The organism is Paenibacillus cucumis (ex Kampfer et al. 2016), assembly GCF_019748695.1.
GTDB classification, from domain to species: domain Bacteria; phylum Bacillota; class Bacilli; order Paenibacillales; family Paenibacillaceae; genus Paenibacillus; species Paenibacillus polysaccharolyticus.
Genome location: NZ_JACLIC010000042.1, coordinates 1 through 57671 on the forward strand (window position 1 = coordinate 1; position 57671 = coordinate 57671).

Sequence of the window (57671 nt, forward strand, 5' to 3'; positions counted from 1 at the left end):
ACCGTCGCTCGCATATGGACCCCCGCGCTTAGGACTTCGACGAAATTGCAGTATTTTTGTGCTGGGCTTGACTAAAACGTTCATAGCAACGATCAGGAGAAACCTTATTTTGTGAATTCTCGGTCTGTTATATGGTTTCTAACCGTTTTTTGAGAAAATAGCATCTCTGGTGATCGTTAGAATTCCAAAAGGCTGTTTATCGGGCATATAAGGTCTGTAGTGATCGTTAGAATTCTGGCAGACGCATGGAAGTCTCACTTTGTTGAGAGGAAATTGTAGTAGGTCGGACAGATTCAACGGATCAGGCGACGGAGGTTAGCTTAGTTGTAGGCATGCTTCGCATGAAGAGGGGCACCGCGTGAGCCGGAGCTACAAGCGGTGCGGGAAACTTCGTTCGTTTGATTAGACAGACTTCTATTACTTGGTGTAGCTCGGCTTCCGAGCGAGAGTATTTTGTTTCGTTCGGTTACTTACGAGTGTCTCGGCGGTTTTCTCTTGCTCGGGTATTTAGGAAACTTAGCTTTGCTCTCGTTTATACGTCTTCGGACAGGTGGCGCAGCCCGTGGAGAAAAGCGGATACGGTCAGACGCAGGCTATCGTCCGGACTGAAATCCATGCCGAAGCCGCCTTGTGCCTCAATAGAGGCAAAACCATGGCAGAGGCTGCGCAACCCCCGAACAGCATGCAATGCTTGCGCTTCGGTAAGGGGGTAAGGCTGCAGGGTATGCAGCAGCATGTCCAGCAGAGCTGTTTTGCATGCCGCGAGCTGCGGTTCATTCAGGTCAGGCGCATGGTATGAGGCTTCGTAGAGCCCGGGATGCTGGCGAACGAAGCCTATATAAGCAGCGGCGATGGCTTGAATGGCCTCGTCGCCGGTGCGATCCGCCGTAGCCTCGTTTACGGCAAGGCCAAGCTGTTGCACTGACATCAGCGCCAGTTCCTGGCGAAGCCCGGGGAGCCCGCTGATGTGGTTATAGAGCGACGGCGAGCGCACATCCAGCCGCTTCGCAAGAGCGGCCAGGGTCAGCGCCTCAAAGCCGTCGCTGTCCACGATCTGAATCGCAGCGTCAAGCAACGCGCCGCGATCCAGACCTTGCCGGGGGCTCATCGCTGCCCCCCGGCTGGTTGCAGTCGCTGCTGAGCATCAGCGGCTGCCGCGCGCATGGCCGCCGCGGGCTGGCGGAGCATTCGTCCGTGGCCAACGGCCAGCACGGACGGCTCCAGCTCCGCCAGGCGCTTCCCGCTGGCTAGTGCCGCTTCGCGATTCCACGTGGCCAGCGCAGGGAACGGGAAGAGCGGGCGCACGCGGCCGGACACGGCGAGGCCCCCGCGCACTTGATACGCATCGCCGGCGATCAACACTCGGCTGCGTGTATCCATGAAGGCCATATGCCCGGGCGTATGGCCTGGAGAAGCAATAGCGACCAGCGATCCAATCTGGTCGCCATCTTCGAGCAGGCGATCCGGCTGCGTACGGATGCCTTTGGGCACACTGCCGCGTACCGGGGTCTGCGGCTCGTGCGGCAACAGCGATGTATCCCCGGTTAATAGCTTGGCATCTCGGCTGGAGATGCATACCTCAGCATCGGGGAGCGCATCCTTGAGACCATCAAGCGCCCCAACGTGATCCGCATGGGCATGGGTCAGGATGATGGTGGTGATGGGTTTCCCCAAGGAAGCGGCTGTCTCCAGAATACCTTTGAGACTGAATGGCATGCCTGTATCAATCAGGGTCAGGCCTTGTTCCTCTTCAACAAGATAGACATTTACAGGGAAGAGGCGGGGAAGAAAGGTGACTTGGTAAACATCGAATTCACGGGTGATCCGCATCGGAAATCCTCCTAAAACTAATGATGTTAGCAATATAACTAATGACATTAGTTTATGCAATATAAATTTTCATCATATCCGGATAAATCCTGAATCAGCTTAAAATCAAACTTTACAAAAAAAGCGTTTTCAAAATGAAGATTAGCGATTATAATAATCACGTAAGCCCTTTCATATGTCTATCTTATTGGAGCCCTTCGCGAAGCGAAAGGCTCACTTTTTTATGCATAGAACGTTTTCAACAACCGTTTTGAATCAGCGTTCGGCAGATTACCAAGAGAGTGTAAGTATTGATATAACAGGGAAATCTAAGATCAAATGACGTTCAGGAGCAAGTGTTGACAAACATAACTGTTATTCATATAATGACAGTTATACTTACCTTGGAATGAAGTTCATCGGTGTTGTATGCCGGGAAGGGAGTAAGTTATGAACAGCGAATTTACCATTGCGGTGCATTGTCTTGTTTTTCTATCGATGAGAAGCGAGTGTATGGCCAACAGTGAAGACCTGTCTCAAAGTGTGGGCACACATCCGGCCAGAGTCCGCAAGGTACTGAGTGTTCTGCGCAAACATGGTTACTTGACGACCAAAGAAGGTGCTCATGGGGGATACTTGCTTAGTCGACCAAGTGAAGAGATCAAGCTTGGAGAAGTGTACAGACTAGTTGCTGGAGGTTCGCTCGGGCCAAGCTGGTGTTCAGGTGAATCGGGTTCACCGTGTAAAGTTTCCTCTAATATGCAGGGTGTGATGGGGGCTATATACGATGGAGGGGAAGAAGCGCTGAGCGCTTATTTCGACCGCATATCCATCCTTGATGTGATGCAAAGCATTGAGCGTGGAGAAGGTCCTTTTCCGATGGAAGGGGTATCTACCAAAGAGAAGATCTGAATGCGTGCTGTCAGAGTCATGGCTCATGGGAGAGAAGTGTAAGAGATACGTATGCTCCGGTGTAAAAGAGGTTGAAAGTTGAGGTAATTCCGGGCATAACGTGAACACAGATGGGGAGCGTTCGTCTGCGCTGATGTTATTTTCGGAAGGCCTGTGCTTGGGGCGGAATGGCTTTCAAGGCGTGCTTTGCGAACGTAAAAATATAATATTCCAAACAGAACTAAGGAGTGGAACACATGTCCGTTACTGAAAAAAATGAAACACTTAGCGTTATTAGCGAACGCCACGCAGTTAAAAAGTATGAAAAAGGTTTTGTATTGCCGGAGGCTGACCTGAACGCAATCTTGACTGCAGCTTCTGAAGCCCCGTCTTCCTGGAACCTGCAACACTGGAGATTCCTCGTGATTGAATCCGAAGCAGACAAAGCAAAATTGCTCCCGATCGCTTACGGACAAACTCAAGTAATGGACAGTTCTGTTACGATTGCCGTTCTCGGTGATCTGGAAGCGAACCGCAATACATTCATCTACGATCAAGCTGTTGAAGCTGGCGCATTGCCTGCTGAAGTTCGTGACGCGTTGGTGGGTCAAATTAACGGTGCTTACCAAAGCCCGCAAATCGCTCGTGATGAAGCAATCCGCAACGCTTCTTTTGCTTCCCAAAACATTATGCTGGCAGCACGTTCCCTGGGTTATGACACTTGCCCAATGGGCGGATACAACCCACAACAATTGATCGAAGCATTCAACATCCCTGCACGCTTTGTACCAACTTTGCTGATTACTGTAGGTAAAGCTGCTGAGCCAGCTCGTCCATCAGGTCGCTTCCCATTGTCGGAAGTGGTTGTAAAAGGTTCTTTCTAAGTCTATCTAAACGTGAATTATAGGCAGTAATATTCTAAGCGAGTACATCCTCTTATTGGAGGAAAGTACTCGCTTTTTTGCTATTTTACAGACCGTCGGTACGCAATTTCTAGTAGAACACCAGTTGATTGTTGTAGATCCGTTTCAGGAGGATGGCTCGCTGAAGGAAGATTTGATCCTACGAAGCTCGGATTTAGCCGACCTGGGAAACCAGTTTTTCTTAGAGGTTTTCCCCAAGTGTCTTAGAATCGCACTGAGGCTGTACACAAAACCCCGCACTTTCTAAAGAAGAAAGATGCGGGGTTTGCCATTCTATTCTTTTATCCTGAGATACCATTTACTTCTCCGGTGTTTCCGGGATTTGCGGTGTGAAGAAGGATTTCATGTGCTCCATGGCATTGTACATCATCACGGCAGCCTCAGCACGAGTAATGGTTTGTTTCGGATGGAACTGTCCTTCCGCATCCAGCGCGCTAATCTTCAGCACCAGAGAACGTTGTACGGCACCTTGGTACTCTGGTGTAAGCTCATTCTCGTCCGCAATGTCTACCGGCTGGATTTTGATCATAGGCAGACCACCTTTGGCCTCAATCGCTTGCATGAGGAACAGAGTGTACTGCTCACGAGTGAGCGGTTTGGAAGGATCAATATTTTGCGGAAGCTTGATACTGTTGTACTGTGCGCGGATGAAAGCATCGCTGTACCAGACACCGTCTTTTACAGCAGAGAAATAATCACTAGGCACAGGCATTTTAATAAAACGAATAGCATTCAGGTTTAAGTCCAGTCCGTCTACGATCAATTGAACGCCTTGCGCGGTACTCAGCTGTTCTTCTGGTTTGAACAAGTTATCGCTAACCCCTTTAATTAATCCATTCTGATGGAGAGATTCGATTTTGTCTGCACCCGGAATACCTTGAATATCCGTAAATTTGGACGGCGCAGCATGGAGAGGGCCTGCACTTAAGGAGAGTGTAAGCAGGGCTCCTACTGTAAGAGTTGCTATAATATTTTTCTTCATTTCGGTGTCGCCTCGCTTTTCCAGGAAGTTCATATCCCTTTGTTTTAAAGTGATTTGCCCCTATAGACGACCCTTTTGTTCAAAAGGTTGCTGTAATTCCCACAAATTCATCCTTTGGATTGGTTCCGGTAATCCGTGGGGGATTGTCCCATCATTTTGCTGAAAAGTCGTGAAAAATAGTACGGGTCACTGAACCCCAGCTCGGAGCTGATCTGTTTGATCGTCCAATCGGTAAAATCAAGATAACGGCAGGAATGCTGGATTTTGAGCCGTAAGAAATAATCGATGGGTGAATGACCCGTCACCTGTTTGAACACTTGGGAATAATGCGGCACGGACAAGCGGGCATGCGCTGCCAGTTCCTTGAGTGTAACCCCGCTCTCCAGGTGCTCCAGCATATATTGTACAGAATACTCGGCTGCTTGTTTGCTGGTCATCACTCCGTTATCTGTCGCAGAGGCATAGGAACCGTAAGCAAGCAAGCCCAGCATGTAACCAATAATCTGTGAGGCAAAGGTCATCGTTTGCAGCGAATATCCGGTTTCGAGTGCGCCGTAACACTCATGAAAAAGCTCCAGCCATCGTTGTGCCTTCGCAGGTGGCATTGTTGTAATTTGCTGCGAGATCAAAGATTCGATATATGCATGGGCGTGTTCACCGCGCAAGTGAAACCAGTATATACTCCACGGTTCTTCCGTGTTGGCACCATAGATATGAGGAACGTGGGCGGGCAAAATAATCAGGTTCCCCGGTTGCACCTTGCAGGTTTTACCCTGCTCCAGTTCATACCAGCCTGAGCCTTCCGTGCAGTACATCAGAATGTGGGAGTCACATCCTTCCGGGCGATCCCGATAATGATGCTCTGCTTCATGGAAATATCCAATATCCGTAACATACAATCCCGATGTCACCGGGGAAGCAGCCGCTTCCATCAGTAATGATTCGGGTAGCACCATTAGTTTTTGCCGGCGGAATCCGTCTGATTTACGTAACAGGGGTGGTCGGTGTGTTGGTCTCATATTTTATATTATGGTGAGGGAGGGAAGTGGAGTCAATGTTGCGGTATTTCGGTAAAAAACGGAAAAAAACGTTTGACAGTCATATAGACTGCCTTTATTATACGTATATAACTTACTAAACAGGTAGGAATAATAAAAATGACTGCAAACACTTGAACAGCATAACGTTCTCACCGTATAGACGGAGGAACACCGCAGTGCATTTTACCGATGAAGCATACACGACTTTAGGGGTCGGTATGACTTGATGAGGGAAGAGTGCACAGGGGGTTCCTCCGTCTTTTTGTTCTTTTCTGGTGCGTATCGCTGTTCTGCCGACCTGTAATTGATCATGCAAGTTTATATCGGGGGGAGTGTAAGATGATGAAAAAGAGAGTTCACAAAGGAATTCTGATGGGGCTGGCATTGGTGTTAACGGGGGTGCTGGCAGCTTGCGGATCAAATAACGACGGGTCAAGTGCAGCGGGCGCAGCAACAGTAACGGGGACAGATGGGAATAAAGAAGGCAGCAAAGCAGTTGAACTGCTCAATGTCTCCTATGACCCGACAAGGGAACTTTATGAGGAATATAACAAAGCATTTGCCGCCCATTGGCTGAAAGAGAAAGGCCAGGAAGTGACCATCAAACAATCTCACGGAGGTTCGGGTAAACAGAGCCGTTCCGTCATTGACGGATTGGATGCAGATGTGGTGACACTGGCACTAGGCTATGATATCGATGCGATTGAAGATAAAGGTCTGATTAATGCAGGCTGGCAGGACAAATACGAGCACAACAGCTCTCCGTACACGTCCACAATTGTATTTCTGGTGCGTAAAGGCAATCCAAAAGGCATCAAGGACTGGGATGATCTGATCAAGGGAGATACGCAGGTCATTACTCCGAATCCGAAGACATCAGGCGGAGCACGGTGGAACTATTTAGCGGCCTGGGGTTACGCGCTGAAGCATAACAACAACGACGAAGAGAAGGCTAAGCAGTTCGTGGCAGAGCTGTTCAAACATGCCCCTGTACTTGACTCGGGTGCTCGTGGAGCGACAACGACATTTGTGGAACGCGGCATTGGCGATGTGTTGCTGGCTTGGGAGAACGAGGCATTCCTTTCGGTAAAAGAATTAGGGCCGGACAAATTCGACATTGTCGTGCCTTCCATCAGCATTTTGGCTGAACCTCCTGTAGCGATCGTGGATAAAAATGCGGATAAAAAAGGCACTCGCGACGTGGCAGATGCGTATCTCAAATACCTATATAGCGAAGAAGGCCAGACGATTGCTGCCGAAAATTACTACCGTCCTACGCTGGATAGCGTAAAGGAAAAATTCAAAGATCAGTTTCCGAAGCTGGAGCTGTTTACGTTAAAAGATGTCTTTGGGACTTGGCGGGATACCCAGGCCAAACACTTTAATGACGGAGGTATCTTCGACCAGATCTACGTGCCGGGTAGCTAAGAATAACAGGGCAACAGCATCCGAAGCGAGTATAAGAAATCAATCAAAGCAAACCAGTCAAAGTAAATCAAACAAAGCATAAATTGCGCTGTACGCGGCCAACCAGCCTGACCGGCTGACGGCAGAGAGGATGAATAGGCATGAGCAAGGTTATCGCGGCCCGGGGAAGGCGGACATTGCCGGGATTCGGATTAACGATGGGGTACAGCGTGCTTTACCTGAGTCTGGTCGTGCTGATTCCGCTGACGGCACTGTTATTCAACTCCACGGGATTGACCTGGGCAACGATGGTGGAGGTGGCTACCAATCCAAGGGTGCTGACTTCGTTCCGGGTCAGTTTCCTGACAGCTGGTGCGGCGGCACTAATTGATCTGTTCCTGGGCCTTCTTCTGGCCTGGGTGCTGGTTCGGTATGAATTCCCTGGTAAGAGATTGTTCGATGCGGTTATTGATCTTCCGTTTGCGCTACCCACAGCCGTAGCCGGGGTGGCTCTGACAGCGATCTATGCCGGGAATGGATGGATCGGACAATTTGTAGAACCTTTGGGCATCAAGCTGGCATACTCTCAAGTGGGAATTACACTCGCACTTATGTTTATAGGCATCCCTTTTGTCGTGCGTACGGTACAGCCAGTGCTGGAAGAGCTTGAAGCTGAGGTCGAAGAAGCAGCAGCGACGCTGGGTGCGGGGCGATGGCGGATATTCCGTGCCGTTTTGCTGCCGGATCTCGTCCCACCGCTGCTGACGGGGTTTGCGCTGGCTTTTGCACGGGGCATTGGTGAGTATGGTTCGGTCGTATTTATTTCAGGCAATATGCCGATGAAAACGGAAATCGCGCCGCTGCTCATCATGTCCAAGCTGGAGCAGTTTGATTACGCAGGGGCTACAGCTGTGGCCTTGCTACTCTTGTTGATCTCATTTATCCTGTTGCTCATCATCAACTCTCTCCAGCGCTGGAGTCGGAAGGCAGGGAGAGTGTGATCGCAGCAATAGTAGAGCCGGAAGGGTGCCTAATCACTTCACATTCTGTCCGTGCGGCTTGCCCATTCGTGGCGGCCCGGATGGATTAACATTGCCACAATGTGGCGCACTCACCAAACCGAAGGAGGTGTACATATGGCGGGTTCTGTTCCCCTTAGTCCTGTTCCACCTGTAAAAACCGGTCGCAGTACAAATCGCGCCACAACAGAAGCACCTTGGGTAAAATGGCTACTGATCGGACTTGCGGGTCTCGTCCTGATCTGGTTGCTGATCCTGCCACTGGTCATCGTACTTATGGAAGCGTTGAAGCAAGGCTGGGGGGTCTACATCGCTGCGCTGACGGAACCGGATGCCTTGTCTGCACTGAAGCTGACACTGCTGGTTGCCGCAATAACTGTTCCACTCAACACGATCTTTGGCGTGGCAGCGGCTTGGGTCATCACCAAGTTCCAATTCAAAGGTAAAGGACTGCTCATCACACTGATTGATCTTCCCTTTTCCATCTCGCCTGTCGTTGGCGGTTTGATCTTTGTCCTGGTGTTTGGCTCGAACGGATGGTTTGGCCCGTGGCTGGCAGAGCATGATATCAAAATCATTTTTGCACTGCCGGGAATTGTAGTTGCGACGTTATTTATTACCTTTCCTTTTGTGGCGAGAGAGCTGATTCCACTGATGGAGGATCAGGGCACCCGGGAAGAAGAAGCGGCTGTAACACTTGGAGCCTCCGGGTGGCGCATCTTCTGGAGTGTGACATTACCCAACATTAAATGGGGGCTTCTCTACGGAATTATCCTGTGTAATGCACGTGCTATGGGTGAGTTTGGAGCAGTGTCGGTTGTATCCGGACATATTCGTGGAGAAACGAATACCTTGCCACTGCACGTCGAGATTTTGTATAACGAATATCAGTTTTCAGCCTCATTTGCCGTCGCTTCCCTACTGTTAATCTTGGCTTTAGCTACGTTGCTACTCAAGAGCTGGCTTGGTCATAAAGCCGTTGCAGAAAAGGCATAGTGTGGATCAAAATATCAATTGACAGCTGCTGGAAGCCCTGATATTGTATAAACCAAGTATATGGGTTGGATAAGAATGAATTATAATTTAACGCTTGAAATACAGGTGTGTACAGGATGAATAACGGGTGTTAGCCCGAGAAGAGGAGGTGGCTCAAGTGGCTAAGCCGTTAAAAGTGGATGAGGTATGGTTAAACCGAATTGCCGGGCAGCTGGATGACATGGAATTTGGTTCATTGCACATCGTGGTACATGAGGGACAGATTGTGCAGATGGAGCGAACCGAGCGCAAGCGTTTTGAAAATACGTCCTCAGGCAACGCCTCCAAATCCGGCAATACGGCTAGAAGCAGCTCCGCCCGTTCCGTTCGTGGATCGAACGCGAGTGCGAAAGGATAATCCCTTTTCATCTTATCCTAAGAGCATTTCATATGAAAATCCTGTGTGTTACATGGTTGATTTTAAAAAATAAACAGGCTATCCCTGTCGTCGTGATGACTTAGGGATAGCCATTTTTGTGTAACTAGTCGGACGCCGATACAGATCTGCGAGGTGTCACAGGGGGAGGGGAATCCTCTACAACAGCTCCATGTACTGGCGTAGTCATACGGCTATTGCTACTGTTTTCATCCGTTTCTGCATGTCCGGCATATGGGCGCTCGCTGCGGGAGCGTGATCCAGTTAATCCGAATCCGCAGACAAACAGAATGAGTTGCAGAGCAAGGGCATAAGGGGCCGCCGCAAGTCCGATCAGATGAAGCAAAGAGCAGAGTGCGATCAAGAGGGATAGCCATTTGACCAGCGCTCCTGAAGTGCCACGCTTGGGGCTGGACCAAAGCAGGTAAGCGTATAGTATCGTAAGCATGAGGGAAATGGCCTGAAACCATGGTAACAGGTTATTCCAGGAATCTACGGGGGTACTAGTGATACGCTCTGTGTAGAACAGGTATCCGATTAAAAGTGCTGTGGCCGTGAGTGCGGCAGGTTCAGCTGCAGGCCTGAAAATGTTCCAGATGGCACGGCCCCAGTGCACCGAATATGTATTTCGGCTGAATTCATCCGATAGTGCAGTGCACTCCCGTTCAAGTGCTTTATGCATCAGAGCAAGCCTGGCGGGATCTTCATTTTTGACGCAGTCACGAATCTGATCCTGAAGCTGCGGGGAGAGGAATGAGGCCGCTTTGCAGGCGTGCATTGCTTTTAACAACTCATGCTGTTCCTCTGAAGGAGCTTCATATTTTCGTTGTTCCCAAATGGTAAGTAGTCCCAAAAGACCTGTGCTTATGTATAATGTATCTCGTACCCTCTGCATATGCCTCTCATGGCTGCGCCGAATTTCTGTGGCTGACCATAGATAAGCTGCCAGAAGCAATGCAACAACACCAAGCAGTATAAGCGTAGCATCGGGAAGTGATGACAGGTTATCCAACCAACGTTGCAACACAACATTTCCTCCTTTACAACCAACTTGGCGTATCTAAACACGCTTTTACGCAAGCCTTCTCTCACTATTACACAGGAAGTAGATGAATTCAAGCAGTTGAATCATTAGATCAAGAAGAAATAAGGAGGGGATTTTTTGAAGGTATACGCACTAAGACATAAAGATAGTTGTATGGAAATAAAAACTATGGATTGGGAACATGAGCTTGCTTCTGATTTTAATGGAGAGGTTAAGGCTACAAAATGGACTCCAACTACAGTAAAAACATTGTACAAAAAAAGACATAGTGATTTTCCTAGCTTAATCATAGGGAAACCGATTGTCAGAGGAAACGTTAGAATGGTTCTTGAACCACTTATGTCCCGTCAGGTAGAATTTCTCCCTTTAATGCATGAAGAACTAAAGCTATACGTAGTAAATGTTATTAATGTACTGGATTGTGTAGATTGGAATCGCTCAGATATCAGGACATATAGTGATGGTTCTTGGGCTGACTTTAACAAACTGGTGTTTGATTTTTCTAAAATTCCGGTGGATACATATATGTTTAAAATAAAAGAGACCGCCACCGTAGAAGTGTTCGTTACCGATCTATTCAAACAAGTGGTGGAAGAACATAAATTCAAAGGTTTGAATTTCAACGTAGTATATGACTCCGAATTTACCCAAGAGAAGGAAGCGGAGCGGCAGCGATTGTATGAGCAAACACTTGAATCGATCGAACAAAACAAAGGAAAAGAGTATACCTATGAAGATGCCCGTGAACTTGTGGATCAGGGAAAAACGATGATCAGCGGGCGATGGAAAATGAAGCTGGATGATCAAAGGCAATTATGGCTGGGTGAGTTGCTGAAAGATTTGTCTTATCAGTGGATAATGCCAATGTATATTCCACCAGTCTTGTTATTGGAATCCTGGCATGAGGCCGATCTTCTGGAACAATAAGCACGTGAAATTAACCTATTACTATGCCCCTACCCTATAGAAATGTTAGAAAGAAGATGAGGATACTGAAAGTCTACAAACTGAGTGGCCATCAGAATAGTATGGATATAAATTTAGAAAATTCAGAGCACCTGCTTAATTCTGATTTTAATGGTAGCCCGTTAAAAGAGCTTTGGGAGCCAGTTAAGGTAGTCACGTTAAAAAAAAGAGTTTATCATGACTTCCCGGATTTTACGCTAGGAAAACTCATTGTGACAGGTGAAGTAAGAGATGCATTGGTTTCTTTGTTACAGTCACATGTAGAGTTTCTTGAATTGCTACATGACAGCTTGGATCTATACGCTGTTAATGTGGTCACTATCCTTGATTGTGTGGATTGGAAACGTTCAGATGTGATGTATAGTTTTAAGGGGCGTTTCTCCAGATTCAATACAATATTCTTCGACGTATCTAAAATACCACCTGGGACGGTGATTTTTAAGGTGAAGGAGACAGCATCTCACCAAATCTATGTAACAGAAGAATTTAAAGAGGTAGTGGAACAGCACAAGTTTAAAGGGCTTGATTTTACGCTGGTGTTTGACTCCGAATTTACTCAAGAGAAGGAAGCGGAGCAACAACGATTGTATAAGCAAACACTTGAATCGATCGAACAAAACAAAGGAAAAGAGTATACCTATGAAGATGCCCGTGAACTTGTGGATCAGGGGAAAACGATGATCAGCGGGCGATGGAAAATGAAGCTGGATGATCAAAGACAATTATGGCTGGGTGAGTTGCTGAAAGATTTGTCTTATCAGTGGATAATGCCAATGTATATTCCACCAGTCTTGTTATTGGAATCCTGGCATGAGGCCAAGTCATCAGAAAAAATGTCATAGGTTATGGAGGAATTAAAAGCTAAGATGTAGAGTTTATTCTGGTTATAGAGTTTCTAACAGGAGAGGGGAGGAACAGATGAACGAGGTGAACATTGAACATGCACCGCCGGCTGCGGTTGAATATCTGGCACTGCGGCAGATTGCGGGGCTGAGTCCGATGAGCCGGGAGGGGGCTGAGATAGGGCTGCCTCGCAGTTTATTTGTGGTGTGTTTGCGAGAAGCCGATGTTCTCATCGGGATGGGACGTGTCATTGGGGATGGTGGTTGTTTTTTTCAAGTGGTCGATATTGCAGTGCATCCTGATCTTCAGGGGAAGGGTTATGGGAAACTGATCATGAGCGAAATTATGAACTATTTGCGTGAAGCCGTGCCTGCGCGGGGGTTGGTCAGTCTACTGGCTGATGTTCCTGCGGATCGCCTGTATGCTCAATTTGGCTTTGAATATACAAGCCCGAAATCGGAAGGCATGTGGTGGAGGCAGGGGGAATAAAGTTTGAACCGGAACCCACGAACACGGCAAATGTAAAAAAAATAACAATCATAAACCTTTGGGAAACCAAAGGTTTTTTGCTTTACAGCCATATTTTTACATGATATTGTAAAATAAATACAAATTACGATTTACGAATTACATTTTAAAATTTGTATCCTGAATCTCAAAATTCCTATCTCGAATTCAATGTCAACTACGTACTACAAAGCTACCGTATAGTCGTTCATGACTTATGCCGGCAATTCACAACGAGAATGGAGGAAATATGTTGAACAAAAATCAAAAAATACAGTTCAATCAGATGGTCGAGCGATCGATGGAACAGGCTACTAAAAATCTTTCAGGTACCAAGGGGGTAGTTTCCGTTCGATTAAGTCAGGATGAGATTGATGTGATCGACCAAATGGTATTTCTGGAACTCGCCAAAAACCGCTCAGATGCGACTGCAATGCTGATTCGGGAAGGAATTCGCACGCACCAGACACTGTTTCACGAGTTGCAGGAGTACACCGCAGAACTGGAACAAGTCAAAGCCAAAATGCAACGCAGAATACGGGAGTCGGGTCTGGTTGCTCAATTAAAACAAGCGGATGAGCGCGGGGAGATTCCGATTGGAGGCGACGGAAATGAACCAGAAAACAACAAATAAGACTGGCGAAGAAGGCTATCTTGCCGTGTTACGAATACCTTCCTTTACAGTGCTGCTGGTAGGCAGGCTTGTCTCAGGTGCAGGTCAGATTTTATTTTCCATGGCTACGATGTGGTACATCTTGCAGTTAACTGAATCCGCACTTGCGGCGGCATTAATTCCGATGCTTCCCTATTTGATCTATGCTTTCCTGGGTATTCCACTTGCAACGATCAGTGACCGTCTGCCAAAGAAACCATTGCTGATCTGGACCGACATATGGAGAGCCGTTATTGCTTGTATCTTAGCGATTCTATTTCTGACGGGTAGCATGCTTCCGTGGCATATCTATGTAGCCAATCTGCTCATTGCGATTCTCGGTTTCATGTTCAACCCTGCCACTCAGACGGTCATTCCGGCGATTCTGCCCAAACCAACAGAGCAACTTGCTCCAGCCAATGCCCTATTGAACTCCTCCTCCAAAACGATAGAACTGCTCGGTTATGCTTTAGGGGGGATTTTAATTGCCTTTATCTCCGTACAATCGATCCTGTTCATCTATGCGATCACTTTTCTGTTATCCGCACTCGCTATTGCCTTCATTCGTATCCCTGTGACCAAAGTGGTCAAACAAAAAGGATTTTCAGGTTTTGTCAAAGACAGCATGCAAGGGATTACCTTTTTATTTTCAAACAAAGTTTTGGCCTGCTGTATTATCTTTGGTGCCATTATCAATTTTGCAGGGGCCCCGCTACATATCTTCACGCCGATTTTTGCCAATATGGTGCTTGAAGCCGGGCCACAAGGGTATGGGTTGCTTCAATCTGCTTTTGCCGCTGGCAGTATCGTTGGTTCTTTGCTTAGTGGAAAATATGCCAAACGTCTGTCACTCGCCCATTGGTTCCTAATCAGTTATCTGATCTCGGGCGCAAGCTTGCTGTTCATGCCGATGTATCCTAACTTGTACTTTGCCATTGCCTGCTCTTTCCTGTTGATGTTGGGGCTTGCTCTTGTAAATGTACCGTTAGTCACTTCCATTCTGTTATCTACACCGGAAGAAAAAAGAGGACGTGTCATGAATAGTATGGGAGTACTTATGAGTGGTGTTAGTAACCCGCTCGGTTTGTTACTCGGAGGATGGTTAATTGAAGCCTATAGTCCATCCTGGGTGTACATGGGAATCGGCATGTTTGTTATTTTTATGGGTACGGCAAGCCTGTTTGTCAGACCTTTTCGGGAAGATCGAGCAGGACATACCTCACACAGGAAATCGTCCGTTTCGTCTGGAATTTGATGTTAGATTACTCCTTTTTTTAAGGAAAAACCAAAGGTTATGACATGTATTACAACTATATATGGGTTTTTTAAATGGTTTTTGTAAAAAAATTCAATTAAAAAGAAGGAATTTAAAATTTTATGTAGAATTTGGTTTATAAGAGGGGGAGACAAATGGGAGGTAATTTATCATGGAAAACAAGGAAATTTTATCTGTACAGGATTTGATGGCTCTGGAGGTTGAAGAGGATAACAACATGTTCGAGGAAACTAGCTTGTGTACAGTGTGCAGCTGGACAAGCTCACAAACGATCGTTGTAGAGGCTTAGAACTCTTCATCGTCTCGAACCACTGAATGATTCGTAAGATAAGTCTTTGATTTCGTATTACTAAACTAAAATAATTGTACCTCCCCCTCTTACTCTACTTCAAAAAAGGAGTGATTCTCATTGAAATCAGCAAGCCTGACTGAAAAGAAGGACGCCTATGAGAACGCTTTGCATTATATAATCCGGGATCTACCCGAATCCATCCAATGGTCGAATGACGGCCATTGGATTTGTTTTAAACCGGACCGATTAACACTTCCCCCGCAGGGATGGAAGATTCATTTATCGGTTGTGCCTGTAGAGGGAGCGGAACTGCTACGAAGGATTACACCCATTCTGACAACGTATGGTGTGATGTGGAAAGTCGTAAATAGTGGGCTAAAGTTAATTGAAACATCCAATGGTTCTACACCGCTACCTCAGACCGGGAAGTGTGTGACGATCTATGCACGCAGTGATGAACAATTTATACAATTGCTTGAGGAGATGTATGTTTGTACGGGTGATCTGAAGGGCCCAGCAATCCCTACAGATCGGGCTTACCGGGGAAGTTCATGTGTATTTTATCGCTATGGAGCCTTTGTAGACCGGTTCTATTATGATCGTTACTCTGGGGCAAAAGTATATGCAATCCAGAACCCGGAAGGTAGACTGGAGGAAGACCGAAGAATACCAGGCAGATACAAGCCCGAGTGGGTAGATGAGCCGGAAGAGCTGGTGAGCATACAGGCAGGGTGGAAGAATGAAAATTTAGCAATGAGTAATGCATCTGATTCCAGTAACAATGAGTTTGGAACACGGAAAATCCGTGTGAAGCGGGTGCTCAAAAAATCGGGCAAAGGAGGCGTATTTCTTGTCTCCACGTCCAGGCATGAGCAAGCTGTCATGAAAGAAGCAGTTCATCTCATGCGTGTGGATGGTGCCGGACGATCTGCCCATGATTATCTGGATAACGAGTATCATGTGCTTGATCTGATGAAGGATACGGGGTATACTCCGCGGCCAATCGATCTGTTCAGTGCTGAACGGAATCGATATCTGATTCTGGAATACTTCGAGAGCATCAGCTTGCGCGAGTACATCCACCGCAGACATGTAGCTACCGATGACAATCAGGCAGAGCTTTACCGAATCGGCTCGGATATTCTGGATATTGTAGAACATTTTCACGATAGAGGCATTGTCATCAATGATCTCACGCCCAACAATATTGTGGTGTTGCTTGACGGAAGTATACGATTAATCGATCTGGAGTTAGCCTATGTGAAACATAGCAATAATCAGGTAAAACCGTTAACAGGGCACACGCCCGGTTATGTGCTTCGAGGAAGAGAGCATAGCCAGCGATCGGAATACTCCGATGATCTCTATGCGCTGGGAGCTGTTTACTTTTACATGGCAACCTCCATGGACCCTTATCTGAAATACAGACAGTCTCATCTGTCTGCTGGACAAGTCTATTTGGACAATCTCAATGATAAACAGCTTCTTGAGCTGGGAAGTCTGGGGATCGAGATCATGTCTGGACGATATAATGATTTATCTGAAATACGTGAACAGCTAATACGTATGTGTGAACAAGCTAAGGGCGATTTAACAGGGAGCGAGCAATCTTCGTCCACGAATGAAGCAGGCATGACTGCAGAAGAAGTACTTCATCAAGCCGAGCTTATGGCTACCAAGTTGGTTCAATCTATTGATTTTAATCATCCTCATCAGTTATATCCCGAAAATAGGATGAGCAAGATGTTTCACCCGGCTAATTTCAACTTTGGATGGACGGGCATGGCCTACGGTTTTCATCAGCTTGGGCAGATTACGCAGAACAGACATTATCATCAGTATGCACGTGAAGTATTGGAGTGGATATTGAATCATACGCCTTATGTTCCCGGAGAAACGCCAGAAAGCCTGTATTTCGGTTATGGGGCTGTTCCTTGGGCACTGGCACAGACAGCGGATGCGCTGGATGATAAACCGTTACTTCGCATTGCTGAAAATCTGGCCTTGGAGATGACGAGGCATGACCCGGTTCAAACCAATATCAGTCATGGAGCGGCAGGTTTAGGATTAATGCTGATGGAGGTACATCATCTTGGAGGTTGTTCCGAACTTTTGACAAGGGCTGATGAACTCGGTGAAATGATTTTACGGCAGGAAAAGCGAACAGAAGACGGGCTGAGCATGTGGGAAGTGAAGGACAAGTCGGATAAAAAAAGTCACCACTCGTATGGGTTTTCGCATGGCATGGCAGGCATCGGTTATTTCTTGCTTGCTTTAGCGAAGCAGACGGGGAAGGGCGAGTATTATTCGGCGGTGAAGCGCATTGTGGACACGCTGGAACATTCGAGTTACGAAGGCAAGAATGGGGTGAGGTTATGGCCTGCTTCCCCCGAAAAGCCGGATGCTCTCTGGGTTCATTGGTGTAATGGTTCGGCGGGTATAGGACGGTTTTTACTGACTGCAGCCGAGTTTCTGCACGATCCGGTATGTTACAGACTTGGTCAGCAGGCCGCAGATGCGGTAGCCCAGTCGACCATTTTTGCTTCTTTCGGCCAGTGTCATGGGATCGCGGGTAACGGGGATTTTTTAATCATGGCCAATCGGAGTTTCCCTGGCAGATACGAAGCCAAATTGAAAGAGTATACACAGAGTCTATACATGCTTCGCAGTGATGTGCAGGAAGACTTTTGGATGTGGCCACTGGAGGATATGGAGTCATTTTCTCCAGATTATATGACAGGATACATGGGAATTTACTCTTTTCTGCTTCGTCGATTTTATCCTGCGGTTTCTTATGAACCCATGGTATATTCAGGCTTCGACCAGACCAGGGAGGTACAGGTATATGATGCAAACATCCATAGCTGATATCCTGCCACAATGTCAGCATGAACCCGGCAAGGTCGGGGGTCGATACTATGCCAGTGAGCCTGGGAAAAGAGAAACGATCTCTTCCATGCTATTGATAGATCATGGGGAAGGTCAATATATGATGGATTTATGGAGTGAAGCTTCATCTCATGCATATTGGGAAGGACAGATCACATCCTTATTGGATACGTTGTCCTACTCCTCTATATATGTAACTGCACCCGCCTCGTTTCCATGGGAAAGGCTCGGGTATAAGGCAGATGTGCTTGCCCATCGATATCGCTTTTACGGTGATCTGAAGCACATTTCTGTTCCGGTTATGCCGGACCTGAACGGGAAGTGGTTGCCTGCAGAAGGGCAAGAGGAAGTTATGGCTCATTTGCTTCAAAGCAGTGATCCAACCTGCCCCGGAATCCAAGCTGCTCGCAAGGCAGTGGATGATATCTATGAAGGGCTGTATGGACGTTTACTGGAAGGGTCGGGACTTGTGGAACTGGAAGGAACGAAGATCGGAGGCTGTCTGTTAAGTGATGAGTTTGATAGCATCCTTCTGTCACATATATTCACCATGCCTGCGGCAAAACGCAAGGGCTGGGCACGGTGGCTTGTTGCTCATGCTCTACATCAGTGCAGTTCCGACCCGGAAAAGCAGATTAAGGCTTCTCTTGATGCAAACAATCAAGGGAGCTATCGCTTGATGAGTGCATTGCCTTTACAGCAGGTGCCTGAACTTATACATGTATGCCGGATCAGGAAAGAGAGGGAGTCCTCATGAAACCTGTTTTGCTGGAAAGTACGGACTATCATGATCTGAGAAGTACATGGTTTCGTGCGAGCCACGAACCAGGTTTATTTGTGGTTGAAGGACGTTCGGATATTGTGCAGCAAGAGCTACGCAAGTTAAGTATGCATTGGCAGGATCAGGCGATTCGCCTTGTGCTTGATGATACGTATCACACGTTACCATTCATTTATCAGTTGAACCCGGTTCACCCGATTGATGATCTGGTGGCATGCAAAAATGCATTGCTCCGATTCCATCGAGCCGGCTGGGCACCGGGGCCACGGAAATGGATCTTGGTTGAGGTGGTCTCCGGTCTGCATCCTGCAGATTTGGGAGCCATACATCATCTGCTCTATCGTCAAAAACTAAAGGACGTAAGCGTATTGTTATTTTTTCATCAATATCCCGTGAGCGTTAACCTTCCTCAACATGTATCGAGGCTGGCTATTTCTCTCGTGAGAGATACACCGGAACATACCCGGCGTTTGTTAAATGAACAGCTGCGAATGGCTGGTAGACACGATGAGGCGGAAGAAGAGAACAGCCAGGGGAAAGCGCAGACGACAGAGGCTATACTCCACAATAAAAGCGAAGGCAAATTACAACGTAAAGTTCAGCGTAAAGCATTGGCCCTCTATAACAGGCTGGCCTGGGTTTTGTTGTGCAAGTCAGATAATCGCCTGCGGTACAGGGCTTGTTTTCGCTTTTTTAGTCAAAACGCCATATTCCAACAATTATCAGCTTCGCAGCAGGCCATTCTATGGTTTGAACTGGGTCAGTTATTAACCAAAAATGGGGATGATTATGACGCGGCGAGAGCATGTTATGCTCACGCTCGGGCCGTTCTGGAGCATGAGGAACTGAACGAAGTTTATCGTATTGGAAAAGAGGCGGCGCTAGATAACGGTGAAGCATTAATTGAGATGCAGGAAGGCCACATCTCACGTGCAATCGAACTGGAGAAGCGAGCCGGGATGCGTATTCGTGAGCTTCCTCCAGGGCCGGATCGGCATGTTTTTCAGATTCAAACCGCTCTAAATATTGCAGGGTTGCAGATCCGGGCAGGGCTTCTCATGGATGCAGAAACGACACTAATAGCTGCCGAAAAACTCTGCACAGATGTGTACTCGGTTTGGCTGGGGCATATACTTCAGTTAAAAATGTCGGTATATCAACAACTCGGCGAGCAGGAGTTAGAATACAAAATGTTGATTCAAGTGTTACGGATGAAGACGGGTTCAATTCCTTCCAAATTGTTGCAACGTTCAATCGAAATGGCTGGCGTGCTCATCCAGCAAGGGGAAGAGGAACGTGCTGCGGAGGTGTATCGTCTTCTGATCGCGGGATTGCCAGCAACCAATCTGAAGCAAATCCGTTTGATCCGGCAAGCGTTAAGTAGTTTGGGAACAGAGAGTCCCGCAGCAACGGCCACACAGCATCAGCTTACGCTCAAGCTGGAACTACAGCTTGATACCTGGGAGCAATTCAAGTATTGGCATGAGGGGAGGGAATCCGGTTGGGCAATCCATTCCTGAACCGAATGAGTGTGAACCGGGATCGGACAAGCATGGTCTTGTGTTATGACGACCAGACATGTGAATGGTGTGAGCTTGACGATGCTGGCGATGTTCAAGGTGTGCTTTGTCTTTCCGATCATTGGACAGAACGGGGCCAGACTGTACAGCATGTTCAATTCATCGCAACAGACCAAGTGGTGGCAATCACCCTGGAGAAGACGGAGAGATGGATTTATGTCTTCCAAAAAGAGCGGGAGCACATAAGCATGATTCAAACGCTCTCTCTAAAATTACCGTTTCCGGTGATGCAGATTGCCCGGCAAGATGCACAACTCCTGCTACTTTTTGCCGTTAGGCATCGTTCAGGAACGGTGCAGATCGGACTGTACGATCCCGTAAAGGAAAAAGCCAAGTGGGTTACTCCAGAACTGGATAACCCGCAATTTGTGTTTTGGGCAAAACCTGAGCGAGAGATTGGTGTTAATGTAGGTGGGGTTGGCAGAGTATACTTTTACGGGAAAGATACCGAATCATCTCGGGAAATTCCTTATCAGGAATATGCTTATCCGGTGATGGACAAGCAGGGTGATCGGATTGCTGTCTGCATTCCGGCGGGAGATGGTTTTTATCCTGGATGGATGAGAGCTCAGGAGTATGTTGTTCAAGGTAGTCTGGAGCACAGTGAGCCGTTCTCTGAGTTGATTCGTATCCAGCTGGATGTGGATCGACAGCACATCTTATGCGAGGGAATAAGGCGTGGTAAGTGGCAATACGTTCAGTACACGCTGGATGGAAAAAAGACATTTGAGCTGTGTGATTATCCCGGAACGTTAACGCAAGCGGTTCACAGCAGAGACAAGCAGAGTCTCATTGGTAAATTCGAGTCCATTACGACTGCCCCGGTGCCCGCCAGATATAAAATATCTGAATCGTTTGGTGACATTACGCCAATTTCGGTCAGGCATGGGGATGCACTTGTGAGTAATCTTGTACAGCAACCCGAGACCAGGTACAAACACCTGCGTTACGGGAAAGAGTTCATTCCTTATATGGATATCCATCCGGGAGGTGAAGAACAGGCAGTCATCTATCTGCACGGTGGGCCTCATAATTGCCTTTTGGACAGTTACAGTCCGGTTATTGCACGTTTATGTGAGGCTGGAGTGAGGGTGATTGGGCTAAATTATCCAGGCAGTTCAGGATTCGGTTCTGATTACAAGCAACGTATTCAGAATGATTGGGGCGGTGTGGATGCGGATGTTATTCGGATTATTCGAGAGCAGGTCTTGGGTTCCTATTCGGCAGTTTCACTGTACGGCGTCAGTTATGGGGCTTATTTAGCGCTGTTAGCAGCAGGTAGAACCCCGGAACTGTGGAGCGCCGTCGTGGCTTGCGCACCGTTTACGGACTTAAGTAGCTTGTATGCTGGTGGTGGGGCGAAGCTAAGATCATTTTTGCAGATGGAAATTGGAGCATTGTTACAGAATGAATCTGTGCTGAGGGATAGAAGTCCTTTAACCTATGCGTCTGGATTGTGTGAAGTAGATCTACAGCTTGTGCACGGCCGGAATGATCAGCTCTGCCCAGTGGAACAGACGGAGCGTTTATATCAGGAGATATTGAAATGGAAGGAGCCTGTAGAGGCGGCTAATAGGCAACTTGAGATGCACATCATTGATGATCTGCAGCATGAGGTGTATGCAGAGCGAATCTGGGCGGCGAAGGCAGTTCATTTTCTAACCCGAAATAGGGTAACTCAGCCAGGGTAAACAACGAAGACGAGCAATGTAGATAAGTTCTTTAAGCATACGTGACCAGGAGAGATAAACAAGATGAATTGTTGAAGCCGCCCGTGCGGCTTTTTTTGGCGTACGTGGATCTAATTAGACGAGAGAAGAATGGGTTGAAACCTGGGAGAACATTTATAAAGAAATCTACAATATGCGAATGAAATAGAAACGCTCAGCTGAGGTGTTGGTACTGCGGATGAAGATTCGAGTTTACAAGTAGGTTTATCCGGTTTAAGATGGCGTGAGCCGTTTAAGGTATATAACAACAGGATTAAGTATTAAAATAACGGTACAGCTTATTTAGATGACATCGATAGAAAAGAGGGATTCAGATATGAAAGTAACTATTTTTGGAGCGACCGGAGCGATTGGTAAGACGATTTTGTGGGAATTAATGGATCGTGGGCATGAAGTGACCGCGGTGGTGCGTGATCCGTCCAAGGTGGAGATGGTGCATGAGCGCTTGCGTGTAGAGCAGGGGGATGTGCTTAACCCGGATCAGGTTGCTGATTTTGCAGCGGGACAAGAAGCGGTAGTAAGTGCTTACGGGCCGAAGTTTGGCGAGGAAGAAGAATTGCTTGAAGTAACACGTTCACTGATTGAGGGTGTACGCCGTGCCAATGCCGGGCGTCTGGTTGTTGTAGGCGGAGCAGGTAGTCTGATGACAGATTCAGGTGAAATGCTGATGAATACCCCGGGTTTTCCAGAGGAAATCAAACCTCTTGCACAGGCTCATGCGGATGCTTATGGACTTCTGGAAGAATCCAACATTCACTGGACGTATATGAGTCCGGCAGCAACGATCACGACAGGGCGGAGAACAGGTCAATTCCGGATTGGCATGACTCGTGTCATTACAGATGATCTGGGCGAAAGCAGCATTTCTGTAGGTGATTTTGCCGCAGCGTTGGTGGATGAACTAGATGATCCACAATTTGTTCAAGCGCGATTTACGGTGGGGTACTAACTGAGGATAGATAAGCAAATGGGATAATTATAGATGTGACAGATAAGCCCTTGGCGCAAACCACGAGTGAGTGGAGAACCAATGAGACATGAATGGGTTGAAAACTAATAAGGCACGAATGGTCGGAAAACGAGTAACACACGATAGATAGGTAAACTAATGGCAATGGAAAACTTATGAGAATGGAATACCTATGAGTGTGATGCTCTAAGCAGTGTTATTCATAACGCGACCGGGGAGGGATGAGTGTTGTTTATCGTAACCGCCGATCAGATGCGGGCTGTGGACGAGTATACGATTCAGCAGCTTGGTATTCCTGCGGCCAGTCTGATGGAGAATGCAGGCAGAGCTATCGCCGAGGAAGTTATCAAGCTGTGCCGGGAAGGGCAAGAGGATGGCAGGCGGGATGATCGTGGCTGGGGTGAAGGCGATCATGCTGAAAGTGATGAAGCACGGCACAGAAACATCGGTGAGGGCGGGGGTGGCTGGCCTGATCGCGGCCAGCGGAAAGAGGCGGCGTGGCGGGCGCATACCGGGCCCGGCGACCGCGTAGGTTACGGGGGCGACATCATCGCCGATCCGGCGCTGGTGATGGCGCATCCCGGTGATCAGCATTGGTACATGCTGATCGGCAAGGGCAATAATGGCGGCGACGGGTTGGTTGCGGCGCGCCATTTGGTTGAGGCGGGGCTGGGCGTGACGTTAGTCTACGCCGATGCCCCGGAGGCACTGCGAGGCGCAGCCGCAGTGCAACGGGATGCCGCCGCGAAGCTCGGCATCCCTGCCGTTGTCCACGGGCGCGAAGCCGTGGACTTTAGCCAGTGCACAGGCATCGTCGATGCGCTACTGGGCACCGGCTCGCGTGGTGCGCCGCGCGGAGCATACGCGGCGCTGATTCGCGCGGCGAACGACAGCGGTAAGCCGGTCGTGTCCGCGGATGTGCCAAGCGGGCTGGACGCCGACACCGGTGAGGTGTACGAGCCGTGCATTGAAGCCCGGTTAACTGTATGCCTTGCGCTGCTTAAGCGTGGGCTGGTACAGTACCCGGGCGCTTCTGCCGCGGGGCGCATCGTTGTGCGCGCCATCGGCATTCCCGCGCGCCTTGCGCCAGAGCATGGCCCCTCGGTGCGTCTGCTGACGGACGAGGTGCTGCGGGGTACGCTGCGCGTGGACACAGGCCGTCGCCGGGCACCGGACGGCCACAAGGGCACCTACGGCCATGTATTGCTGGCCGCAGGAAGCATGCCGATGAGCGGCGCTGGCCTGCTCTCGGCCAAAGCCGCGCTGCGCGCAGGTTGCGGGCTCGCCACATGGGCGCTACCCGCGGCACTGTTGCCGCATGTCATCGGCACCGTGCCCGAGCTTATGCTCGCCGCTGCAGCCGATGGCGCCAGCGGCGAATGGAACGCAGCTTCCGCCGCAGCGGTGCTGCGCCTTGCGGAGAGCCGCGACGTGCTTGCGACCGGCCCGGGCCTTGGTCGCTTCGAAGGCGACACCGACTGGCTGCGCCGTCTGTGGCAACAGACGGATCGTCCGCTCGTCATCGACGCGGACGCCCTCAACATGCTGGCAGATGCAGGCCCAGATGGGCCACGCACCTGGGGCCAGCGCAGTGCGGCGACCATACTGACGCCGCACCCTGGCGAGATGGGCCGACTGCTGCGCATGTCGACCCCTGAAGTGCAGCGTGACCGAATTGGACACGCTGCACGGTACGCCCGCGAGCAGGGCGTGACCCTTGTGCTCAAAGGAGCACGAACGGTCATCGCAACGCCTTCCGGCGAGGCGTACATCAACACCACCGGCCACGCCGGCATGGCAACAGGCGGTGCCGGAGACGTGTTGACCGGCATCATCGCCGGTCTGCTTGCTCAAGGGCTAGGCGCGGAACAAGCCGCCGCGTTCGGTGTATACCTGCACGGACAGGCTGCCGAACGGGCGGCGCTGCTACGCAGCGATTCATCTTCTCTGCTAGCAGGAGATATTATTGATGCACTGTAGAGGTGTGTTCAATTCAGCGTGCAGGATCACACGGAAGCGATAATGTTTAAATACCTATCACATGAAAGTATAAACATATGAAAAAGGAGCCTGCGATCATCTCGAGGGGCTCCTTTTTCATATGAAGTGAATTTATAAATGATAGACAATCCATATATCGTTGTTTATTGGAAGCATCGAGCCACCAATCCGAAAACCTTGCTACAGTATTAACCCAACTCATCTACCCAACCATCGTACATTCCGTCAGCTCAACTCATCAACCTAACCATTGCACATTCCGTAGCTAGACTCATGAACTTAACTTTCGCATATACCATCAGCTCAAATCACCAACATGACCTACTGCCTACTCAAGTGTTGACGGAACAACGTTTCTTAGTGCCGATCTGCATTCTTTTTCAGGGTGAACATTTCTAACGATCATGAGAAACCTTATTGGGCAAGTATTCACCCGTTTTATTTTCTAACGATCTCAGGGAACCTTATTTCAATCATTTATTATAAAAAGGAGACATTTCCCTCCATTTTGGCCCAAATAAGCTCTCTGGGGATCGTTAGAATTTCAAACGACTCAGAATCATGCAAATAAGCTCATCTGAGATCGTTAGGATAAAATTTAATTTTCACTCACCTTTCGCTCACATAATCCTCATACTCCGCGCGCATATATACTGCAGCTTCATTGATTACTTTACTACAGGTACATACATCTCATGGACTCCTCTTACAGACGAAAACGCTGGAGTTCCTGATGCATTTCAGCACTGATATCACGAAGTGACTTGACCTTGATACTGGCTTCGGAGAAAGAACGTTGTTGTTCTGCGGTGGAAGCAGTGATCTCTTCACTGCTGGCTGCAGATTGCTCGGTGATGGCACTGATGTTTTCAATCGCCTGTTGCACCTGTGAACTAAGTTTGCTGGATTGCGACATGTCCTCTGCAAGCTGCTGAATGCCTTCGCTGATGCGCTCCGCACTCTCGCGAATCGCCGAGAAGGATTGTTGCGTCTGACCCGTGGCGTGCTCCTGTTCCCCAAAGAGTTGCATGCTTTGCACCACGGAACTTTTTACTTTTTCCATCGAGGCTGTAATCTCGTTAACGGCGGCATAGATATGTTTGACCGATTGAGCAGACTGCTCGGCCAGCTTGTTCACTTCTCCAGCCACAACAGCGAATCCGCGTCCGGCTTCCCCGGCACGTGCAGCTTCAATGGAAGCGTTAAGGGAGAGCATGGTGGTCTGCTTGGCAATCTCGGATACATATCCCGTCATCGTTGTAATGCGAGCCGCGCTTTCTTCCAGCTCCAGCACGGTTTGTTCCACTTCGGACATGGCATGGCGATTTACTTCGGCGAGTCGCAACTGTTCTTCAATCGCCCTGTTTCCCTCTTCCACTGTGGTTAGCACATCGCGTCCATCCTTGGCAGATTGGGCAGTGGCCTCCAGATTATGGTTAAAGGTAGACTGCATCTTGTCTACGACTATAACCGTTTCGCTGAGATCTTCCGCAATTTTTTGACTGCCAACGGACAGCTCTTCTGTGGTACGTGACACCTGCTGTACGATGGCTTGTACCGTATCATTACCGCGATCAATATCCTGAGCCATCTGATCGACTCGCTGCCCCGCCGTGTCAATGGATTGGATGATCCCGCGAATATTATTCGTCATTTGCCCAAAAGAACGGCTCAGATCATCCAGTTCATCTTTCCCCCGAGGTTCCGGCAGCGTTTGGGACAGGTCACCACTGGCAATATGCCCGGCAGCATCCTTGATCAGACGAATACGCTTGGCTATCTGACGTGATGTGTACATATTAAAGAGCATGACGGCGATGAACAAGAGCACAGCCCCGCCAAGAGCAATCTGCCATGTCTGCTGGATGTCACTCTCCAGATCGAGCGTATATTGAGTGTAGCGTCCCCGCGTTATCTCATTCAGTGAGTAGATGTCATTCTGTATGCCTCGAACCCTTGCACTGTAACGTTTTGCTTCCGCACTATCCATGCTGCTCATCGCTTGGGTTGCACCCTGATCCAGTGCTTGCAGCTTCGTTCGAACCGTTTGGATGAGCTGTAGCTCCTGATCCGTTTCCAGCAATCCACCTTTGAGTTCCTTAATCATGGCTTGGCCTTCTTTTAAAAGAAGCAGAACAGCTTCCTGATTGCCGGCAGTCATCGAGAAGGAATAGACATCCAGTGCCTGCTGGGTCTGAATCTGGTTGGAGTTCAGCTCGCTTACCTTGAGCATCGCAGGTACCAGATTTTGATTTTTTGCATTCATGCTAAGCAGTTCCATAATAATATAAGCGACCAGCGCAAGGCATAGAAGCAGTGAGATCAGAGCATTGACAATAAGTTTTCCCTGTAGTTTCATATGCGAGCCTCCTCGAATCTTGGGTTATGGATTCACTGTGATTTTGGTTTGACCCGAAGAAATTTTGGCTTTCAGATCATCGAAAGTCCGCTGTTGTTCATCACTCAGCGTGATGTTATGCAGTGCAGTTAAGCCTACAGCATTCTCGGCGAGTCCTTCTACGATCTCCTTTTTCGGGAAGGTATGTTTGTTCTCGATAAAAGACTTCACGGCGTTGTAAATGGAGACATCTACATTTTTCAGCATAGATGTAAGAATTGCTTTTTCCGCCAAAAAGAATTGATCCGTATCAACACCAATGGCGTATTTGCCGAGGGATTGAATCTCATTCAGTGCGCCGACACCGGTAAGACCAGCGGCTACATAAATCACGTCAGCACCTTTCTCCTGAATCATTTGCTCCGCAAGCTGCTTACCCAGATCGGCATTTCCAAAATCACCGGCATACACAATATCTACAACGGCTTCCGGATTAACAGCCAGCACACCCTGTTTGAAACCTTGTTCAAAATTTTTGAGTACGGGAATTTCCATTCCGCCCAAGAAACCGACATGTTTCTCCTTGGAAGCCATGCCTGCAATTACACCTGCCAGATAGCTGCCTTCCTCTGCACGAAATGAAATGGAAGCGATGTTAGGCAGCTCAGACGTACTATCGATCAGAAGGAATTGCTGGTCAGGATATTTGGCAGCGACCTTTTCCATATCTGCTTTTACGGTATCGCTGAGTCCAATAATAAGATCAAATTTGTCTTTGGAAAATTCCTCAAACGAAGCTTCTGCAGTTAACTCCTTGCTTGGTTCACGATAGTCAAAAACAATGCTTTTCTCGTCTCTCGCCTTGACCAGTCCGTTAAAAGCCGCATCATTAAAAGATCGGTCTCCCAGACCGACCTCTGTAAGTACAATTCCCACTCTGGTCTTTACGTCAGTGGTTGCTGTTTTAGAGCCGGTTGAACAAGCAGCTAACATGATCAGTGTCAGGGCCAGAAGCATGGTGAGCCCTAAACGGATGAACATCGTTGTTTTCATGTGAAATGCCCTCATTTCTGTAAGTTTCTTATGTAATAATTCTGGAAATATACTGGAAGATGGATGAACCCCAATCATCTATGCAACGAGTTTTTCCCTTTATCTATATCGGTGAAAAAATCCGTTTTTTTACGATCTCTAATGAAAATTTACAGAAATATAAATCTATTTCATGAATTATACATAGTTTTTACAATTATGTTGTTTAATCATTCTTATAAGAACTTATGAGTTGGCATCGTGATGCCGTAAAAAAACAAAAAAAGCAAAGTAGAGCGAGAATCCTACTCTACTCTGCTCTGCTTTGCTTTACATTGCCTTGCTCAACCTTTACATTCATCACGTTATGGATTTCCTACCACGCCGCAATCGAGCCGTCCGTCCGACTTTCCGTTCCGCCGCATAACACACCTGTGTCCGGGTTGCGCCATATGATCTGCCCCCGTCCGAATTGGGACGAATCCAGCTCGGTTTGGATATTATGTCCTCTGCGAGCCAGCGCTTGGGCAATATGAGGAGGGAAGCCTTGCTCGACCAGTATCGTTTTGTCTTTAATCCACTGCCAGCGAGGTGAATCGAGAGCGGCTTGCGGATTCAGATGATGATCAATCGTATTCATAATGACCTGCACGTGACCCTGAGGTTGCATAAAACCGCCCATGACCCCGAAAGGTCCGACGGCTTCACTGCCTTGGGTGAGGAATCCGGGGATAATCGTATGATACGTGCGTTTACCCGGCTCCAGTGCATTCGCATGTTGCGGGTCCAGCGAGAAGTTATGTCCGCGGTTCTGGAGTGCAATGCCTGTACCTGGCACAACCAGCCCTGAACCAAAGCCCATATAGTTACTCTGGATAAAAGAAACCATGTTGCCTTCGCCGTCTGCCGCAGCCAGATAAACGGTTCCGCTTCCGCGTGGATCGCCTGCCTCGGGCGCACGTGCGGTATCCCCAATCAGCTTGCGCCGTTCTGCGGCGTAGGCTTCGGACAGCATATCTTCCACGGATACGCCCATTTTTCGTTCTTCCGTAATGTATTTTTCTCCATCGGCAAAAGCCAGCTTCATCGCTTCCAGCTGTCGGTGATAACTGAGGACGGATTCCTTCTCGGTGAAGTCGAATCCCTTCAGTAGATTGAGTGCGGATAGGGCAATGAGTCCTTGCCCGTTCGGCGGAATCTCCCATACATCATAACCCCGGTAGGAAACGGAGATCGGATCAACCCATTCCGGCTGAAAAGTCTTCAGGTCATCTCGTGTCAGGTAACCGCCGTGTTCTGCCATAAAAGCATGAATGCGTTCCGCCAGTTCTCCTTCGTAAAAGTCTCGCGCTTCGCTCTCGCCAATCCGGCGCAACGTGGCCGCATGGCCCGGCGAGCGCCATAGTTCCCCCGCCGCGGGTGCACGCCCGCCAGGGGCAAACGTCTCAAACCATGCACGCCCTGCTTCCGCATCGCCCTGGCGTGCGTAGACCTCGGCTGCCCGTGCCCAGTGGCGGGCCAGCCCCGGCGCAAGCGGATAACCTTCCTCCGCATAGCGGATGGCCGGTTCCAGCACTTGCGCCAGCGTGAGCCGTCCAAACCGACGGCTCAGCTCCGCCCAACCCGCCGGTGCGCCAGGCACCGTCACCGGCACAACCCCCAGCTTCGGCATCTCCGTATAGCCTGCCGCTTGTAGCACCTCAATCGAAATGCTCTGAGGCGCAGGTCCACTGGCATTCAGGCCATGCAGCTTGCCCTCCGTCCAGACGAGGGCAAAGGCATCGCCACCAATGCCATTGGAGGTCGGCTCCAGCACGGTGAGTGCTGCCGCTGTGGCGATAGCGGCATCAATCGCATTGCCGCCTTGTTTCAACACATCCAGACCAGCCTGCGCAGCAAGTGGCTGCGACGTAGCAACCATGCCTTGCTTGGCGTATACCGGCACACGGTACGAGGAATAAGGTTGATAGAGGGGATCAAAGTTCATTCGTCAATCAGCTCCTTGTCACGAGATGTCAGATTCCGTTGTTTAACCGGAGTGTAGCTTCTAACCCTTTTCGCAACCGACAAGCCAATCTCCTGCCAAAACATCCAAATCCAACCTGACATCAAGGGGCAAGAACATAGAATATAAGCAAAGCCGTTTGAATGTACACATACTCATGCCAGTAGCCCTTAAGTTGTCACCATATCGCCGCCATTGACATGGATACATTCGCCCGTGACATAGGAGGAATCGCGTGAGGCCAAATAGACATAGGCTGCAGCTAGCTCGTAAGGTTGACCTGCTCGGCCCATGGGTGTATCGGTGCCGAACACCTGCACATCTTCAGCCGAGAAGCTGGCAGGAATAAGCGGAGTCCAAATGGGTCCCGGAGCCACGGCGTTTACACGGATGCCTTTGTCAGCGAGCGATTGGGAGAGAACACGAGTGAGGGAGACGACAGCGCCTTTGGTCGATGAATAATCAATGAGCCTCACATCACCTTTGTAAGCTGTAATGGAGGCGGTGTTGATGATGGACGCCCCTTGGCACAGATGGGGAAGGGCAGACTGGATCAGGAAGAAATACGAGAACACATTTGTTTGAAACGTATGATAGAGCTGCTCCTCGGTGATGTCGACAATGCTTTGCTGTACATACTGCACGGCGTGGTTGTTGACCAGTATATCGATTTTTCCGAACGTTTCCATTGTCTTGCGAATGACGGCTTCGCAGTTTGGTTTTAGTCGCAGATCCGTCTCGATGAGCAGACAGCGCTGACCCAGCTCCACGATTCGGTCACGTGTCCATTCCGCGTCCGTTCGTTCATATAAATAAGCGATCACAACATCTGCACCTTCTTTGGCAAAAGCAATCGCCGCCGCCCGACCGATACCACTATCGCCGCCTGTGATAATCGCAACTTTGCCTTGCAGTTTGCAACTGCCAATATAAGCAGGGTCTTCACTGATCGGTTCGGGCACCATCAGCGATTCCAGACCGGGCTGCTGATCCTGATGCTGGGGCGGAAAAGCTAACTTCTGTGGTTTGCATACCGTCTTCTCACCGTAAAATGGATAGACAGGGTTCATGGTTTGCATATCCTCCTCGAACGTTCCTTGATAAGCCTACCCTATGCATTCATCCCGAAAAAGATGCAGTTTGGCCGTGCTATAAGCTTGTGTTCTACCGAAAATATATACCATAATAAGGGAGTAACCCTTTTAAATTTGATGGAGGTGTCAGGAGCCCTATGAACATTCAGGGAATTAATCATTTGTGCTTTTCCGTATCGAATCTGGAGCGATCCATTACGTTCTTTGAGCAGGCTCTCGGTGCCCGAATTCAGGTGAAAGGACGCAAACTGGCCTACTTCGAACTGGCGGGCCTTTGGATTGCTTTGAATCAGGAGGATGTGCTTCGGAATTATACGGAACGAACCTATACCCATATTGCGTTTACAGTAAAAAGGGAAAAGTTTGACGCTTCGGTGGAGCAGTTAAGAGCCGCAGGTGCGGACATTATTTCCGGAAGAGCGAGAGATGAACGGGATGGGAGATCGGTTTATTTTACAGACCCGGACGGGCATCTATTTGAACTACATACAGGCAGCTTGAAGAAGCGGTTGGACTATTATCGTGAGGCTAAACCGCATATGACCTTTTATTCGGAATAACTTAACTACACATCAAGGCTTTGGAGAGGCGGTTGTCTATAAGATGACCGTCTGTTTGTGTTGCACAAAAGAGTAGGATCGATGTGGCTGGAGTAAAACTTTTGAATTTCTATTTTTAAATCTAAAGAATTCTTTAAAATTCTATACAACTATGCCGAAAAAACCGATAATTTAACTTAGTAAAGGATTAAATTGTAGGAGGGATTGACCCGCAAAGATTAGCCCCATATATAGGTTATCAAAGATATATATTGAAAACGCTCTTAGCCATACCTGCTGTTGATTCAAGGAATGAACAGAGAATATCCATTTAAAGGAGTAATGACATGAACAAAAAGCTAAAGAGTTATATGATAAGAGCCCTGTGTGCACTGCTTATCATAAGTTCATTCCCCATTGGTGTGAACACTTCGTATGCTGCGGGGCCTATTAGTGCCACAGAATTGGGCTCGCATGACTTTTCACCACCAGCAGGTGTGTATTATCCGTTTGCTTCAGACCCACTGCTGTATATAGGTGGAAGTAGCTCAAGTGGTGTTGGGTTGTTGCATGCTTTTGCTCAATATAATATACCGGCCAGTGGGTTCCCTTCTAGTGGCAACAAGGCAGTTTTATCCTTGACAGTGAGTGGTTTGACAAATACAAATGATGCGACGTATCCTCCGATTTTACAAGTGTGGCAATATGTAGGTTCTACACCATTTAATCCTTATGGCAATGATTGGCCTTCGAGCATGTCTTCATTATCCAGTAATCCGAATTATGTATTATTGGATACTATAAATTCAAGTAGTATACAAGTAGGGGCTACATTGCAGTTTGACGTAGATGCTGCTGTGAAAGCAAAAGCAGGAAGTAATGTCCAATTTTTGCTTACAGGTCCAGCCAGCTCAAGCATGCCTTCTACTGATAATCGAATAGAGGTAACAGTAGCTCCTCAATTAGTTGAAATCGCCGGTGCTGCTCCAGCTAGCGCGAGCACATCAACGGTATCTGCTTCTCCAACAACTGTAACAGCGAACGGAACAGCCAGCTCTACAATCAACGTAACCGTCAAAGATGCGAGTAACAATCTACTTAGCGGAAAGACCGTTACATTAACAAAAGGCTCAAGTAACTCCGTGATCTCACCTTCTTCACAAGTCACTAATGCAAGCGGTGTAGCTACGTTTACCGTAACCAATACCAAAGCAGAGCAATCAACCTATACCGCATCGGTAGCGGCAGATGCCGTAACGATCACGCAAACAGCCAGTGTAACGTTCCAGCCAGGGCCAGTCAGTGCAGGGCAATCAACGGTCACAGCTTCCCCAACTACACTTACAGCGAATAATACGAGTAGCTCCACCATTACCGTAACACTTAAAGATATCAATAGTAATCCTATCCCTGCTCAAGATGTCACATTATCGCAGGGCGGTGGTAGTTCTACAATCTCGCCAACGCTATCGACTACGAATGCCAGTGGTGTGGCTACCTTTACCGTGAGAAATACGAAGGCAGAAGCCGTAACCTATACAGCATCTGCGAATGGTGTATCGCTTACGAACACACCAACGGTAACGTTCCAGGCAGGAGGCCTAAATGCAAGTACTTCAACGATTACCGCATCCAAAGCGAATGTGATCGCGAATAATACGGACAATGCAACCATTACGGTGACTTTAAGAGATATCAATAATAATCCAGTCGGTAGTCAAGCCGTTACCTTAATGCAAGGAAGCGGCAGCTCGTCCATTACAGCGACTCAAGGAACGACCAACGCGAGCGGAGTTGCAACATTTACAGTAAAAAGCACCAAAGCAGAAACGGTAACATATAGTGCGTCAGCAGGCGACACAACAGTTGCAACCACAGCTAGCGTTACGTTCCAACCAGGAGCTGTTACCGCTTCGCAATCGACTTTGAGCGTATCCAAAAACAGCGTGTTTGCAGATGGAAGCGATAGCAGTACGGTGACCGTCACACTCAACGACGCCAATGGCAATGCAGTGAGTGGTAAAAGTGTAACGTTATCGCAGGGAAGTGGTAGCTCTACCATTAATCCATCGACAGCGGTAACGACCAATGCCAGCGGTCAGGCCATATTCACCGTAACGAACGTGAAGGCAGAAACGGTAACCTATACTGCAACCGATGCAACGGATAGCCTCACCGTCACTCAAACGGGAGCCGTTACGTTTGTACCCGGTGCAGTGGACGCAGCAGCCTCCACCGTTGCTGCTTCTAAAGCGAATGTGATTGCGAACAATGTCGACAGTGCGACCATCACCGTCACGCTCAGAGACGCAGGTAACAATGCGATCAGTAATAGATCGGTAACACTGAGTCAAGGAAGCGGAAGTTCTACCATTACAACAACGCCGGGAACAACCGATGCGAACGGTGTCGCGACCTTTACCGTGAAGAGTACCAAGGCAGAAGGTATCACGTATACCGCTACAGCAGGCGGTGTGACAGTTACGGCTACAACAGGCGTGACCTTCCAGCCGGGCTCGGTTAGTGCTTCTGTATCCAAAGTCGAAGCATCTAAAGCAAATGTATCGGCAGATAACGTAGATACCAGCATTATTATGGTGACGTTGACCGATAGCAATGGTAATCCGATCGGTGGCAAGAGCATTACACTTGCACAAGGAAGTGGAAGCTCGACCATCTCTCCATCGACCGCAGTCATGACGAATGCGAGTGGTCAGGTTGCATTTACCGTTACAAGTACAAAAGCCGAGACGGTGACCTATACAGCAACGGATGCAACAGATTCGATTACGATTACGCAGACCGCAAGTGTCACTTTTGATCCAGGCGCGGTAGATGCCAATCTATCCACGATCAGCACATCCAAAGCGAATGTAGCTGCCGATAATACAGATACCGCAACGATTACCGTTCATTTAAAAGATATTAGCGGTAATGCCATTAGCGGCAAAAATGTGACGCTGTCTCAAGGCAGTGGCAGCTCGACGATTACAGCAACGCAAGGAACAACGGATGTGAGTGGCGTGGCTACTTTTACTGTGAAGAGCACGAAGGCAGAAGCGGTCACGTATACCGCTGTGTCGAGCAGTGTGACGCTTGCAGCTACAACGGGTGTAACCTTCCAGCCAGGTGCAGTTAGTGCATCTGCCTCCAAAGTCGTTGTTTCCAAAGCAAATGTATCGGCAGATGGAACGGATAGCAGTACAGTAACCGTGACATTGAACGATATTAACAGCAATCCGATTAGCGGTAAAAATGTAACGCTATCGCAAGGAAGCGGAAGCTCGGCGATCACACCGTCGACCGCTGTCGTAACGAATGCGGGCGGACAGGCCGTATTCACAGTAACGAACAATAAAGCAGAGACGGTAACGTATACCGCTACCAATACTACAGATAGTATGACCATCACACAGACGGGAGCAATTACCTTTGATCCGGGTGCTGTCAATTCGGCTCTGTCTACAGTAACCGTTTCGAAAACGACCGTTGCTGCCGACAATACGGATAGTGCCACCGTAACCGTGACGATCCGAGATAGTCAAGGCAATCCCATCAGTAATAAAAATGTCACGTTATCACAAGGAAGCGGCAGTTCTACGATCACGCCACAGGCTGGTGTGATGACAGATGGGAACGGTGTCGCGACATTTACCCTGACAAGCACGAAGGCGGAAAGTGTAACCTATACCGCTATTGCTGACAGTGTGACGCTGAGCCTGCATCCCGTACCTGTTACATTCACACCGGGTGCTGCGGACGGAACGACTTCGCAAATTACAGTTTCCAAAGCAAGTGTCTCCGCGAATGGCTCTGATTTTTCGACCATTTCGGTGACGGTAAAAGATATTCACGGCAATGTGATTGCAGGTCGTAATGTGACCTTGCAGCAAGGAAGCGGCAGCTCACTGATCTCACCTGCTCAAGCGACAACGAATGTGGACGGTGTAGCCAGCTTTACCGCTACTAATACAAAAACTGAAAACGTGGTGTACACGGCTACGGTAGTCAATGACAGTGTGTTGCTGAGCCATGTGGCTAATGTGAATTTCTTGTCGGCCAATGCTTATCTTAACGGGCTGGATATATCGTCAGGTTCACTTATTCCAGTGTTTTTACCAATGGAAATCAACTATGTAGCGAATGTAACAGATGATGTGTATCAAATTACGTTTACACCAACTGCAGCAGATAGTCATGCAACCATTCGAATAAATGAAACTGCTGTTCAAAGTGGGTTAGCATCTACTCCAATTTCATTGGTGACAGGTAGCAATACGATTACGGTTGAAGTGCTTGCAGCAGATGGTAAGACACGCCAAAGATATACTATTGTTGTCATGCGCGAACCGAATAAAGATGCACGTCTGAAGGCATTATCTGGTTTGCCAAAAGCATTGACGCCTGCATTTGATTCGGCTGTTACCAAGTACACTGTTCATGTAGCAAACCATGTGGAACAGTATGAAGTACAGGCAGAATTACAAAATGAGCTATCGAACTTGACGGTCACAGGTGCAGTTTACGATAGTAGTATAAACGCTTATGTGACTAACCTTCAGGTTGGAACAAATACAATTCAACTGAACGTTACCGCCCAGGATGGCGTAACAGAAGCAAACTATATCATCGAAGTGATTCGTACCTCTGTACAGGATGAAGTAAGGAGAGCGCTGAACAACTTAACCATCGGTTACACAGGTGACGATACTTGGGAGTTTGTCACACGTGATTTACTGCTAACGAATACTCAAGATGACCTTCCGGTCGTATGGAACACGAGCAAACCCGATATCGTAGAGAGTAATGGCACCGTGACACGTCCGGCTTCTCAAGAGTCGGCTGTTATCTTGACGGCTAGTATAGAGTATCTAAATGTAAAAATGAGCCGAACGTTCCTGATTGTTGTCAAACCACAGGGATTAAGTGTCGTTAGCTCTGGAGTTACACGAAACGTGCCTATCCGGATTGGTACCAGCAACACCGATGTCGAGCAGACACCGATTACACGCAAGGAGCTGTCGGACGGTAACAAGATTGATAAAGTTATCGCTACAACATCTCAGCTATCTAATGCATTGCAATCAGCGGTTACTAATAATGAAAGCAATGTACGTGTAGTCGCTACGGATATTCCAACCGATCCGGCCGATGAGGTGACCATCGATGTACCCGCTTCTTCCTATGATCCATTGGCGGGTGTGGTGGATCTGACATTGGAGACCGATTATGCTCACATCATGCTGGACAAGTCTACATTGTCGCAACTGAATACAGCAGGTCAAAGTTTATTCTTCCGATTTGTACCGATTCGACAAGCAAGCCAGATCACACAAGTGAAGGAGCAAGCGCTCGCTGATCCACTCGTAAAACAGGCTGCGAGCACGGGTACGGCATCCCAGATTGGGACACCGATGACGATTGAAACCAATTACAGCTCCTACAATACAACCTTGCTGTTCCCGGCATCTAAGCTGAACCTGCCAACAGGTAGCGTTTCACAACAAGCCGCTTATGCTGCTGATTTATATGTTTATATCCAGCACAGTGACGGTGAGATTGCGTTACAGCGTGGAACGGTTCAATATGATGCAAATGGGCAAATTGAAGGTATTGCTATTACCATTAACAAGTTCAGCACATTTACGATTCTGCACGTTCAACCAGCCAACTCATCTTCCGGTGGAGGAAGCGGATCGGATGGTGGAAATGCCGGAGGTGGAAGCACTTCTCCAGCATCTACCCCAACACCGGGAACTAAACCTTCAACACCAGAAGAAACACCGACGCCTGCGCAGCCAGGAGCTTCAGGTGAGCATGCGTCCTACATTCAAGGTTATCCAGACGGTACATTCCGTCCTTCACAAACAACGACCCGTACCGAGCTTGCGTCCATGTTGTGGCGTGTTATGCTGGAAAACGGCAGTCAGCCAGATCCGTCTGTTTCCGGAAGTTATTCGGATGTTGCTCAGTCCCATTGGGCGTACGAAGCTATTCGTCAGTTACATTCCAAGCAGATCATGCTGGGGATCACGACAGATCAGTTTGTACCCAATCGTGCACTAACCCGTGCAGAGTTCGCTGTGCTGGCTGTACGTTGGCAGCAACTGACGACAGATGGTTCGGGAGAAACTTCGTTCACGGATATCACGAATCATTGGGCAGCGCCAAGCATAGCCGTATTGGTGCAAAAAGGCATTGTTAAAGGGTACACGGATGGAACATTCCGTCCCAATGATGGCGTTACTCGTGCTGAGCTCGTAACGATGATGAATCGTTTGCTCAAACGCGGCCCGTTAACGGGTGTAACAACTCCGACATGGAAGGATGTTTCTTCAACTCACTGGGCTTTTGCGGATATTGAGGAGGCCTCACAGTCTCATCACTACAACGTATTGCCTAGTGGAGCCGAGCAATGGATCAATAACTGAGGGTAATCTCAGTACAGCAAACTTAAGGGCGGCATCGACCAAGATGCCGTCTTTTTCGTTGTATAGCAGTCGTTATTAGAAAAGAAAATGGAATTAAAGCTCACATATCTATTGTGAAAACAATGGAATAAACGATAAACTGGACAAATGGAACCTTAATTTACCAATGTTAAATTCATGGGTTTAATCTTAAGGAGGTTTGTCATGATTCAGTTTCCGGAACCGGATGTAGAGCAGTATTTCCAGACGTATCGTATTTCGCATTTTGCCGTATCAGCGGATGAGAAAAAGTTGTATATGGATAGCAACCTGAATGGTCAGCCGAATATCTGGGCGATGGACTTGCCGGGAGGGTATCCGTATCCACTGACGTATTTGAACCAAAGCAGTCAATTTATTAAAGCTGATCCGCAAGGGCGTCATCTGCTGACCGCTTTTGATCGAGATGGGAACGAAAACTATCACCTCTATGCGTTGCCACCGGAGGGGGGAGTTCCGCTTCCGATTGTCCCAGCTGATCCGAATGACCGCTGTTATTATGCTCATTTATCTGAGGACGGAAAACGGTTATATTATAACACCAGTTCAGGCAATCCGAATTATATGAATGCACGCCTTCGTGACCTGGAGACTGGTGAAGACGAGCTTTTGTATCAGGGAGAAGAGGTAACCAGCAGCCTGATTGCGGTAAGTCCCAATGAAGAAGCCTATGTAATCCTGAAAATGTACTCCAACACGTATCAGACTGCTCATCTGCACCGGAACGGAGAATCTCATGCCATAGTACCGGTTACGGAGCGGCAGAGTCAGGTTCCATATGTTCTATTTGCAGGTAATGACCGTTTGTTGCTGATTACCAACGATAACTCGGCATATGCCTATGTAGCTGAGTATGTCATAGATACGGGAGAATTCCGTGCGTTGTGTCATATTGAGGGTGAAGATGTAGATGAAATCCGCTGGCATGAGGCAACTGAAACGTTATATATCTGGACACTGACCGGGCCGGAGTATCATATGTATGCGCTGGAAAAAGGTACTGGAAAACCTCGCCGCATGGACATGCCGCTCGATACGATTGAACAGGTGAACGTGACCAAATCCGGTAACGTGTATATTCTCGGACGTGGTGCTGTGCAGCCGCATAATATCTATCGACTTGTTGCAGATAGTGAGTCCTGGGAGCCGTTAACGGCCAATCGAGTAACCGGTCTGAACCCGGATGATCTCGTATATCCAGATGTCGTGCGATACCATTCCTATGACGGGCTGGAGATTGAAGCATTGCTGTTCAAAGCGAAGCCGGAGCAGGCGAACGGATACAGTGTATTCTGGCCACATGGCGGGCCACAGGCATCGGAAGCCAAGTTTTTCCGTCCGATGTTTCAGTTGTTGCTTGCACAAGGGTACAATATCTTCGCTCCGAACTTCCGGGGTAGCACAGGATATGGTGCTGAATTCGTGAAGATGGTTAATCGGGATTGGGGCGAAGGACCGAGACTGGACTGTGTTGCAGGCATTGGGTGGTTGTTTGATCAGGGGATTAGCTCGCCAGAGCGTTTATTTGTGGTAGGCGGTAGTTATGGAGGTTACATGACGCTGCTACTTGCAGGTCGTCATCCAGAGCTGTTCCGTGCAGCAGTTGATATCTTTGGCCCAAGCAATCTGTTTACTTTCCTGGAATCTGTACCGGAGGATTGGAAGCCAATGATGGACAGATGGCTGGGTGATCCGGTACGTGACCGTGAACGCTTAACCAAAGATTCCCCGATTACGTATCTGGATCAGATGGTGAACCCGATGCTAGTCATTCAAGGGGCCAACGATCCAAGGGTGGTCAAGGCTGAATCGGATCAGATTGTAGCCGCACTTCAGGAGAAAGGTGTAGACGTCGAGTACATCGTATTGGATGATGAGGGCCATGGTTTCTCCAGAAAAACAAATGAAATTTTAGTTTATCGTAAAATGGTAGAGTTTTTGCAAAAGCATCAAGAGACTCCTGTTGCACAAGTTTAATTCGAATCATTTGATCACCATAGACTTCAGTGGATCATTCGTATGAGGGTGACAAGAGGTAGCTCATACAGACATGGAGTCTACTATAGAGCAACAAATAATAGCCAGTGATCACAAGGATCACTGGCTATTTTTGTTTCAAGTCAATCACATGAAGTTGTTATTTATATATCATCTGGTAGTCACGGATTCCTTTAGCACCTACAAGCCGCATGCTTGTCTTACAATCAGAACGTTCAGTCCAGCAAAGAGAGTACCTTCTCGATATACCGCTCTGCCCACGGAGCAAAAGGTAGATCAGCTTCCCAGGTCACTTGTCCTGTCGCCTTCGCCTCACCCCACCATAGAATACGTTGATACAATAGGTGAATCAGAAGGCGCGAACGAAAATGTTTACATTTTTCCACATCGTCTGCACAGACGTTTTCCCGGTAATGATGAAGAAATCTCGCGGCCAGATCAGGCCTGTCTTCCCGGAGGTATCTTGCGGTTATTTTAGTCAGATCGGCTGTGCCATCACCAAAATAGGCCGTCGTAAAATCAAATAATCCACTGATTCTCCAAGAGGATGCAGGCGGATCTGTTTTTTGGATAAGAAAGTTCTCAACTTTGAAATCTCCCATGACAAATTCATGAACCGTCGAGACTAAAAAAGCAGACTCGGACTGTCTCAATTGCTCATCCACCCAGCATACATCATCGTCAGTAATGACAGAGTACTTCTCCGCATCATGTAACCAGTGGCGGATGCTTCCGTACAGCCAGTCCAGATACGAGCCGGCAAAAGGCATGATTTTGTCTGCCACAGGATCGTATTCTCCGGCATCCGGAACTTTCCAGTGATGCAACTCGGCTAACGTTTCAGCCAGTACATCTGTAATGTCTTTATGATCTTGTGAAGTTAGAGTCGTTTGGAAAACAGGATCATATAGATGGTTTCCAGGCAACTTGGGCATGATTACGTAACTCCAGCCCAGTAGCTGCGTGTCCTCCTGAATCCGATAGGGAACAGGCACAGGGATGGTAGTGCGCGCCGCCAGTTGTTCCACGAAAAATTGCTCTTCCTGAAACTGTCCGTTGTATAACGGATTGCCTTTCAGAATAAACTCGCCTTGCGTAGTTTGAATGAGCAGGGTTTGCCCCATCACCCCTTCAGCTGTCCGGTGAGAATGGACTAATTTCCCGAGATTGAAATGATCAAGTGCCCGTTGCAGATCGGGCTCCGAGACATGACCGAGACTATTGGAAGCAAAGTAAATGCGAGTCGTCATAAAAGGGCTCCTTATCTTCTGTTTAGTCCAGCTCCGCTCTTGAAAACAGGTCGAGAATAAGATCACGTTGCTCACATGCCTGCTTGAATCCGAGAATAAAGGATATGAGCGCTTCTTTGTCATCTGTATAAGCACAGAACATATCCGCTTCCGGATCGAAACGAATAACCGAAGTCAGATGAGGCATCTTTTCTTCAAGAAAGACAGATGCGAGGGAGGCCCAATCGTACCCGCCACCTTCGAAACCTTCATCTGCGCGTGAGTCAAATACGTCTTGAAGATATGTACCTGCATTCAGAATCACGGAATAGGAATTGGTTCCTGCATCAATGAACCTAAAAGGGGCAATGGCTTCTTTAGAGAATGTTGACACGCTTTGGTTCTCAGTGAATACAGCAGTAATTGCTTGTTCTTCATCAAGAGAGTCAGAGCCTTCCTCGTCAAGCAAATTAAAATCCTCTTCGTCCAGCAAACCCCGAATGAAAACTTCGAAATTCGGTGCCAGATAAGTAATTTCATAATCGCTTTCCTGATCCACATGAACGACACAAGGTTCGCCTTGAGGGCCGCAGAAGCGATAGTCCAGCATGACGACATCATGACCGGCAGACGGGCAATCACAGATGACAACCCCGAGGTCAGGGTATCCCCAGTCTTCGATCATAAAGCGACTGCCGAACTCTCCACCAAGGGAATACATCTTATCCCGTCCAATACCCAAGATGCTTGTAATGGCGATATGATTCTCTGCCCAACTTGTACCTTCTTGGGTCGGAAACGTTGTGCGCGCAGGAAAACCGCCATTTTGCGTTTTCATTAGCTGGATATAGGAAGCTGGCAGTTTGTAGCCGAGTTCCTGTTCAATGGATTGAATTAATTCCTCGTCAAAAGGAGAAGACACATGGTTATCTTGCGCATAATCGCTATACCGCCAGAATGTTGCGGGATCGTATGTGCCTGAAGCAACCTGAAGCTGGTTTAGTGTTCCGCTTTGCTCCCACTCTGCCTGCTCCGTCTCCCAGCGAATGCGATCCCGATCCATTTTAGCTGCTTTCGGGCGAATCCAGTCCAGGTATTCCAGGGTAGACTCATCATTGGGCTCAAGTCGATTCGCTTCTTCAAAAGCTGCCTGTGCCAGCTTGTATTCAGCGACGTAACAGTAGGCATAACCTAACCGGAAGTGCCATAACGGGTCTAGTTGGCCTTGTTCCTTAACGCCTTGTAATAGTTTAATGGCTGTGCGATACTCTTCCAAATTGTTATATGCTCTTGCAAGCTGTCCGATCGTTTCGGCATCCTGCTCGGATTCGGGTAATGCCTCAATACGTTTAACGATGAGCGCATAGTCTTCCTGTTCATGCCAAACATTAATCTGTTCCAGCAACTCTCTATCCATGATTAGACCTCATTTCATCGTGAAAGAATAGGAAACTCTACCCACTATTTTACAAGGTTTAGAGACAAAAAAACACTCTCTCATACGGGTAGCCGTAAAGCTTCCCAGCATGAGAGAGTGTGCAGTGTTAGACGTTATTCTACAAATCGTCAAATCCGTTATCGTCGCCGACTTTACCGTAGTTACGGGATTTGGCTTCGAAGAAGTCTGTTTTCGTTGCGTTCAGCGCTTCGTCGGAGAAAGGTTTGATCCAAGGCATGCAGTTCACGTCAACGCCTTCATATGCCTTTTCCATACCCATTAGACGCAAGCGTTTGTTCGCTGTGTATTTAATGTAGTCTTCCAGCTCGTTCAGGTCGATGCCGCGAACGTTGCTGAGTGTATAATGTGCCCAGTTCGTTTCCAGCTCAACTGCGCGGTCAATCGTTTTGTACACGTAGTCCATGTTTTCTGGTGTGTTCAGTTCAGGGAAGTCTACCAGCAACTGTTTGAACACTTCCGCGAAGAAGTAGCAGTGCTGATTTTCATCCCGCTGGATGTACGAGATCATCTGGCTGGTTGCCATCATTTTCTGGTCACGAGCCAGGTTATAGAAGAACGCAAATGTACTATAGAAGAAAATACCTTCGAGAATCAAGTCAGCAACCATCGCTTGGAAGAACGTCTGTGGAGACGGGTTGTCCCGGAAGCTTTGATAAATATCCGCGATGAAACGGTTGCGGTCCAGCAACACCGGATCATGTTTCCAATATTCGAAAATCTCTTTCTGCTCCTGATCGGAAACGATGGAAGACAGAACGTAGGAGTAGGATTGGTTATGCACAACTTCCTGTTGTCCGATGATCGCCGAGATCGCTTCCAGGGAAGAGTCGGTAAAATAACGTTTCACGTCACCAACAAACATCGTTTGCATGGAATCCAGTACAGCCAGCAGGGAGATGTTAATTTTGAACGTACGTTTCTCTTCTTCGTCCAGTTGGGCAAATTGGGAAGCATCCTTGGACATCGGAATCTCGTCAGCGATCCAGTGGTTAAGCAACAATACTTTGTACAATTTGTACATATGAGGCATACGAATGTCGTTCCAGTTCAGGATACCCGAGCATTCACCTTCAATAATACGTGTCGATTGGTTAGGCGCTTCGGTATTGAAAATTTTCTGTACTTGCATAATCCGTTCACTCCTTGAATGAATTTAAACTATATAACGATGATGACAGAACAAGCTTGTACTGTTTTGGCTGGCATATATTTAACATCTTGCGATGCTGTGGTCAGGTTTTGGGCAAAAAAGAACCAGGGCAACGCTATTTTGCATTCAAAACAGGGATGCCCCGGTGGTCATCAAGATCAGCGTGACAGAATGGAGGTGCCCATATCCATCACGATGTTACCATTCTTATGTGGATCAGCTTGCGCAGGAATCACATTCCTCGATCGTTAATGCACGGCTACGAACATAATAGGTCGATTTCATGCCGGCTCTCCAAGCGTGAAGATGCAATTCCAGGAACTCCGTCGCCTTAATATCCGGACGAACATACAGGTTGAAGCTTTGACCTTGGTCAACGTGACGCTGACGGGCAGCAGCCATATTGATGGAAGCATGTTGATCCACCATAAATGCCGTTTTGTAGTACCAGATCGTTTTTTCGGAAAGATCCGGTGCCGGGTTGGCAATTTTGTATGTTGTTTTCTCTTCATAGGACAACAGCTCATAAAGTGGATCGATACTTGCTGTTGAACCGGCGATGATGGAGGTGGAACCGTTTGGTGCGATAGCAAACATCCATGCGTTACGTACGCCGTTTTGTTTGACTTGTGATTGCAGTTCTTTCCATTGATCTGTAGTTACGAATTCGCCTACGCGCTCACCCGTTGTGTACTCGCGTTGATCGAAGTAATGACCACTTTCCCAGTCGGAGCCTTTGAACTTCGGATAATGTCCTTTTTCTTTGGACAGTTCCATGCTGGCTTGAACGAGCAAATAGTTAATTTTTTCATACAGATTATCGTTATAGGTAACAGCTTCTTCGGATTCCCAACGAATGCCTTCGAGCGCAAGCAGGTGATGCAATCCGAACGTTCCCAGACCAACAGCGCGATACTGACTGTTCGTGTATTGGGCTTGAAGCACCTCAATGTTGTTGATGTCAATAACGTTGTCCAGCATACGAACCTGAATCGGAATCAGACGCTCCAGTACGTTATGAGGTACCGCGCGAGCCAAGTGGATCGAGTTCAGGTTGCAGACGACGAAGTCACCAGGCACTTTGGAGATCACGATGCGTGTCTGACCATCCTTGGTCACCAGTTCTTCTTTTTCCACCACGGTAGCGGATTGGTTCTGCATAATTTCAGTACACAGGTTGGATGAATACACCATGCCATGTGCCCGGTTAGGGTTCGAACGATTTACAGTGTCACGGTAGAACATGTACGGTGTACCTGTTTCAAGCTGTGATTTCATGACACGTTTCATGATGTCGATTGCTTGTACCGTAATACGGGACAACAGCGGATGATTCACGGCTTCTTCGTATTTCTCGCGGAATGTACCTTGACCCTGAGTTTCATCGTAGAAGTCTTCCAGACCCAGTGCACGGCCGTTCTCATCTTTCCAGCCCATCACTTTTTTCGTCTCGTGCGGGCAGAACAAGCTCCATTCACCACGACTTTCGACACGCTCCATGAACAGGTCAGGCAGACAGATACCGTGGAAAACGTCATGTGCACGCATCCGCTCGTCGCCGTTGTTCAGCTTCAGGTCGAGGAATGCCAGGATATCTTTATGGAAAACGTCCAGGTAAACCGCAATCGCACCTTTACGTGTGCCAAGCTGGTCTACGCTTACTGCTGTGTTGTTCAACTGGCGAATCCAAGGAATAACGCCTGAGCTTGTGTTTTTGTGACCGCGGATGTCTGAACCACGTGCTCTGACTTTACCGAGGTACACGCCGATGCCGCCGCCCATTTTGCTCAAACGAGCTACGTCTGTATTGGAATCAAAGATCCCTTCGAGCGAGTCATCTACTGTGTCGATGAAACAGCTGGAGAGCTGTCCGGCTACCTTTTTACCTGCGTTGGACATTGTCGGCGTAGCTGCCGTCATATACATGTTGCTCATCGCCCAGTAGGCTTCTTTCACCAGATCCATACGTTTGTCAGCAGGTTCCTGGTGCATCAGGTACATGGCAATGACCATGTAACGCTCCTGTGGCAATTCCATGACTTTTCCATCAAAATCGTTGGCGAGGTAACGCTCAGCCAGTGTGAGCAAACCGATGTAATCGAAGAGCAGATCGTTGCGATAGTCAATGCACTCCGCAAGTTCGTCGATCTGTTCCTTGGTGTAACATTCCAGCAACTCTTCGCGATAGATGCCTTTTTTGACAAGGTCAACGATCAGCGGATGGAATGCACCATAAGGTTCGTCCGGGTAGGATTTGTATCTGCGGTTGGTTGCCGCTTTTTTGTAAAGGGAAGTAAGCAGGGATCTCGCTGCTGCAAATTTCCAGTTCGGCTCTTCTTTCGTTACCAGTTCCAGAGCGCTCATCATAAAAGCATTGCTGATCTCATCTCCGGTAACTTCGTCACGACGAAGTTTGCTCGTTACTCCGCGAACCAGACGTTCCTTGTCGAGCATGTCCAGTCCTTCCAGGATACGGTCGGCATATACCGAGATACGCATCTCGTCAAAGGCAAGCTGGCGATTGTTCGGCTTGGTCACAACTTGTGGCATGAATATTCCTCGCTTTCACATGATAAAAAGATAATGATAAAAAAATAAATTAAACAATTCTTTGAAAATAAGAATTGGAGGTCTACAACGGTGAGTAAAATTCGGATTTTGCGGACTACAGTGGCAGTAACCAGATACGTTTGGGATGAAATCATGCGACAAGGAGTGGACAGAACCTGCTCATACAAAAAGCATTCCCCTTGCCTTACGGCTGAAAATGCCCATTCATGTTCTGGTTTTTGACAGTCTTATCTATGCATGCCTTCGACAGAACAAGTTGCTGTATGTAAGCTTTTGTCTGATCATTTCATACCTGTGAATAATGTTAACGGACGCAGTCCAAACAGCCCCGTTAACCTCCATGCCAGCCCTGTCTTCGAGAAAGCGATTTACACCTACAGGGACGTGCCTTTGGAGGTGATTTCATCTTGTTTTTCGATAGATTCCAGATGCTGGTTATAAGAAGTGGGGTATCCCGTTTCACTATATTTTGTTGTTGTTATACTAATGTACCCCAACATATAGTGTTTGTAAACAGGGAGGAAACCTTAAAACGTAATTCCGAGTATACCATCTAAGCCAGAAATCCGCAAAGGAAAAGGACTGGAAGATTTGAAGATTCTGCGAAAAAAAATTTACGGGATTTGGAATGACGTCATAACGTCAGTTTGAATTGGAGCACTTTAAACTGGTAAAATAAAATCAGTCAAAACTCGACTAAAACTTGAGCGGCAACGGTTCGAACGGTGCCCAGAGGAGGCAGAGCGAAGTGGCAATTGCAGAAGTAACCGTTATTCCGATTGGAACAGGAACCACCAGTCTGAGCAGTTATGTAGCAGACATGCAAAAGATATTGGAAAGACAACGTGGCATTACATATCAGTTAACTTCGATGAGCACCATTATTGAAGGTCCGCTAAATGAAGTTTTCACCGCCATCGCGGCTTTACATGAAGCTCCGTTTCTGTCAGGAGCCCAGCGTGTCTCCACATCCGTGAAAATCGATGACCGGCGTGATAAACCGGATGCTTCCAGCGTGCAGAAACTGCAATCCGTACAAGATAAGCTGATTTCACTACACAACAGGCCGAATTGAGAAACGGAATAAAACCCATTTTACGCGGTAAGTCTCAATAGGGGCTTGCCGTTTTTGAGTTTTGACAAATGACTCAAAATACGCGGTGCTCTGTCCTATATCAAGAATGATAAGCCAGTTGCCAAATGTAAACCGGGGTATCTACATCGAGAAAACAGTTCAAGGTTTTGTGATCATGTGCATTCAAAAAAAGAACTTTACACCAAACAGGCCGGCTTAAACTTAATTAAGCTGGCCTGTTTGTACCTATTCTTGGTTTGTATTATTCAGCAACGATTAAAGATGCACCTACTATAGTAGAATTGGTGTATCCGCCACTAACATTGTCGAAGGAGTAGTTAGCGATAGGTGCGCCAATAACAGTGGCATAGTCCCCATCAAGCAAGTCTCCGGTCGAGGCAGGATATATGGCTGTAATATAATTTCCGTAATCGTCCTCTAACAGCAAGATAGAAATGGGTGATCCAAGTGAATTGTCTTCTTCCACCTGAATAACCTGTCCGCTTATTTTTACAAAATTTTCATAGTAGTTGGCTACATTTTTATTGAGATGTCGGGTGGTTACATCGGCTTTAACAAGTCCTTTGACCTTTTTGCGAAGCTCAGCAGTATCTGCTGGGAACAGGTCGGTATGTTTTGCGAGAAAATTATAAGATGCTTGCTCCATCACGGCTGTCTCAGATGAGACGGATGATGTAAGATCGTTAAAGAAATCAGCAGCAGTTGCTGCGGCCGATGAATCTGCAGCAGATGTATTTACAGCTGTTTGCGCCAGCGGAGAAGTAATATTCAAGGAATTAAGAATATCACTCACTTCATCTGAATGATATGATTCTTTGCCATAAGTTAACGTCAAGGTATACAGGTCTGTATTTGTTGGAATCATGTACTGAACTAGAACTACATTGGTTCCAGAGGAATGAGTATAACTTCCTTCCAGTACGCCTGCATTTATGTCTTTATAAGGCTTGATGCTAAAATTGGTCTTTTTATAATCAGATATACCAATAGATGCGCCATTCTTTACATAATAGTCAGCTGTGTTATTAGCAAATTCCTCAGGGTTGATTGAACCTGATGTGTTGGCTTCGATCGTTAGATTAATGTTATCTGCAAACTTCTTTGTTCCTGATTGGTCTGAGAACGCGCCCTTCACTGCTGCGTGCATTTGACTTGTATCTACACTTTTCCAAGACTCCGGATATGAGAACGAAAATCCTTCACCGTTATATGTAGTATATTTTGTTTCTTTAGCTTCAGCTTTGACAGTTTCAGCAGCATTCGTTGTTTCAGAGGGCTTGTTGTCAGCTGTTTTAGTTGTCTCCGAATTACCACAAGCGCTGAGCAATACAGTTAAAGCAAGAATCATAACCAGTTTTTTCATTTTTCTAATCCCCTAGTATGCTTCCCATCGGTTGGGTTTTTTTACTCCGGTCATCAAGTGAAATGCCAAACTCTAAAATTGGTACTTTTTATTCTGCAAAATAAATGTTGGTCATTTGTAGGTTACTTACTCAATCTAATCAGACATTTAATGATTGATATTGAATGGTTCGAATGGTTCTAAAAACTGCTGTACTTTGTAATAATGGACACATTGCTCAAGACAAGCTGAAATACTCCTTTCCGTATAGATTTTAGAATAGCAGCCCTTCTGAGATAAATGGATAGCATATATCAATATTAGGAACATAAAGGCTACAAATCTAATAAATTATAACACTAAGTATTAGTTAAGGTAAGCGAAAGACAATAAAGGATATATTTATAAGCTCAATTAATACTATTCTTCCTGGTGAAGAATGTAGTCAAAACTGGAAGTCAGCCCATTTTACATCTGCGCCCGGTCGGTTGTGCGTCCGATGCATATAGTGAACTGTACCTCAAATCAAAGGAGGGTTTTACATGAGTGGAGTAGTTGGTGGATACGGCGGTGCATGGACATCGACTGGCGCGATTCTGGTTCTCTTTATCTTGCTGGTGATCATCTCTAAAGCATTCCTGATCTAATAAACGGTTTTTGTAAATTCACACGTAAGGGAGGGTTTAAGATGGGTGAAGTAGGAGGAATGGGATACGGCGGCTGGACTTCCACTGGAGCAATCCTGGTGTTGTTCATTCTGCTCGTTATCATCACTAAGTCATTCTGGCTGTAATGTGTCTTGCTCTGCCGGGTAACCGGCAGGGTTTTATGAGACTGGACAAGCTACGTTAGGGAAGGAAAGAGAGTTCAGTACCTAGGTGGTGTAACGGAGCAAGGGAGTGGCTTTTTTTGGGGGACTCGGTAGAAGGAGAGGTTAGAAGAATAGTAGTTTGAAATGAAGTGGAGGAGTTGTGAGAAAGCAACAAAGTCGAAATAGGGTGATTAACTGAAAAGGAAAATGAGGGATAGAGAAGATCAAGAAGATGTGGAATCAGGAAGGATGAGAAAATGTACATAAAGATAAAGGTCAGGGTAAAACGCCTATTTTGAGATCATGAGGGCCATAGCCCGGTCACCGTATAGGGCAAATACATAGCTTAAGGTGTAGGCAAATGTTAAGGAGGCATGACGATGAGCGAAGTTAAACCGAACTCACCGAACGGACAGGGGCAAGTTTACGGACAACAAGGAGGGCATGAACATATGTACGGATACCAATATCCAGGTCAAGACATGTACAATTACGGAACAATGCCTTATGGCTATCAGCCAAATCAAGCACCGATGGTGCAAGGATACCACCATGGTTGTGCACCTGCCTGTGGTGGTGGCGTGTGGAGCTCCATGGGAACCATTCTTGTTTTATTCATTCTGCTCGTAATCATCTCTAAAACCATGTTTATCTAATCCCTCTGCTGAGAGGCCGCGGTCCAAACGTGGACTGCAACATCGGGCTGATCGGAAAGCCTGACTGGATCATGCAATTCAGATCCGTTTCTTATAAGAATCTTTCTCGAAAGAATATAACGGAATCATTAACGTGTTAACTCCGGCAGTAAGCCGGGGTTATCTTTTTTTTAAGGCGTGCTTTATCCAGGGAGCGGGGAACGTGTACCGGTTTTCTCCAAAAGCGATAAAGAAAATTGGATATAGAAAAGCACCCGGAACCCAATTCCGGGTGCTTGATGTATGTTTTCAATCTTCTCAAGAATAAATGATATCCAAAACAACAAAAGCCCTACCTCTCTTTTGTCCTTGCGGCTCCGATGACCGCGCCAGTGTGAATGGGAACATCTTGTAAACCCTTAGTCTACCGGGTTATTGTGATTCAGGTTCGTCAATCTCCATAGGTTAGTTAGCATATTCGCTGCGGTCGCAGCATGAAGAAAATATTCCGGGGTTAAAAAGAAGACAGAAAATCATATGAGGTTGTTTATACAACTTTTATATCATACCACAGTCTGTAATTTATTGCAATAAAAAGGAAGGATAACCCTTGATGCGCAGGTTTAGGCCTTCATTTGAGTCCGGAGTTTAGAAGAAATATCTCAAAAAAATGTTATTAAGGTAATCCTCTTCAAACGTTTCTGCGTAGGTTATAATATGAGGGAAGATACAGAAAGGGGCCCTCGGATGACTGAATGGATAGAGGACAGCAGGTTGATGCAACGAATTGCAGAGCGTGATGCTTCTGCACTGGAACTGCTATATGACCGATATGAACGGGCCGTCTATTCTTTTGCCTACCGAATTGTTGGTGATTCGATGACGGCAGAGGAGACCGTGCAGGAACTTTTCCTGCGCATCTGGAACAAAGCGGAACGATTTGATGCCTCACAGGGGAAGCTGACCACGTGGATGTTCGCGATTACACGCAATATCGCAGTGGACATGCTGAGGCGGAGATCGAAAGGAGCAGCAACCACTCCAGTTGAGAATGAGACACTGGCGGCGTATGCTGACGAATATACAAATACAGAAGAAGAGGTCCAGCGCAAATGGGAAGGCATACGTATTAAAGAGGCGTTGACCCAATTAAACGAGGACCAGAAGCAAGTGATTGAATCGATATATTATGCAGGTTTAACGCAACAAGAGGTATCCAGCCGATTCGGGATTCCGCTGGGTACGGTGAAGAGCCGTGTCAGGCTTGCTATGCGTCAGCTCCAGAAGTTACTTGCTGATGCTGAATTGCATCCGGACGCGGGAAGGGAGGGCATACATCCATGATAGAACGACATGAGGAGTGGTCTGATCTGGCACCGATGTATGTGCTGGGCGGACTGGAAGCAGAGGAAGTGGCGGCATTCGAAGCGCATATGTCGAATTGCGAAGCTTGTCGTCAGGAGGTAAGGGAATTGCAGGAGGTAACCGGCTCCCTGCCACTTGCGGCGGACCCAGTGGCACCGCCGCCGGGCATGCGAGCACGCGTGCTGGGCAACGTGCTCGGTCAGGCGCAGGAGAGCACTGGCGCGATGCCGGCTGCGACTCCTGCGCAGCAACCTGAAGCACCCGCATCCGCGGTGCTTCAGGAAGACCTTGCGCCGCAGCATGAGCGTGCGGCGCAGCCCGGGCCTGGCTTGCCGCCAGCGGCGGTGCCTGCGGCCCGGGCCGAAGAGGCTGCCCAGGCACAGCTGGGGCAGCCAGGTACGCGCGCACGTGCGCGCGGTGGCCGCGCATGGCGCGCAGCCAGTGCGGGCCTCGCGGCAGCGGCGCTGGTGCTCGGCGTGTACACGGCGCAGCTGCAGAGCCGCATCGACTTGCTGACGCAGCAAGCCGAAGGCGTATCGGCCGCGCAGGAGCAGTTGGCTCAGGCGCAAGCGCAAAATGCGCAGCTGCAAGAACAACTCGCTTCAGCTGTGGCGCCTGCGCAGGGCATGAAAACGGGCGAGGCCGTCAAGCTGAGCCCGGCAACGCAAGATATTGTTGCACAAGGTCTGGCGACCATCGTGATCGATAGCAAAGGCACGCACCTCGTGGTGCAGGCAGAGAAACTGCCTGCTCTGGAAGGTAATCAGGCATTTCAGGTATGGCTCATTAAGGGGGATACTCCTAAGAATGCCGGGACGTTCCTAAGTCACGACGGTACAGGAGCGGTCTATTACACGCTGGATTCCGCAAACGATTATGACACCGTAGCGATCACGCTTGAACCGGATGCGCTGGGGGATCAGCCACGCGGCACAATGATTTTGGCGGCTAAAATTAAAACAAGTTAGATGCCAAGTCGCCAAATGGAGCTTTAATGGAATACACGTAACAAAAACTTTAAGAAAAGGCCGCTCCCCCAGGGAGCGGCCTTTTCTATGAAGCAATCCCCGAAGACAGCCAAGCAGAATATGTAGTATTTTTCGCAGGATTTTATTAATTTTTTTAGTGGGAATAACCGATAAATATATAGGAGAAAACATCCTTATTCTCCCTTTTTTATCAGGGCGGAACGGGTTAGACATAGAGAGCGAGGGATTGGATTGGAAGTATATCGTGCATTTATCTTCCGTCTGCTACGCAATTATCTAATTGGTTCATTATCAGCCGTATTTGTTGTGGGTTCCGTGGTGATGATTTCAACCTTACAGGTACCCAATATCCAATATGTTCGATTGATTTTCATTGTACTCATATCGATTCTGTTTATGCTGGTTGCGGAGTTGATTACATTGTGGGCTCAATTGGGTCCAATAAGGCAATTTTTCGCTGCCGAGCATCATGAAATGGCTGAACTAAATCGGATGTATGAACGAATTCACCGCTTTCCGGGCCAGACCATATATCGCATTATTGGGCCACATATGCTAGGTTTCTCTCTGCCTGCGGCTGGACTTACGCTATGGATGATCTCCACAGGCTGGCTAGAAATCCCCTATGGATATGTCGTTGTTGCGGCTATGTGTGCATTCCTGATTGCAATTATGCATGCCCTGATTGAATATTACCTTACAGTGAGGGCGGTGAGGCCGCTACTACTCGAAGTTCGCCGTAGAGGCAAGATGCTGTATAGGATGGAACCTTCGCTTGGCGGACGCATCCTGATCTCAATACAGCGGAAGTTTCAGACCAGTACTGCACTTATCGGTTTATTTCCGTTATGTTTATTTTTTCTGGCTACTTATATTCGGCTCCAGTACATAGACCCGGTGTTTGCAAAAGAATATACGTTTTGGGGTGTACTCATCGTTATCTTGGGCGCGGGATTCTCCATGGTAGGCAGTTGGTTGTTAATTCGGGATGTCCGTGATCCGGTGTCTGAGTTGACACAAGAGATGAACCGGATTCAGGGCGGTGAGTTCGGCAGAAGAACGCCGGATCTGTATTCGGATGAATTCTCGCAGTTGATCTCGGGGTTCAATATGATGATTAGTCGGCTAGAGATGAGACAGGAGCGCAACCGGCAATTGCTGCAAAGTTACTTCTCTCTGCTTGCGGCCGCACTGGATGCCCGTGATAAATATACGGCAGGACATTCTATGCGTGTCGCGGAGTATTCTATTCTGATCGGCAGGCTCAGCGGCATGAATGACGAACAGGCTGACTTGTTGTACAAATCTGCTTTGCTTCATGATATCGGAAAAATCGGTATACCTGACGAGGTATTACTCAAAGATGGCAAGCTAAGTGATGAGGAATTTGCAATCATCCGTACGCATCCCGTGTTAGGAGAGAGTATTTTGCTTCAGATTGAACCTGTGGATGCCATGGCTGACTTTCTACCGGGCGTGCGATCCCATCATGAGAGGTATGATGGCAAAGGTTATCCGGATGGCATGGCAGGCGAAGAGATCCCGCTGTTCGGGCGTATTATTGCGGTAGCGGATGCCTTTGATGCCATGACGTCAGACAGACCTTACCGGAATGGAATGAGCGATGAGAAAGCGCTTATGATTCTGGAAGAAGGAAAGGGGACCCAGTGGGACCCCTATTATGCAGGTTTGTTTATTGACGAGTGGAGAAGACAGAAGCAACTGGACAAGAAGCCTGAAGAGGGGGTTAGTTGATCCCCTCAGTCCATTTGGAGGCTTTTCTGCGACGTCGATAAAGCGCTAATCCAGTAATGATCGTGAAGATACATTCACCGAGAATAACTGCACTCAGTGCGTCGTAAATGACATGTTGCTTGATGAGCAGTGTAGAGATGATAATCAGGGATGCACCGGCAACTACCGCCACCTTGACGGATTTACGGATGGTTGAAACCGATAGAACGGCACGCATCACCAGATAAGAGTGCAGGGCGTGAATACTGGGAAAACAGTTATATGGACGATCCTGGCTGTAGAGCCATCCGATGACGGCTGAGCCCAGGCCAGAACCGGTTAATTCCGGCCGCGGGACCATCGTTTGGAAGTTGAAGTAGATCAGGTAACAGATCCAGACACAGATGTTCATGGATAACAAGACCCGATAATACATAAGTCGATCTTTGGCACACAGATAAGCCAGCACGCCGAATACAAACGGGTACCATCCCAGATAGGGAATCGACATCGCGGGTATAAAAGGAAGCAACCGGTCAATTGGAGAATTTAGGATAACATATCCACGATCCGGATTGTTCAGAATATCATAGAAAAGTCCCATGACAGCCAGGGATAACATCAGACTAAGCGACAGCCAGTAGGATTTGTCTTTTAACAATTGCACAGCTGTAAATCTCCTTTCATCATGTTTCAAGCAAACATGATCATAGCGGTAAATGAAAAAAATGAAACAACAATATATTTTACTATGTCTTGTACACAAATTGAATCCTCATTTTGTGTATTTTTTTGTTTCTTTTTGATGAGGTTTCCATGCCGAGGTGGGCCTAGCGTGATATGATGTAAAAATACGAACGAAATAAGTACTTGGGTTATAACGTCGAACAACAGGAGTGAATGCATGCAATTTTCGAAAATGTTCGTACTCAATATGGGGATGCTTATTACGATTGCTTATCTTGCAAGTGTTTTCTATAAATATATCGTAATACGTGCCTCTTCCCAGGTAAAACAGATCTGTTCCGTGCTAGTGCTGATTTTTGCTGGCTGGATCAGTACCGTGTTTGGATTTCAGCTGAATGATGAAGTCGTTTTTGATCTTCGTTATGTACCTCTAATTGTTGCTGTTCTGTCATACAGACAACCGTATAGTGTCATGATTATAGGTGTGGGGATTGGACTATCGAGGCTAACCTTTGGTATTTCCGATGCGACCGTAGCCGCGGTAATTAACATGTCTCTTCTGGGATTGCTCTGTGCGGGACTCAATATATGGATGCGACGCAGTAGCTACAGACTTATTGTCAAAGGAATCATCGTTACACTGATCGTGAACGTTGTCAACAGTGTGAATATCGCCTTCGTGGGTGTCATTCCTACAGCCTATTTCTTCTCACACATTATGCCTTATACGCTTCCTACCGGAATTGCTCTTAGCCTTATATTTGCATTTATCTTACGTGATTTTCAGAATGAACAAAATCGGATTCTCTTGATCCAGAGTACGAATCGCCTCTTATCTGTGCAGAAGGAAGAGTTACAAAAAGCACAGATTGTTCTGGAGGAACGAGCCAAACAGCTGACAATTGCTTCACAGTACAAGTCGGAGTTTCTGGCGAATATGTCTCATGAGTTGCGTACACCGCTCAACAGCGTGATTAACTTCGCCCAGATGATTGGTGAGAATGCCGATACCATGGATCAGGATGAGATTGTGCGTTTTGCAGGCATGATTGATCAATCCGGACAAGAACTCCTCAGGCTAATCAACGACATTCTCGATTTGTCCAAAGTTGAAGCTGGACGGCTGGATATTGTATTGGAGGACATCAGTCTGAGTCAGTTGATCGAAGATGCCATGAATCATTTTGGGCTCGTTGCTGACAAAAAAGGAATTGAGCTGGTGCTTGAGAAGCAAAAGGGACTGCCAGATACACTTTGGTCTGATCCGCAGCGCGTGCAGCAGATTTTGCGGAATTTAATGTCCAATGCCATCAAGTTTACTCCGAAGGGGAAGGTCACTCTGACCGTGAGTACCCAACAGACTAAACAGGCGGATATGGTAAGTCAGTGGCTTGTTTTTTCGGTTCAGGATACCGGGATCGGCATTCCGAAGGACAAGCATCATTCTATATTTGAGGCATTTCAGCAGGCAGATGGTTCGATTAGCCGTAAATTTGGGGGTACCGGACTTGGCCTCTCGATCAGCAGGGATCTGGCAAGATTACTGGGTGGATCAATTGAACTTGAAAGTGCTGAGCACAAGGGGAGTATCTTTCGTCTGCGGCTTCCACTCACCGTGAAAAAATGAGTTGACAACCTCTGTGCCGTGAGTAGAATTTGGGGTGACAACTAGCATCGGCCGGCAAAGCTTTACCCGGTCTAAGGAGTGTATCCCCATACAGAAGATGGTCAAGATGAACCCCTCTTCGTTAGGCAAGCCACGGCGCAAGGGTTCGACACAACGCACGAATTTATCAATTGCAACATGGGAGGGCGTACCGGCAATTATTTTGCAAACGTTGCTGGGTGGTCCATTTCTAACCGGGTTTTTGCTGTATCTTGGGGCCGGGTCGAGGCATATCGGCTTTGTGCTCGCGATTACCACGTTTGTAAACATCGCGCAGATCGGCGCAGCATACTGGATGCAACGTATTCGGAGCCGTAAGCGCGCGCTTTTGCTGTTCGTCGGAGGGCACCGTATTTTGTGGAGTGCAACGGGATTAATTCCGTTCATCTTCCCTAAGGAATGGTGGGTCAGTGTTTTTATTGGCCTATACACGGTTGCATTCATATG

Annotated in this window: 46 protein-coding genes (1 of these 46 running past the window's edge); 30 read left to right on the forward strand and 16 right to left on the reverse strand. The window is 47.8% G+C overall.

The genetic code is table 11. The annotated features are described in order from the left end of the window. Nucleotides 1-532: 532 nt before the first annotated feature. Together H7T88_RS23660 and H7T88_RS23665 are read right to left on the reverse strand one after the other, a co-directional pair. On the reverse strand, nucleotides 533-1108 hold the full coding sequence (locus H7T88_RS23660; RefSeq protein WP_154891407.1) for a TetR/AcrR family transcriptional regulator: 576 nt from the start codon (nucleotides 1106-1108) through the stop codon (nucleotides 533-535). Further along, nucleotides 1105-1830 (reverse strand): MBL fold metallo-hydrolase, encoded by a 726-nt coding sequence (locus H7T88_RS23665; protein WP_221790643.1) that lies wholly within the window; start codon nucleotides 1828-1830, stop codon nucleotides 1105-1107. The genes H7T88_RS23660 and H7T88_RS23665 overlap by 4 nt, the downstream gene beginning before the upstream one ends. Before the next feature lie 429 nt (nucleotides 1831-2259). Here H7T88_RS23665 and H7T88_RS23670 point away from each other — a divergent pair, with 429 nt between their 5' ends. Beyond that, nucleotides 2260-2721 carry an RrF2 family transcriptional regulator gene (locus H7T88_RS23670; protein WP_090918700.1) on the forward strand — a complete coding sequence of 154 codons (462 nt, stop codon included), beginning with the start codon at nucleotides 2260-2262 and terminating at the stop codon, nucleotides 2719-2721. A gap of 236 nt (nucleotides 2722-2957) precedes the next feature. Continuing rightward, a complete protein-coding gene (locus H7T88_RS23675) occupies nucleotides 2958-3584 on the forward strand; it encodes a nitroreductase family protein (protein ID WP_221790645.1) in 627 nt (208 codons plus the stop codon). Between the two features lie 337 nt (nucleotides 3585-3921). Here H7T88_RS23675 and H7T88_RS23680 read toward each other — a convergent pair whose 3' ends face one another. Both H7T88_RS23680 and H7T88_RS23685 read right to left on the reverse strand, forming a co-directional pair. Beyond that, nucleotides 3922-4605: an S-layer homology domain-containing protein gene (locus tag H7T88_RS23680; RefSeq protein ID WP_154891404.1), complete on the reverse strand. Its 684-nt coding sequence runs from the start codon at nucleotides 4603-4605 to the stop codon at nucleotides 3922-3924. Between the two features lie 107 nt (nucleotides 4606-4712). Beyond that, complete coding sequence (locus H7T88_RS23685; RefSeq protein ID WP_154985247.1) at nucleotides 4713-5624, reverse strand: AraC family transcriptional regulator; 912 nt, start codon at nucleotides 5622-5624, stop codon at nucleotides 4713-4715. Between the two features lie 363 nt (nucleotides 5625-5987). On the opposite strand from H7T88_RS23685, the gene H7T88_RS23690 reads away from it, so the two are divergent. The 4 genes from H7T88_RS23690 to H7T88_RS23705 all read left to right on the forward strand — a co-directional run bounded on the left by H7T88_RS23690 (nucleotide 5988) and on the right by H7T88_RS23705 (nucleotide 9464). Continuing rightward, entirely contained in the window at nucleotides 5988-7073 is a 1086-nt protein-coding gene (locus tag H7T88_RS23690; RefSeq protein ID WP_221790719.1) for a sulfate ABC transporter substrate-binding protein, read from the forward strand. Between the two features lie 140 nt (nucleotides 7074-7213). After that, the gene (gene cysT, locus H7T88_RS23695; protein ID WP_221790647.1) at nucleotides 7214-8053 is read left to right on the forward strand and encodes a sulfate ABC transporter permease subunit CysT; all 840 of its coding nucleotides are present in this window, start codon (nucleotides 7214-7216) and stop codon (nucleotides 8051-8053) included. Between the two features lie 135 nt (nucleotides 8054-8188). Further along, on the forward strand, nucleotides 8189-9067 hold the full coding sequence (cysW, locus tag H7T88_RS23700; protein ID WP_221790649.1) for a sulfate ABC transporter permease subunit CysW: 879 nt from the start codon (nucleotides 8189-8191) through the stop codon (nucleotides 9065-9067). A 157-nt stretch (nucleotides 9068-9224) separates the two neighbouring features. Beyond that, nucleotides 9225-9464, forward strand: a complete 240-nt coding sequence (locus tag H7T88_RS23705) for a YezD family protein (RefSeq protein ID WP_221790651.1) — start codon at nucleotides 9225-9227, stop codon at nucleotides 9462-9464. Between the two features lie 124 nt (nucleotides 9465-9588). Here H7T88_RS23705 and H7T88_RS23710 read toward each other — a convergent pair whose 3' ends face one another. Beyond that, on the reverse strand, nucleotides 9589-10509 hold the full coding sequence (locus tag H7T88_RS23710; RefSeq protein WP_221790653.1) for a hypothetical protein: 921 nt from the start codon (nucleotides 10507-10509) through the stop codon (nucleotides 9589-9591). Nucleotides 10510-10644: 135 nt separating this feature from the next. Between H7T88_RS23710 and H7T88_RS23715 the strand changes: the two genes are divergently transcribed. The 12 genes from H7T88_RS23715 to H7T88_RS23770 all read left to right on the forward strand — a co-directional run bounded on the left by H7T88_RS23715 (nucleotide 10645) and on the right by H7T88_RS23770 (nucleotide 24993). Next, nucleotides 10645-11454 (forward strand): imm11 family protein, encoded by an 810-nt coding sequence (locus H7T88_RS23715; RefSeq protein WP_221790656.1) that lies wholly within the window; start codon nucleotides 10645-10647, stop codon nucleotides 11452-11454. A gap of 101 nt (nucleotides 11455-11555) precedes the next feature. Then, complete coding sequence (locus H7T88_RS23720; protein ID WP_221790658.1) at nucleotides 11556-12335, forward strand: imm11 family protein; 780 nt, start codon at nucleotides 11556-11558, stop codon at nucleotides 12333-12335. 76 nt (nucleotides 12336-12411) lie between these two features. Next, nucleotides 12412-12825 carry a GNAT family N-acetyltransferase gene (locus H7T88_RS23725; protein ID WP_221790660.1) on the forward strand — a complete coding sequence of 138 codons (414 nt, stop codon included), beginning with the start codon at nucleotides 12412-12414 and terminating at the stop codon, nucleotides 12823-12825. Nucleotides 12826-13093: 268 nt separating this feature from the next. Next, nucleotides 13094-13477, forward strand: coding sequence for a ribbon-helix-helix domain-containing protein (locus H7T88_RS23730; RefSeq protein ID WP_221790662.1), 384 nt, complete (start codon nucleotides 13094-13096; stop codon nucleotides 13475-13477). Further along, the gene (locus H7T88_RS23735; protein WP_221790664.1) at nucleotides 13455-14750 is read left to right on the forward strand and encodes an MFS transporter; all 1296 of its coding nucleotides are present in this window, start codon (nucleotides 13455-13457) and stop codon (nucleotides 14748-14750) included. Before H7T88_RS23730 ends, H7T88_RS23735 begins: the two co-directional genes overlap by 23 nt. Nucleotides 14751-14922: 172 nt before the next feature. After that, nucleotides 14923-15060 (forward strand): hypothetical protein, encoded by a 138-nt coding sequence (locus tag H7T88_RS23740; RefSeq protein ID WP_161556981.1) that lies wholly within the window; start codon nucleotides 14923-14925, stop codon nucleotides 15058-15060. Nucleotides 15061-15180: 120 nt separating this feature from the next. Continuing rightward, nucleotides 15181-17931, forward strand: a complete 2751-nt coding sequence (locus tag H7T88_RS23745; protein ID WP_221790666.1) for a lanthionine synthetase LanC family protein — start codon at nucleotides 15181-15183, stop codon at nucleotides 17929-17931. After that, a complete protein-coding gene (locus H7T88_RS23750; RefSeq protein ID WP_221790668.1) occupies nucleotides 17909-18709 on the forward strand; it encodes a GNAT family protein in 801 nt (266 codons plus the stop codon). The genes H7T88_RS23745 and H7T88_RS23750 overlap by 23 nt, the downstream gene beginning before the upstream one ends. Then, a complete protein-coding gene (locus H7T88_RS23755; protein ID WP_221790670.1) occupies nucleotides 18706-20253 on the forward strand; it encodes a hypothetical protein in 1548 nt (515 codons plus the stop codon). The genes H7T88_RS23750 and H7T88_RS23755 overlap by 4 nt, the downstream gene beginning before the upstream one ends. Then, nucleotides 20235-22004, forward strand: a complete 1770-nt coding sequence (locus H7T88_RS23760) for an alpha/beta hydrolase family protein (RefSeq protein WP_221790671.1) — start codon at nucleotides 20235-20237, stop codon at nucleotides 22002-22004. The genes H7T88_RS23755 and H7T88_RS23760 overlap by 19 nt, the downstream gene beginning before the upstream one ends. 355 nt (nucleotides 22005-22359) lie before the next feature. Next, a complete protein-coding gene (locus H7T88_RS23765; RefSeq protein ID WP_090918666.1) occupies nucleotides 22360-22992 on the forward strand; it encodes an NAD(P)-dependent oxidoreductase in 633 nt (210 codons plus the stop codon). 249 nt (nucleotides 22993-23241) lie between these two features. Beyond that, nucleotides 23242-24993: an NAD(P)H-hydrate dehydratase gene (locus tag H7T88_RS23770; RefSeq protein ID WP_221790673.1), complete on the forward strand. Its 1752-nt coding sequence runs from the start codon at nucleotides 23242-23244 to the stop codon at nucleotides 24991-24993. Between the two features lie 727 nt (nucleotides 24994-25720). Here H7T88_RS23770 and H7T88_RS23775 read toward each other — a convergent pair. The 5 genes from H7T88_RS23775 to H7T88_RS23790 form a co-directional block, all read right to left on the reverse strand. Further along, entirely contained in the window at nucleotides 25721-27373 is a 1653-nt protein-coding gene (locus H7T88_RS23775) for a methyl-accepting chemotaxis protein (RefSeq protein ID WP_221790675.1), read from the reverse strand. Between the two features lie 24 nt (nucleotides 27374-27397). Beyond that, complete coding sequence (locus tag H7T88_RS23780) at nucleotides 27398-28405, reverse strand: BMP family lipoprotein (RefSeq protein ID WP_221790677.1); 1008 nt, start codon at nucleotides 28403-28405, stop codon at nucleotides 27398-27400. A 355-nt stretch (nucleotides 28406-28760) separates the two neighbouring features. Beyond that, entirely contained in the window at nucleotides 28761-30371 is a 1611-nt protein-coding gene (locus H7T88_RS23785; protein ID WP_221790679.1) for a gamma-glutamyltransferase family protein, read from the reverse strand. Then, nucleotides 30368-30493: a hypothetical protein gene (locus H7T88_RS28885; protein WP_260511104.1), complete on the reverse strand. Its 126-nt coding sequence runs from the start codon at nucleotides 30491-30493 to the stop codon at nucleotides 30368-30370. Before H7T88_RS28885 ends, H7T88_RS23785 begins: the two co-directional genes overlap by 4 nt. A 66-nt stretch (nucleotides 30494-30559) precedes the next feature. Beyond that, entirely contained in the window at nucleotides 30560-31459 is a 900-nt protein-coding gene (locus tag H7T88_RS23790) for an SDR family oxidoreductase (protein WP_154985271.1), read from the reverse strand. A gap of 161 nt (nucleotides 31460-31620) precedes the next feature. On the opposite strand from H7T88_RS23790, the gene fosB reads away from it, so the two are divergent. The 3 genes from fosB to H7T88_RS23805 all read left to right on the forward strand — a co-directional run bounded on the left by fosB (nucleotide 31621) and on the right by H7T88_RS23805 (nucleotide 40469). Further along, entirely contained in the window at nucleotides 31621-32043 is a 423-nt protein-coding gene (gene fosB / locus H7T88_RS23795) for a metallothiol transferase FosB (protein WP_221790681.1), read from the forward strand. Between the two features lie 326 nt (nucleotides 32044-32369). After that, nucleotides 32370-38453 carry an Ig-like domain-containing protein gene (locus H7T88_RS23800; RefSeq protein WP_221790683.1) on the forward strand — a complete coding sequence of 2028 codons (6084 nt, stop codon included), beginning with the start codon at nucleotides 32370-32372 and terminating at the stop codon, nucleotides 38451-38453. 204 nt (nucleotides 38454-38657) lie between these two features. Beyond that, entirely contained in the window at nucleotides 38658-40469 is a 1812-nt protein-coding gene (locus H7T88_RS23805; protein WP_221790685.1) for a S9 family peptidase, read from the forward strand. 236 nt (nucleotides 40470-40705) lie between these two features. On the opposite strand, the gene H7T88_RS23810 is transcribed toward H7T88_RS23805, so the two are convergent. The 4 genes from H7T88_RS23810 to H7T88_RS23825 form a co-directional block, all read right to left on the reverse strand. Continuing rightward, on the reverse strand, nucleotides 40706-41740 hold the full coding sequence (locus tag H7T88_RS23810; RefSeq protein ID WP_221790687.1) for a phosphotransferase family protein: 1035 nt from the start codon (nucleotides 41738-41740) through the stop codon (nucleotides 40706-40708). A gap of 22 nt (nucleotides 41741-41762) precedes the next feature. Further along, entirely contained in the window at nucleotides 41763-43136 is a 1374-nt protein-coding gene (locus H7T88_RS23815; RefSeq protein WP_221790688.1) for an Imm51 family immunity protein, read from the reverse strand. A gap of 139 nt (nucleotides 43137-43275) precedes the next feature. Next, on the reverse strand, nucleotides 43276-44307 hold the full coding sequence (locus H7T88_RS23820; protein ID WP_090918646.1) for a ribonucleotide-diphosphate reductase subunit beta: 1032 nt from the start codon (nucleotides 44305-44307) through the stop codon (nucleotides 43276-43278). Nucleotides 44308-44544: 237 nt separating this feature from the next. Further along, entirely contained in the window at nucleotides 44545-46878 is a 2334-nt protein-coding gene (locus H7T88_RS23825) for a ribonucleoside-diphosphate reductase subunit alpha (protein ID WP_221790690.1), read from the reverse strand. Between the two features lie 769 nt (nucleotides 46879-47647). Here H7T88_RS23825 and H7T88_RS23830 point away from each other — a divergent pair. Next, the gene (locus H7T88_RS23830) at nucleotides 47648-47974 is read left to right on the forward strand and encodes an MTH1187 family thiamine-binding protein (RefSeq protein ID WP_090918642.1); all 327 of its coding nucleotides are present in this window, start codon (nucleotides 47648-47650) and stop codon (nucleotides 47972-47974) included. 262 nt (nucleotides 47975-48236) lie between these two features. Here the strand turns inward: H7T88_RS23830 and H7T88_RS23835 are convergent, their stop codons facing one another. Next, entirely contained in the window at nucleotides 48237-49358 is a 1122-nt protein-coding gene (locus H7T88_RS23835) for a PsbP-related protein (protein ID WP_221790692.1), read from the reverse strand. 521 nt (nucleotides 49359-49879) lie between these two features. Here H7T88_RS23835 and H7T88_RS23840 point away from each other — a divergent pair. The 6 genes from H7T88_RS23840 to H7T88_RS23865 all read left to right on the forward strand — a co-directional run bounded on the left by H7T88_RS23840 (nucleotide 49880) and on the right by H7T88_RS23865 (nucleotide 54892). Then, on the forward strand, nucleotides 49880-49984 hold the full coding sequence (locus H7T88_RS23840; protein WP_017690880.1) for a hypothetical protein: 105 nt from the start codon (nucleotides 49880-49882) through the stop codon (nucleotides 49982-49984). A 41-nt stretch (nucleotides 49985-50025) separates the two neighbouring features. Further along, nucleotides 50026-50130, forward strand: coding sequence for a YjcZ family sporulation protein (locus tag H7T88_RS23845; protein WP_208606770.1), 105 nt, complete (start codon nucleotides 50026-50028; stop codon nucleotides 50128-50130). A gap of 551 nt (nucleotides 50131-50681) precedes the next feature. Beyond that, nucleotides 50682-50804 (forward strand): sporulation protein YjcZ, encoded by a 123-nt coding sequence (locus H7T88_RS23850; protein ID WP_139168879.1) that lies wholly within the window; start codon nucleotides 50682-50684, stop codon nucleotides 50802-50804. A 726-nt stretch (nucleotides 50805-51530) separates the two neighbouring features. Further along, nucleotides 51531-52127 (forward strand): RNA polymerase sigma factor, encoded by a 597-nt coding sequence (locus tag H7T88_RS23855; protein ID WP_221790694.1) that lies wholly within the window; start codon nucleotides 51531-51533, stop codon nucleotides 52125-52127. A gap of 35 nt (nucleotides 52128-52162) precedes the next feature. Then, nucleotides 52163-53116, forward strand: coding sequence for an anti-sigma factor (locus tag H7T88_RS23860; RefSeq protein ID WP_260511106.1), 954 nt, complete (start codon nucleotides 52163-52165; stop codon nucleotides 53114-53116). 252 nt (nucleotides 53117-53368) lie between these two features. Continuing rightward, entirely contained in the window at nucleotides 53369-54892 is a 1524-nt protein-coding gene (locus H7T88_RS23865; protein WP_221790699.1) for an HD-GYP domain-containing protein, read from the forward strand. Here the strand turns inward: H7T88_RS23865 and H7T88_RS23870 are convergent. Beyond that, complete coding sequence (locus tag H7T88_RS23870; protein WP_221790701.1) at nucleotides 54885-55538, reverse strand: phosphatase PAP2 family protein; 654 nt, start codon at nucleotides 55536-55538, stop codon at nucleotides 54885-54887. The genes H7T88_RS23865 and H7T88_RS23870 overlap by 8 nt on opposite strands. 237 nt (nucleotides 55539-55775) lie before the next feature. Between H7T88_RS23870 and H7T88_RS23875 the strand changes: the two genes are divergently transcribed. Next, complete coding sequence (locus H7T88_RS23875) at nucleotides 55776-57185, forward strand: sensor histidine kinase (RefSeq protein WP_154960489.1); 1410 nt, start codon at nucleotides 55776-55778, stop codon at nucleotides 57183-57185. Between the two features lie 97 nt (nucleotides 57186-57282). After that, nucleotides 57283-57671, forward strand: partial view of an MFS transporter gene (locus H7T88_RS23880; protein ID WP_154985285.1) — the start only. The gene runs 883 nt beyond the window's last position; only the first 389 of its 1272 coding nucleotides appear in the window; its start codon is at nucleotides 57283-57285; the stop codon falls past the right edge of the window.

What these genes read in the sequence shown, in the direction of transcription:
- H7T88_RS23660 (WP_154891407.1), bottom strand. Translation starts at nt 1,108, where the DNA reads ATGAGCCCCCGGCAAGGTCTGGATCGCGGCGCGTTGCTTGACGCTGCG.
- H7T88_RS23665 (WP_221790643.1), bottom strand. Translation starts at nt 1,830, where the DNA reads ATGCGGATCACCCGTGAATTCGATGTTTACCAAGTCACCTTTCTTCCC.
- H7T88_RS23670 (WP_090918700.1), top strand. Translation starts at nt 2,260, where the DNA reads ATGAACAGCGAATTTACCATTGCGGTGCATTGTCTTGTTTTTCTATCG.
- H7T88_RS23675 (WP_221790645.1), top strand. Translation starts at nt 2,958, where the DNA reads ATGTCCGTTACTGAAAAAAATGAAACACTTAGCGTTATTAGCGAACGC.
- H7T88_RS23680 (WP_154891404.1), bottom strand. Translation starts at nt 4,605, where the DNA reads ATGAAGAAAAATATTATAGCAACTCTTACAGTAGGAGCCCTGCTTACA.
- H7T88_RS23685 (WP_154985247.1), bottom strand. Translation starts at nt 5,624, where the DNA reads ATGAGACCAACACACCGACCACCCCTGTTACGTAAATCAGACGGATTC.
- H7T88_RS23690 (WP_221790719.1), top strand. Translation starts at nt 5,988, where the DNA reads ATGAAAAAGAGAGTTCACAAAGGAATTCTGATGGGGCTGGCATTGGTG.
- cysT (WP_221790647.1), top strand. Translation starts at nt 7,214, where the DNA reads ATGAGCAAGGTTATCGCGGCCCGGGGAAGGCGGACATTGCCGGGATTC.
- cysW (WP_221790649.1), top strand. Translation starts at nt 8,189, where the DNA reads ATGGCGGGTTCTGTTCCCCTTAGTCCTGTTCCACCTGTAAAAACCGGT.
- H7T88_RS23720 (WP_221790658.1), top strand. Translation starts at nt 11,556, where the DNA reads ATGGATATAAATTTAGAAAATTCAGAGCACCTGCTTAATTCTGATTTT.
- H7T88_RS23725 (WP_221790660.1), top strand. Translation starts at nt 12,412, where the DNA reads ATGAACGAGGTGAACATTGAACATGCACCGCCGGCTGCGGTTGAATAT.
- H7T88_RS23730 (WP_221790662.1), top strand. Translation starts at nt 13,094, where the DNA reads ATGTTGAACAAAAATCAAAAAATACAGTTCAATCAGATGGTCGAGCGA.
- H7T88_RS23735 (WP_221790664.1), top strand. Translation starts at nt 13,455, where the DNA reads ATGAACCAGAAAACAACAAATAAGACTGGCGAAGAAGGCTATCTTGCC.
- H7T88_RS23740 (WP_161556981.1), top strand. Translation starts at nt 14,923, where the DNA reads ATGGAAAACAAGGAAATTTTATCTGTACAGGATTTGATGGCTCTGGAG.
- H7T88_RS23750 (WP_221790668.1), top strand. Translation starts at nt 17,909, where the DNA reads ATGATGCAAACATCCATAGCTGATATCCTGCCACAATGTCAGCATGAA.
- H7T88_RS23755 (WP_221790670.1), top strand. Translation starts at nt 18,706, where the DNA reads ATGAAACCTGTTTTGCTGGAAAGTACGGACTATCATGATCTGAGAAGT.
- H7T88_RS23765 (WP_090918666.1), top strand. Translation starts at nt 22,360, where the DNA reads ATGAAAGTAACTATTTTTGGAGCGACCGGAGCGATTGGTAAGACGATT.
- H7T88_RS23775 (WP_221790675.1), bottom strand. Translation starts at nt 27,373, where the DNA reads ATGAAACTACAGGGAAAACTTATTGTCAATGCTCTGATCTCACTGCTT.
- H7T88_RS23780 (WP_221790677.1), bottom strand. Translation starts at nt 28,405, where the DNA reads ATGAAAACAACGATGTTCATCCGTTTAGGGCTCACCATGCTTCTGGCC.
- H7T88_RS23785 (WP_221790679.1), bottom strand. Translation starts at nt 30,371, where the DNA reads ATGAACTTTGATCCCCTCTATCAACCTTATTCCTCGTACCGTGTGCCG.
- H7T88_RS28885 (WP_260511104.1), bottom strand. Translation starts at nt 30,493, where the DNA reads ATGTCAGGTTGGATTTGGATGTTTTGGCAGGAGATTGGCTTGTCGGTT.
- H7T88_RS23790 (WP_154985271.1), bottom strand. Translation starts at nt 31,459, where the DNA reads ATGAACCCTGTCTATCCATTTTACGGTGAGAAGACGGTATGCAAACCA.
- fosB (WP_221790681.1), top strand. Translation starts at nt 31,621, where the DNA reads ATGAACATTCAGGGAATTAATCATTTGTGCTTTTCCGTATCGAATCTG.
- H7T88_RS23800 (WP_221790683.1), top strand. Translation starts at nt 32,370, where the DNA reads ATGAACAAAAAGCTAAAGAGTTATATGATAAGAGCCCTGTGTGCACTG.
- H7T88_RS23805 (WP_221790685.1), top strand. Translation starts at nt 38,658, where the DNA reads ATGATTCAGTTTCCGGAACCGGATGTAGAGCAGTATTTCCAGACGTAT.
- H7T88_RS23810 (WP_221790687.1), bottom strand. Translation starts at nt 41,740, where the DNA reads ATGACGACTCGCATTTACTTTGCTTCCAATAGTCTCGGTCATGTCTCG.
- H7T88_RS23815 (WP_221790688.1), bottom strand. Translation starts at nt 43,136, where the DNA reads ATGGATAGAGAGTTGCTGGAACAGATTAATGTTTGGCATGAACAGGAA.
- H7T88_RS23820 (WP_090918646.1), bottom strand. Translation starts at nt 44,307, where the DNA reads ATGCAAGTACAGAAAATTTTCAATACCGAAGCGCCTAACCAATCGACA.
- H7T88_RS23825 (WP_221790690.1), bottom strand. Translation starts at nt 46,878, where the DNA reads ATGCCACAAGTTGTGACCAAGCCGAACAATCGCCAGCTTGCCTTTGAC.
- H7T88_RS23835 (WP_221790692.1), bottom strand. Translation starts at nt 49,358, where the DNA reads ATGAAAAAACTGGTTATGATTCTTGCTTTAACTGTATTGCTCAGCGCT.
- H7T88_RS23840 (WP_017690880.1), top strand. Translation starts at nt 49,880, where the DNA reads ATGAGTGGAGTAGTTGGTGGATACGGCGGTGCATGGACATCGACTGGC.
- H7T88_RS23845 (WP_208606770.1), top strand. Translation starts at nt 50,026, where the DNA reads ATGGGTGAAGTAGGAGGAATGGGATACGGCGGCTGGACTTCCACTGGA.
- H7T88_RS23850 (WP_139168879.1), top strand. Translation starts at nt 50,682, where the DNA reads ATGGTGCAAGGATACCACCATGGTTGTGCACCTGCCTGTGGTGGTGGC.
- H7T88_RS23855 (WP_221790694.1), top strand. Translation starts at nt 51,531, where the DNA reads ATGACTGAATGGATAGAGGACAGCAGGTTGATGCAACGAATTGCAGAG.
- H7T88_RS23860 (WP_260511106.1), top strand. Translation starts at nt 52,163, where the DNA reads ATGTATGTGCTGGGCGGACTGGAAGCAGAGGAAGTGGCGGCATTCGAA.
- H7T88_RS23875 (WP_154960489.1), top strand. Translation starts at nt 55,776, where the DNA reads ATGCAATTTTCGAAAATGTTCGTACTCAATATGGGGATGCTTATTACG.